This window comes from Streptomyces rhizoryzae (assembly GCF_023155275.1).
Taxonomy (GTDB): Bacteria; Actinomycetota; Actinomycetes; order Streptomycetales; family Streptomycetaceae; genus Streptomyces; species Streptomyces rhizoryzae.
Genome location: NZ_JALMUV010000024.1, coordinates 57451 through 112748 on the forward strand (window position 1 = coordinate 57451; position 55298 = coordinate 112748).

A 55298-nucleotide genomic window follows, 5' to 3' on the forward strand; every position below is an offset into this window, starting at 1 on the left:
GCTGAGCACCGGGCAGGTCGTCGGCCGCGCCACCAGCGACCTCCAGCTCATCCAGAGCCTGCTCTTCATGCTCCCGATGATGATCGGGAACGTCCTGCTCTTCGCCGTCTCGCTGGCCGTGATGGCGTTCCTCTCCCCGCTGCTGACGGTCGTCGCGCTGGCCGTCGCCCCGGCGCTGTGGTACATCGCCCGGCGCAGCCGCACCCGCCTCTTCCCCGCCACCTGGTACGCCCAGCAGCAGGCCGCCGCGGTCGCCTCCGTGGTGGACGGCGCGGTCTCCGGCGTCCGGGTCGTCAAGGGCTTCGGGCAGGAGGAGCAGGAGACCGGCAAGCTCCGGGCGGCCGGGCGCAGGCTGTTCGCCGCCCGGCTCCGCACCGTCCGCCTCAACGCCCGCTACACCCCCGCCCTCCAGGCCGTCCCGGCGCTCGGCCAGGTGGCGATGCTGGCGCTCGGCGGCTGGCTGGCCACCCGGGGGCACATCACCCTGGGCACCTTCGTCGCCTTCTCCACGTACCTCGCGCAGCTGGTCGGCCCGGTGCGGATGCTGGCGATGTTCCTCACCGTCGCCCAGCAGGCGCGGGCCGGCGTGGAGCGGGTCTACGAGCTGATCGACACCGAGCCGACCATAGCGGAGCACCCGGACGCCCGGGAGCTGCCCGCCGACGCCCCCGCCACCGTCGTCTTCGACCGGGTGACGTTCGGCTACGGGGCACACCACGCACCGGGGGCCGGCGGTGACGGCGGCGGGGACGGCGAGGCTGCCGCCCGCCGCCCCCTGCGGCCCGTCCTGGAGGACTTCTCGCTGCGGATCGAGGCCGGTGAGACGGTCGCCGTCATCGGGGCCTCCGGCAGCGGCAAGTCCACCGTCTCGCTGCTGCTGCCCCGCTTCTACGACGCCACCGCCGGCCGCGTCCTGGTCGGCGGCCACGACGTCCGCGAGCTGACCCTGCCGTCGCTGCGCGCCGCCATCGGCCTGGTCCCCGAGAGCAGCTTCCTGTTCTCCGACTCGATACGCGACAACATCGCCTACGGCCACCCCGAGGCCACCGACGCGCAGATCCGGGCCGCGGCCCGCGCCGCCCGCGCCGACGGCTTCATCGCCGAGCTGCCCCAGGGCTACGACACCAAGGTCGGCGAGCAGGGCCTGACCCTCTCCGGCGGCCAGCGGCAGCGGATAGCGCTGGCCCGCGCCATCCTCACCGACCCGCGCCTGCTGGTCCTGGACGACGCCACCTCCGCCGTCGACGCCCGGGTCGAGCACGAGATCCACGAGGCGCTGCGCGGGGTGATGGCCGGCCGCACGACGCTGCTGATCGCCCACCGCGCCTCCACCCTGGCGCTCGCCGACCGGGTCGCGGTGCTGGACGGCGGCAGGCTCGCCGACCTCGGCACGCAGGAGGAGCTGGCCGAGCGCTGTCCGCTCTACCGCCGGCTGCTGACCGACCCCGAGGAGCTGGGCGGCGTCCCGCACGACCCGGCCGGCGCCGCCGCCGACGCGTACGGCGGTGCGTACGCGGCGTCCGGCACGGCCGGGCTGCTCGCACCGTCCGCGGACGGCGACGGCGACGGTGGCGGCGGCCGCTCGCGGCCGGACGGACCCCGCCGCCCCGCCGCGCTGGTCGACGCCGCCCCCGACGGATCCGCCGACGCCGAGCAGGCCGCCGCGCGCCGGGCCGCCACCGGCGGCATCACCCCCGAGCTGTGGGTGCGCCGCGAGGAGGAGGCCGAGGCGGGCGCAGCGGGCCCCGCCCCGCGCACCGCGGGCGCCACCGGACCCGGCCTCGCCGCCGCCCTGGCCGGCGCCCCGGGCAGTCCCGAACTCCTCGCCCGGGTCGCCGCGCTGCCCCCGGCCGCCGACACCCCGGACGTCGACGAGGCCGCCGCCGTCCGCCCGGAGTCCTCCTTCGGCCTGCGCCGGCTGCTGCACGGCTTCGGCGGCCCGCTGGCCGTCGCCCTCCTGCTGGTCGCGGTGGACGCGCTGGCCTCCCTGCTGGTGCCGGTCCTCATCCGGCAGGGCATCGACGACGGCGTCCGGCGCGGCGTCCTGGCCGGCGTCTGGACCGCCGCCGCGCTGGCCCTGGCCGTGGTGCTGGTCCAGTGGGCCGCCCAGATCGGCGGCAACCGCCTGACCGGCCGCACCGGCGAGCGGGTCCTGTACTCCCTCCGCCTGAAGATCTTCGCCCAGCTCCAGCGCCTCGGCCTGGACTACTACGAGCGCGAACTGACCGGCCGGATCATGACCCGGATGACCACCGATGTTGATGCTTTGTCGACATTCCTCCAGACCGGGCTGGTCACCGCCGTGGTCTCGGTCCTCACCTTCTGCGGCATCCTGGTCGCGCTGCTCGCCCTCGACGTCCAGCTCGCCCTGGTCGTCTTCGCCACCCTGCCCCCGCTGGCGCTGGCCACCTACGTCTTCCGCAAGCGCAGCGTCCGGGCCTACGAACTCGCCCGCGAGCGGATCTCCACCGTCAACGGCGACCTCCAGGAGAGCGTCGCCGGTCTGCGGATCGTCCAGGCGTTCCGCCGCGAGGGCCACGGGGCCGAGCGGTACGCCGCGCACAGCGACGCCTACCGCCGGGCCCGGGTGCGCGGCCAGTTCCTGATATCCGTGTACTTCCCGTTCGTCCAGCTGCTGTCGTCGGTGGCGTCCGCCCTGGTGCTGATCGTCGGCGCCGACCGGATCGGCGACCGCACCCTGACCGCCGGCGCCCTGGTCGCCTACCTCCTCTACATCGACCTCTTCTTCGCCCCCGTCCAGCAGCTCTCCCAGGTCTTCGACGGCTACCAGCAGGCATCGGTCTCGCTCGGCCGGATCCGCGAACTCCTCGCCCGGCCCACGACCACCCCGGCGCCCGCCGACCCCCGCCCGGTCCCCGCGCTGCGCGGCGAGATCACCTTCGAGGACGTCCACTTCCGCTACGGCGGGGACGGCGAGGCGGCCCTGGCCGGCATCGACCTGACCATCCCGGCCGGCCAGACCGTCGCCTTCGTCGGCGAGACCGGCGCCGGCAAGTCCACGCTGGTCAAGCTGGTCGCGCGGTTCTACGACCCGACGTCCGGCACGGTCCGGGCCGACGGCACCGACCTGCGCGCACTGGACCTGACCGGCTACCGCCGCCGGCTCGGCGTCGTCCCCCAGGAGTCCTACCTCTTCGCCGGCACGGTTCGGGACGCCATCGCCTACGGCCGCCCGGACGCCACCGACGCCGAGGTGGAGGCGGCCGCCCGGGCGGTCGGCGCGCACGACATGATCGCCACGCTGGAGGGCGGCTACCTCCACGAGGTCGCCGAGCGCGGCCGCAACCTCTCCGCCGGCCAGCGCCAGCTGCTGGCCCTGGCCCGCGCCGAACTCACCGACCCCGACGTGCTGCTGCTCGACGAGGCCACCGCCGCCCTGGACCTGGCCACCGAAGCGGTCGTCAACCACGCCACCGACCGCCTGGCCGGCCGCCGCACCACCCTGGTCGTCGCGCACCGCCTGACCACCGCCGCCCGCGCCGACCGGGTCGTGGTGCTCGACCACGGCCGGGTCGCCGAGGACGGCACGCACGCCGAACTCCTCGCCCGCGGCGGCCGCTACGCCGAGCTGTGGCGCACCTTCACCGGCGAGGAGGAGCCGCTGGCGGTCTGATCCGGCGGCGCGCGGCGGCGGACCGGCACCGCCGGCACCCCCCATGGGGGCTGGTGGCGCCCCCGCCGCCCGGATAGGTTCGGCCCGACCTTTGTCATCCCAAGGGGAGGGTGCATGCGCAAGGCCAGCAGATGGCTGCTGACGCTCGCCGTACTCATAGGTACGGCGGGCGTCGGCGCACCGGCAGGGGCGGCCACCGCCGCCGGCCGGGACAGCACGGACATCAAGGACCGGATCCTCGCGATCCCCGGTATGAGCCTGATCGAGGAGAAGCCGGTCGACGGGTACCGGTACTTCGTCCTCCAGTACACCCAGCCGGTCGACCACCGGCACCCGGAGAAGGGCACGTTCCAGCAGCGCCTGACGCTGCTGCACAAGTCGGTGGACCGCCCGACGGTCTTCTACACCTCCGGCTACAACGTCAGCACCACACCGTCCCGCAGCGAACCCACCAAGATCATCGACGGCAACCAGGTCTCCCTGGAGTACCGTTACTTCACCCCGTCCCGCCCGGTCCCCGCCGACTGGACCAAGCTGGACATCAAGCAGGCCGCCACCGACCAGCACCGCATCTTCCAGGCGCTGCACGCCCTCTACCCCAAGAACTGGATCGCCACCGGCGGCAGCAAGGGCGGGATGACGGCCACCTACTACCGCCGCTTCTTCCCGCAGGACATGAACGGGACCGTCGCCTACGTCGCGCCCGACAACACCGACCGCGACGACACCCGCCCCTACGACCGCTTCTTCGCCACCGTCGGCACCCCCGCCTGCCGCGACGCGGTCGGGAAGGTCGAGCGCGAGGCGCTGCTGCGCCGCGACGAGATGGTCAACCGCTACGAGAAGTGGGCCGGCGAGAACAAGCGCACCTTCCGCCTCACCGGCAGCGCCGACCGGGCCTACGAAGTCCTCGTCACGGACCTGGTGTTCGGCTTCTGGCAGTACCAGCCGGCCGAGACCGCGTGCGCCGAGGTGCCCGCGCCCACCGCCTCCACCGACACCCTGTGGACCTGGATCGACAAGGTCGGCGGCTTCGACTCCTACACCGACCAGGGCATGGAGAAGTACCAGCCGTACTACTACCAGGCCGGCACCCAGCTCGGTGAGCCGAAGTACCACTACCCCAACCTCCGCGGGCTGCTGCGCTACCCCGGCATCAACAACTCCCGCAGCTTCGTGCCCCGCGAGATCCCCATGCGCTTCGACCGGCGCGCCATGCCCGACGTGGACCGCTGGGTGCGCCACCACGCCACCCGCATGATGTTCGTCAACGGGCAGTTCGACCCGTGGAGCGCCAAGCACTTCGAACTGGGCCGCGGCGCCCGGGACTCGTACGTCTTCACCGTCGCCGGCGGCAACCACGGCGCCAACATCGCCAAGCTCAAGGACGCCGACCGCACCAAGGCCACCGCCGAACTGCTCAGCTGGGCCGGGCTCCCGGTGCCCGCCGACGGCCGGGCCGCCGCACCGGCACCGCACAGCAGCACCCTGGACCGGCCGGAGAGCCTCCGTTCGACGTCCCTGCGGCCGTAACCGCCCACCGGGTGCGCCCCGTTGACCCGCGGGGGCGCACCCGGCACGCCGCGGCCCGGTGTCAGTACCGCAGCCCGTGCCCGATCTGGAACAGCGCGGTGCCCGAGGAGTCCGCGCGCAGTATCGGCACCGGCAGCCGGCCCACCGGGTCGCGCCGCCCGGCGATCACCCGGGCCGCGGCCCGCAGCTCCACGTCCGTCCAGGAGTACGCCACAAGCGCCGCCTTCACCCCGTCCAGCAGGGCGATGTCGTACGGGTTGCGGACCGCCAGCTGCACCACCGGCTTCCCGGTCGCCAGCAGCTCCGCGACCAGCGCCCGCTGCGGTGAGGCGGCGGTCACGTCGTACGTCGCCACCACCGCCGCGTCCCGCTCGGCCAGCGCCGCCCGGGCCCGGGCGATCAGCTCCCGGGACGGTGCGGTCCCGGTGGACAGCGCGGTGGCGGCGAACCCCAGCCGGGTCAGCTCACGGGCCAGCACCCCGGTCGGCGGGCCGCCGGTGCCGGACGGCGCGGCCGGGTCCGCGCCCGCCACCAGCACCCGCCCGGTCCGCCGCCGGGACAGCGGCAGCAGCCCGCCGTCGTTGCGCAGCAGCGTGGTGGTGCGGTCCGCGATGCGGTCCGCGGCGGCGAGGTGGGCGCGCACCCCGACCACCCGGTCCACCTCCTGCCGCGAGGTGTACGGGTCGGCGAACAGCCCGCGGCGCTCCTTGAGCAGCAGGATCCGCAGCAGCTTGGCGTCGATGTCCCGCTCGTCCAGCTCGCCGTCCCGCAGCGCCCGGACCACGGCCGCGTGCGCGACCGCCAGGTCCGGCGGGTTCAGCAGCTGGTCCACCCCGGCCTTCAGTGCCAGCACCGGCACCCGGGCGTCCCCGTACTTCACCCGGACGCCCTGCATGCCCAGCGAATCGGTCACCACCACCCCGTCGTAGCCCAGCCGCCGCCGCAGGATGCCGGTGACGATCGGGTGCGAGAGGGTCGCCGGGTCGCCGCTGGGGTCCAGGGCCGGCACCACGATGTGCGCGGTCATCACCGAGTCGATCCCGGCCGCGACCGCCGCCGTGAAGGGCGGTGCGTCCAGCCGCTCCCACTCCTGCGCGGAGTGGTGGATGTACGGCAGCCCGACGTGGCTGTCGGTGTCGGTGTCGCCGTGCCCGGGGAAGTGCTTGGCGCAGGCCGCCACCCCGGCGCTCTGGTAGCCGTGCACCTGGGCGGCGACCAGCCGGGCCACCGCCTGCGGGTCGGCCCCGAAGGAGCGGACGCCGATGACCGGGTTGGCGGGGTTGACGTTCACGTCCGCGTCCGGTGCGTAGTCCTGGTGGACGCCCATCGCGCGCAGCTCCCGGCCGGCGATCCGGCCCGCGGTCCGGGCGTCCGGCGCCGACCCGGACGCACCGAGCGCCATCGCCCCGGGGAACAGCGTGGCCGGCGCCCCGATCCTGGCCACTGTCCCGTGTTCCTGGTCGGTGGAGATCAGCACCGGTACCGGGACGCGCAGCGCGGCGGCGGCCCGCTGGATGCCGTTGGACAGTGCGGCGATCTGGTGCGGGTCGCGGGTGTTGTGGGCCCAGCCGAAGTAGATGATGCCGCCGACGTGGTACCGGGCGATCAGCTCGGCGGCGTTGGCGACGCCGATCTCCTTGCGGTTGGCGTCGGCGTCGGCGGGGTCCGGGTCGGTGGCGGAGTGCCCGTACACCCGCATCACGAAGAGCTGCCCGGCCTTCTCCTCCGGCGTCATCCGGGCGATCAGCCGCCGCAGGTGGGCCACGGTGGCGCGGGACGGCGCGGGGACGGGAGCGGGGGAGGCGGGGGTGAGGGGGGCGGCGCCCGCGGTGCCGGTGCCCAGGGCGGCGGCCGCGGCCGCGGCGGCGGTGGTGGTCAGGACGGTACGTCTGGAGTGCATCTGCGCTCCTTCCGGGGGGCTTCCTCGAACATGTGAAGGAAACTTCCAAGGAGACGCCGATAGCCGGAAAACACCTGCCGGTCAACGACGGCGGACGGCGGCGCCGCCCAGCGATTGCGGGGCGGGCGGGGGTGTGGTGGGGGACGCGGCGGGGCGCCCCGGGCGGCGGCCGTCAGCCGCCCGCGGCCCGCCCGAGCAGCCGTTCCAGGTGGGCCCGGCCCGCCGCCAGCAGCCCCGGCAGCTCCGCGGCCCCGGGGTACCACCGCTTCTCGTACTCCCAGCACAGCCAGCCGCCGGCCGCCGGACCGAGCGCCGCCACCGCCGCCGGCAGCGGCAGCACCCCCGCCCCCAGGGGCAGCGGCGTCAGGTCCTGGGCCGACGCCACGTCCTTGACCTGTGCGTACCCCAGGTGGCCGGCCAGCGCGGCGCGGGTGGCGGCCGGGGTCTCACCGCCGAGCCAGGTGTGCAGCACGTCCCACAGCGCGCCCACCGCCGGGTGGTCCACGGCCGCCAGGATCCGGGCCGCGGCCGCACCGGTGCGGTGCGAGTCATGGGTCTCCAGCAGCACCCGTACCCCGCGCTCCGCCGCCCGCGGCGCCACCGCGGCCAGCCGCCGCACCGCGTCCGCACCGGCCCGCCCGGCCGGCCGCCCGCCGCCCCCGGGGAAGACCCGGACGAACGGAGCCCCGAGGTCGGCGGCCAGGTCCACCAGGCCGGCCAGCTCCCGGGCCAGCGCCGCCTCGGCCGCGGCCCCGGCGCACTCGGCGGCGACGCGTGCGTACCCGGCGACGGCCAGCACCGCGACCCCGGCGTCCGCGAACCGGTCGCGCACGGCGGCCCGCCGGTCCGGCCCCAGCCCCGGGTGCACCGGCTCCTCCGGGTGCGCGCGCAGCTCCACGCCCTGGTAGCCGCACCCCGCGGCCAGCCGGGCCACCGCGTCCACCGGCATCCCCGGCACCCCGAGCGTCGAGAACGCCAGCCGCACCCCCGCCGCACCGCCGCCACCCCTCGCGCCGTCCCCCACGTCACCCATCGCGCCTCCCGTGCGCCCTGCCGCCCTGCCGCCCGCACCGGCTGTCTTCCCCGGCCGGGCCGGCCGGACCCGTCCCGCACCCCGTCCCGCACCCGGCGCGGCACCCTGCGGCCCGAACAGCCGTGCCAGGGCGCCGTCTTGCCGGTGGCCCGGCCCGCGGGCTAGCGTCCCTGCACGCGACAGGGCGCTCACCCGCCACCTGCTCCCACCACCGCTACCCCCCACCCACCGGGAGGCCGGGCCGTGACCCGCAGGACCGTACGCATCGCCATGAACGGCGTGACCGGGCGCATGGGACACCGCCAGCACCTGGTCCGCTCCCTCCTCGCCCTGCGCGACCAGGGCGGGCTCCCCCTCGACGCGACCACGGTGCTGTGGCCGGAGCCGGTGCTCGTCGGCCGCTCCGCGCCCCGGGTGCGGGCGCTGGCCGAACGGCACGGCCTGAGCTGGAGCACCGACCTCGACACGGTCCTCGGCGACGACGGCGTCGAGGTCTACTTCGACGCGCAGATCACCGCGGCCCGCGAGGCGGCCGTGCGGCGCGCGATCGCCGCCGGCAAGCACGTCTACGTGGAGAAGCCCACCGCCACCACCCTCACCGGCGCGCTGGAACTCGCCCGCCTCGCCCAGGAGGCCGGCGTCCGGCACGGCGTCGTCCAGGACAAGCTCTTCCTCCCCGGTCTGCGCAAGCTCCGCCGCCTCCTGGACAGCGGCTTCTTCGGCCGGGTGCTGTCGGTGCGGGGCGAGTTCGGCTACTGGGTCTTCGAAGGGGACGTCCAGCCGGCCCAGCGGCCCTCCTGGAACTACCGCGCCGAGGACGGCGGCGGTATCGCCGCGGACATGTTCCCGCACTGGGAGTACGTCCTGCACGACCTGTTCGGGCCGGTCCGCGCCGTCCAGGCCCGGGTCGCCACCCACCTCCCGCGCCGCTGGGACGAGTCCGGCGCCCCCTACGCGGCGACCGCCGACGACGCCGCCTACGCGCTCTTCGAGCTCGACGGCGGTGTGCTCGCCCAGCTCAACTCCTCCTGGGCGGTGCGGGTGCACCGCGACGAGCTGCTGGAGTTCCAGGTGGACGGCACCGAGGGCTCCGCCGTCGCCGGGCTGCGCCGCTGCCGCGTCCAGCACCGCGCCACCACCCCCCGACCGGTCTGGAACCCCGACGTGCCGTCCGCCGAGCCGTTCCGCGACCAGTGGCAGGAGGTCCCCGACAACGGGGAGTTCGCCAACGCCTTCCAGGCCCAGTGGGAGCTGTTCCTGCGGCACGTGGTGACCGGCGCGCCCTGGGACCGCGACCTGTGGGCGGGCGCCCGCGGCGTGCAGCTCGCCGAACTGGGTCTGCGCTCCTCCGCCGAGGGCCGCCGGCTCGCCGTCCCGGAGCTGCCCCGGTGACCACCCCGCCGCCCCCCGGGGCACCGCCGCGCTCCCGTACGCTCCTGGCCGCCGCCCACGTGGTCGCCGACCCGCTGACCGGGACCACCCCGGACGGCCCGGCCGCCCTCGACTGGGACGCCACCCTCGCCTTCCGCCACCACCTGTGGGCGCACGGGCTGGGCGTCGCCGAGGCGATGGACACCGCGCAGCGCGGGATGGGCCTGGACTGGCCGGCCGCCGCGGAACTCATCCGCCGCACCGGCGCCGAGGCCCGGGCCACCGGCGGCCACCTGGTCTGCGGCGCCGGCACCGACCAGCTCCCGCCCGCCGCCGGCACCCTCGCCGACGTCCGCGCCGCCTACGAGGAGCAGCTCGCCGCCGTCGAGGAGGCGGGCGCCCAGCCGGTCCTGATGGCCTCCCGCCGGCTCGCCGCACTGGCCGCCGGCCCGGACGACTACCACGCCGTCTACGGCCCCCTGCTGCGCCAGTCCGCCCGCCCGGTGATCCTGCACTGGCTCGGCCCGGCCTTCGACCCGGCCCTGACCGGCTACTGGGGCAGCGACGACCCGGACACCGCCGCCGGCACCCTGCTGGACCTGATCGCCGACCACCCCGGCGCGGTGGACGGCGTCAAGGTCTCCCTGCTGGACGCCGCCCACGAGGTGCGGCTGCGCCGCCGCCTCCCGGCGGGCGTGCGCTGCTACACGGGCGACGACTTCCACTACCCCGGGCTGATCGCCGGGGACGCGCACGGCTTCAGCGACGCCCTGCTGGGCGTCCTCGACCCGCTGGCCCCGCTGGCCGCCGCGGCGCTGCGCCACCTGGACGCCGGCGACCCGGCCGGCTTCCGCGCCGTCCTGGACCCGACGGTGCCGCTGGCCCGCCACCTCTTCGAGGCGCCCACCCCGTACTACAAGACCGGTGTGGTGCTGCTCGCCTGGCTGGCCGGCCACCAGGCGCACTTCACCATGGTCGGCGGCCTGCACGCGGCCCGCTCCCTGCCCCACCTGCACCGCGCGTACCACCTCGCCGACGGCCTCGGCCTCTTCCCCGACCGGGAGCTGGCCGCCGCCCGGATGCGGGCCCTGCTGACCGTCCACGGCGCCGGGGAGCTGAGCCGCGGATGACCGGCGCACCCCCGCCCCCGGCCCGCCTGAGCCTCAATCAGGAGACCGTCCGCCAGTGGTCGCTGCCCGAGCTCGCGGCCGGCTGCGCCCGGGCGGGCGTGCGCGGCGTCGGCCTGTGGCGCGCGCCGGTGCGGGAGTACGGGGTGGCGGCCGCCGCCCGGCTCGTCCGGGACGCCGGGCTCACCGTCACCAGCCTGTGCCGCGGCGGGTTCTTCACCGCCGAGGACCGGGGGGAGCGCCGGGCGGCCCTGGCGGACAACCGGGCCGCCATCGAGGAGGCCGCGGCCCTGGGGACCGGCACCCTGGTCCTGGTCTCCGGCGGCCTGCCGCCCGGCAGCCGGGACCTGCCCGGCGCCCGCGAGCGGGTCGCCGACGCGCTCGCCGCACTCGCCCCGTACGCCGCCGCGCACGGCGTCCGGCTGGCCCTGGAACCGCTCCACCCGATGTACGCCGCCGACCGGTGCGTGGTCTCCACCCTCGGCCAGGCCCTGGACCTGGCCGAGCGCTTCCCCGCCGACCGGGTGGGCGTGGTGGTCGACACCTACCACCTGTGGTGGGACGACACCCTGGACCGCCAACTGGCCCGCGCCGGCGCCCGGATCGTGCTGGTCCAGCTCGCCGACTGGGTCACGCCGCTGCCCGAGGGCGTCCTGCTGGGCCGCGGGCAGCTGGGAGACGGGTCGGTGGACCTGCGCGGCCTGTGCGCCCGCGCCGGTGCGGCCGGCTACCGCGGCCCCCTGGAGGTGGAGATCTTCAACCCCGCCCTGTGGTCCCGGGACGGCGCCGAGGTGCTGGCCGAGGTCGTCGCGCGCTTCACCGCCCACGTCGCCTGACCGGGCCCCGCCCCCGGCTCCCGCACCCGCTGTCACCCCCTGGCGGTACCGTCGGGGCATGGTCAACGCAGCCGTGGTGGAAGGGGTCCTGGAGCGGATCACGTACGCCAACGAGGAGACCGGCTACACCGTTGCGCGGGTGGACACCGGCCGCGGGTCCGGCGAGCTGCTCACCGTCGTCGGCGCGCTGCTGGGCGCCCAGCCGGGGGAGTCGCTCCGGCTGGAGGGCCGCTGGGGCTCCCACCCCCAGTACGGCAGGCAGTTCACGGTGGAGAATTACGTCACCGTCCTCCCGGCCACCGTCCAGGGCATCCGCCGCTATCTGGGCTCGGGGCTGATCAAGGGCATCGGACCCCGGATCGCCGACCGCATCACCGAGCACTTCGGCATCCGGACCCTCGACGTGATCGAGCAGGAGCCGGGCCGCCTGATCGAGGTGCCCGGCCTCGGCCCCAAGCGCACCCGGCTGATCGGCGCCGCTTGGGAGGAGCAGAAGGCCATCAAGGAGGTCATGGTCTTCCTCCAGGGCGTCGGCGTCTCCACCTCCCTCGCGGTCCGCATCTACAAGAAGTACGGCGACGCCGCCATCTCCGTGGTGCGCAACGAGCCCTACCGCCTGGCCGCCGACGTCTGGGGCATCGGCTTCCTGACCGCCGACCGGATCGCGCAGTCCGTCGGCATCCCGCACGACAGCCCCGAGCGGGTCAAGTCCGGCCTCCAGTACGCCCTGTCGCAGTCCGCCGACCAGGGCCACTGCTTCCTGCCCGAGGAGCAACTCATCGCCGACGCGGTGAAGTTGCTCCAGGTCGACACCGGCCTGGTCATCGACTGCCTGGCCGAACTCGCCGCGGACCCCGAGGGCGTGGTCCGCGAGAAGGTCCCCGGGGCGGAGGACGGTGCGCCGGTCACCGCGGTGTATCTCGTGCCGTTCCACCGCGCCGAGCGCTCCCTGGCCGGCCGGCTGACCGGCCTGCTGCGCGCCCCCGAGGACCGGATGCCCGCCTTCCAGGACGTGGACTGGGAGCGGGCGCTGGCCTGGCTGGCGCGGCGCACGGGCGCGCAGCTGGCGCCCGAGCAGCAGGCCGCGGTCCGGCTCGCGCTGTCCCGCAAGGTCGCCGTGCTCACCGGCGGCCCCGGCTGCGGCAAATCCTTCACGGTCCGCTCGGTGGTCGAGCTGGCCCGCGCCAAAGGGGCCACGGTGGTGCTGGCCGCGCCCACGGGCCGGGCGGCCAAGCGGCTGGCGGAGCTGACGGGCGCGGACGCCTCCACCGTCCACCGCCTGCTGGAGCTCAAGCCCGGCGGGGACGCCGCCTACGACGCGGACCGCCCGCTGGACGCCGATCTGGTCGTCGTGGACGAGGCGTCCATGCTCGATCTGCTGCTGGCGAACAAGCTCGTCAAGGCGGTCCCGCCGGGCGCCCACCTGCTGCTGGTCGGCGATGTGGACCAGCTGCCGTCGGTGGGCGCCGGCGAGGTGCTGCGCGATCTGCTGGCCGAGCCGGGGCCGGTGCCGGCGGTCCGGCTGACGCGCATCTTCCGCCAGGCCCAGCAGTCCGGCGTGGTCACCAACGCACACCGCATCAACTCCGGCGTCCCCCCGCTGACCAGCGGACTCGCGGATTTCTTCCTGTTTCCCGAGGAGGACGCGGAGGAGGCCGCCCGGCTCACGGTCGATGTGGTGGCGCGCCGCATCCCCGCGAAGTTCGGCCTGGACCCGCGCCGGGACGTGCAGGTCCTCACCCCGATGCACCGCGGCCCGGCCGGGGCCGGCGCGCTCAACGGCCTGCTCCAGCAGGCGGTGACCCCGGCCCGCCCCGACCTCCCCGAGCGCCGCTTCGGCGGCCGGGTCTTCCGCGTCGGCGACAAGGTCACCCAGATCCGGAACAACTACGACAAGGGTCGCAACGGCGTCTTCAACGGCACGGTGGGAGTGGTCACCGCCCTCGACCCCGTCGAGCAGCGCCTGACGGTCCGCACCGACGAGGACGAGGAGGTGCCCTACGACTTCGGCGAACTGGATGAACTGGCCCACGCCTACGCGGTGACGATCCACCGCTCCCAGGGGAGCGAGTACCCGGCCGTGGTGATTCCGGTCACCACCAGCGCCTGGATGATGCTCCAGCGCAATCTGCTCTATACCGCTGTGACCCGGGCGAAACGGCTGGTGGTGCTGGTCGGCTCCCGCCGGGCCCTCGGCCAGGCCGTCCGCACGGTTTCCGCCGGTCGGAGGCATACCGCGCTGGACCACCGACTCGCCGGAGCGATCTGAGGCCGCCCCCTTTTCCCATCGGGGCGAACGGGGGCAGGATGGACAGCATCGCGGCACTGAGTGCCGCGATGAGGCCCTATGGCCGACCCCGAGTGCACATCCAAGGTCCAAATGGGGGAAGGTATAGGCAGTCAGGGCACCTCGAAGAAGAGGCACAACGTCGGTGAGGGATGACGTGAGCGACAACTCTGTAGTACTGCGTTACGGGGACGGCGAATACAGCTACCCGATCGTCGACAGCTCGGTCGGCGACAAGGGCTTCGACATCTCGAAGCTGCGCGCCCAGACCGGTCTGGTGACCCTGGATTCCGGTTACGGCAACACCGCGGCGTACAAGTCCGCGATCACCTACCTCGACGGTGAAAAGGGCATCCTGCGGTACCGCGGCTACCCGATCGAGCAGCTCGCCGAGCGCAGCACGTTCGTGGAGACCGCGTACCTCCTCATCCACGGCGAGCTGCCCACCGTCGACGAGCTGGCGAACTTCAAGCAGGACATCACGTACCACACCCTGCTGCACGAGGACGTCAAGCGCTTCTACGACGGCTTCCCGCGGGACGCCCACCCGATGGCCATGCTGTCCTCCGTGGTCAGCGCGCTGTCGACGTTCTACCAGGACAGCCACAACCCGTTCGACGAGCGGCAGCGGCACCTGTCGACGATCCGCCTGCTGGCCAAGCTCCCGACCATCGCGGCCTACGCCTACAAGAAGTCGGTCGGCCACCCGGTCGTCTACCCCAGCAACGAGCTCGGCTATGTCGAGAACTTCCTGCGGATGACCTTCTCGGTCCCGGCCGCCGAGTACGAGCTGGACCCGGTCGTGGTCAGCGCCCTGGACAAGCTGCTGATCCTGCACGCGGACCACGAGCAGAACTGCTCGACGTCCACGGTGCGCCTGGTCGGCTCCTCGCAGGCGAACCTCTTCGCCTCGATCTCGGCGGGCATCAACGCCCTCTGGGGCCCCCTGCACGGCGGCGCCAACCAGTCGGTGCTGGAGATGCTGGAGGGCATCCGGGACGCCGGCGGCGACGTCGACACCTTCATCCGCAAGGTGAAGAACAAGGAAGACGGCGTGAAGCTGATGGGCTTCGGGCACCGCGTCTACAAGAACTTCGACCCCCGGGCGAAGATCATCAAGGCGGCGGCGCACGACGTCCTCTCGGCGCTGGGCAAGGAGGACGAGCTCCTCGACATCGCCCTGAAGCTGGAGGAGCACGCGCTGGCCGACGACTACTTCGTCGAGCGCAAGCTCTACCCGAACGTCGACTTCTACACCGGCCTGATCTACCGCGCGATGGGCTTCCCGACCGAGATGTTCACCGTGCTCTTCGCGCTCGGCCGGCTGCCCGGCTGGATCGCCCAGTGGCACGAGATGATCACCGAGCCCGGTTCCCGCATCGGCCGCCCGCGCCAGGTCTACACCGGCGTCGTCGAGCGCGACTTCGTGCCCGTCCAGGAGCGCTGAGCCCCGCCGCCGCGCGGCGGCCGGACCGAGCCCCGCTGCCGCGCACCGGTGATCGATAATCGCGTAAACCGCCCCCGCTTCCGCCCGCGCGGCCGCGGCGGGCGGAAAACGAAAGCGCCCCGCCTCCGGATCCCCCCACGGGTCCAGAGTGCGGGGCGCTTCCCATGTCCCGGTGCGGATTCCCCCCACGGGATCCGTCCGGGCGTTCCGGGTTGCACCGCGCTCTGCCGGGACGCGCACATTCGGGAGGGCCGCTCAAAGCTCCCCGGGCGCGTCGCCCCGGCCAACGCGGAGCCGGGCGCGGTCCCCCAAGACCGGCACGGCTTTCGCAGTGCAAGCCCCGCCGGGGTGCCTGCACTGCCCGGTTAGACTCCCGACCCCCCTCGATGGTTACGTTGCGATGAGTGTGATCTGGGTCTCATGCCATATAGGGGCGAATCTGGTCAAGGGCTTCCATTTGGAGATCGGCGCCTTGAGGTATGGGTGTTGTGTCAGTTGTAAGGGCCGTGTGAAATTTTGCGGGCGCACCCCGAGGTGACGACCGTTCGCCGTTGATCGTCCCGGTCTGCGGCGATTGCCTCCGGTGTCCGGCCGTCCGGCCGATTCTCCCGATACGCGCGAGGCGCAGGGCGTCCCGCCGGAGCGGGTGCGTCCTGCGCCTCGTCGGGGAGCGCGGGGTGTGGCGGGGCTCAGACCTGGCCCGTGAGCTCGTAGCCCGCCTCGTCGACCGCCGCGCGCACCGCGGCCTCGTCCAGCGGCGCCTCGGAGACGACCGTCACCAGGCCGGTCGCCGCGACCGCCTGCACCGAGCTGACCCCGGCCAGCTCGCCGATCTCGGACGACACCGCGCCCTCGCAGTGCCCACAGGTCATCCCGGTGACCTTGTAGACGGTGGTCACCGCGCCGTCCTGGACGGCGGTGGAGCCGCCGGAGTGGCAGGAGCCCTCGGGGGTGCAGCAGGAGCTGTTCTCAGCCATGGATCTCTCCTCGTGGTGCCGTGTGTGCCGACATGTGCCGGTACGGGCCGATGCGGCCGCTGTGCCCAGTGTGCTGCCCGTGGGGCGGGTGGGGGTGCGGTGGCGGCCGGTGTCGCCCTTCCAGCTGCCGTCACTGTATACCCCCAGGGGGTATGAAGCCAAGCGGCGTGGTCCGCCTCGCACGCGTTGCCGCCCGCCGCGCCGCGCGGGAGTCTGGGGGTACGGGCTCGGGGCGCGGATCCGAGGAGGCGGCCGGGATGGACGTACCCGCCCTCTGCGGACTGCTGGCGGCCACCACGCTGCCGCCGCTGGTGCCCAACTCCGCGCTGCTGGCCGCCGCCGGCGCGCTGGCCTCGCAGGGCCGCGCGGCGCTCCCCGTGGTCCTGGTGACGGTCGCCGGCAGCGCCCTGCTGGGGGACGTCCTGATGTACCTCGCCGCACGGCGCTTCGGCGGCCCGGTGCGCGCCTGGATGCTGCGCCGCCCGCGCCGCCGCGCCCTCCTCGTCCGGACCTCCGCGCGGATCCGCCGGCACGGCCTGCCGTTCGTGGCCGCCGTGCGCTTCCTGCCCAGCGGCCGGATCGCCGGAGCCCTGGCCTCCGGATTCCTGCGCTACCCGCTCCGCAAGTACGCCCTCGGTGCCGCGCTCGCCGAGTCCCTGTGGGCGGGCTACTCGGTCGGCCTCGGCTACCTCGGCAGCGCCGCCGCCGGCAATCCCCTGTGGGCCGCGGCCATCGGCCTCGGCGTCTCCGTCCTCGTCGCCGCCACCGGCCTCGCCGTCCAGCGGGCCGCCCGCCGCCGCGCCCCGCGCGCCCGCGCCGCCGGGCGGCCGCCGTCGGCCGCCGCGACGGTGACTGTCAGTGGCCGCCCGTACCGTTGAGGTCATGGCGGAAGAGACGGAACGGACAGCGCGGGCCGGCCCGGCGCGGGTGCGGATCGCGCCGTGGACGGCGGCCGGACTCCCCCTGCTGCGGCAGGCCAACACCCCCGCGATGACGCGGTATCTCGGCGGCCCCGAGACCGAGGAGCAGCTCGTCCGCAGACACCGCAGGTACCTCGCGGTCGAGGGACCGGGCCGGATGTACCGCATCCTGCTCCTGCCGGGGCGGGAGGCGGTGGGCACGGCCGGGTTCTGGGCCGCGGAGTGGGGCGGGGAGGCCGTCTACGAGGCGGGCTGGAGCGTGCTGTCCGCCTTCCAGGGCCGGGGCATCGCGGTCGCCGCGGTCCGCCAGGTCCTCGCCGCGGCCGCCGCCGAGGGCCTCCGCAGTACCGTCCACGCCTACCCTTCGGTGGCCAACGCGGCGTCCAACGCGGTCTGCCGCCGGGCCGGTTTCCGCCTCGCGGGGGAGTGCGAGGTCGCCTACCCGCCGGGGCACCCGCTGCGGGCCAACGACTGGTACATACCCCTCCGGGAGACGGAGACGGGGGCGGACACCCACTAGGAAGCGGCCGGAGGGAGGGGCGTGCCGGTGGCGGTCCCGGGCGGCCCCGGCGTGCCGCGGGCCGGGTCCGTGCCGGTCGGGTCGGTGCCGAGTGGGGCGGAGCGGACGTCGTCGAGGGATACCGGCAGGCCGGTGCGCCGGGAGCGGTCGCACGCCTCCGCGACGTAGAGCGCCTCCAGCGCCTCGGCCGGGGTGCAGGGGCTCGGCGCCCGGCCGGCGGCCACCGCGACGAAGGCCGTCAGCTCGGCCACGTACGCGTCGTGGAAGCGCTCCATGAACGTCGCGTACGGCGCGGCCCGGCGCCAGGACAGCGCCGGTTCGGCGGACGGCAGCGGGGCCCGGTCGTCCAGCCCGACGAAGCGGGCGCCCGCGGAGCCGCAGACCTCCAGCCGCACGTCGTGGCCCGCGCCGTTGTAGCGGGTCGCGGTGACGGTGGCCAGCGTGTCGTCGTCGAAGCGCAGCAGCGCGGCGCCGGTGTCGACGTCGTCGGCCTCGGCGAAGAAGGCCGCGCCGCGCTGGGTGCCCTGGGCGTAGACCGAGACCACCTCGTGGCCGGTCAGCCAGCGCATGATGTCGAAGTCGTGGATGCCGCAGTCCCGGAACAGCCCGCCGGAGGTCGGGATGAAGTCCGCGGGCGGCGGCGCCTGGTCGCCGGTGCAGGCGCGCAGGGTGTGCAGCCGGCCCAGCTCGCCGGCGCGCAGCGCCGCGCGGGCGGCCCGGTACCCGGCGTCGAACCGCCGCTGGAAGCCGATCTGCACGGGCACGGTGCCGGCCTCGGCCCGCGCCACGACGGCGCGCGTGCCCGGCACGTCCGGCGCCACCGGCTTCTCGCAGAACACCGGGACCCGGGCGTCCAGTGCCTGGTGGATCAGGGCGGCGTGCGCGCTGGTCGCGGCGGTGATCACCACCGCGTCGACCCCTTGCGCGTACAGCTCCCCGATGCTGTCCGCGGCCCGTACGCCCAGCGTGCCGGCGAGCGCGGCGGCCCGCGCCGGGTCCGCGTCCGCGACGACCAGGCCGGTGACGCCGGGGACGCCGAGCAGGGTCGCGGCGTGGAACGCGCCGATGCGCCCCGTTCCGATGAGGCCGATCTTCATGGGCTGGCTTCCCTTCGGGAGAGGCGGGGACGGGCGGGGGACCGCGGGCGGGCGCCGCCCACGGGGGCAGGGCGCCGCGGGCCGCTATTGGAACGGTCCAACGTCCCGTCCCGGCACCTTGCAGGTCCGTATGTCAGGATGTCAACCCTTGTGGCGGGTCAGCGAGTTCGGCGTCGGGACGCGGCGGACCGATGGCTGGGCCCGCGCGTTGACGCCGGTCCGGCGCGATGGGAGGATCGGCGCCCATGGAACGGTCCAATGCGTCCCCCGGCGCGCCGGAGCCGACTGCCGGGCAGGGGTCCGGGGCGGCGCGGCCGCCGACGATCCGGGCCGTCGCCGCGCGGGCGGGCGTCTCCAAATCGCTGGTCTCCCTCGTCCTCCAGGGCTCGCCGCGGGTCAGCGACGCCAAGCGGCAGGCCGTCCGGGAGGCCATCGACGCGCTGGGCTACCGGCCCAACGCCGCCGCCCGCAGCCTGGTCGCCCGGCGCACCCACACCGTCGGGGTGCTGGTGAACGACCTGCGCAACCCCTGGTTCACCGACGTCCTCGACGGTCTGAACTCCGTGCTGCACGGGCACGGCCTGCGGATGCTGATGGCCGACGGCCGGCTGGACCGGCGCACCGGCCAGGAGTTCGCCCGCACCTTCCAGGAGTTGCGGGTGGACGGCCTGGTGGTCGCCGGCACGCTCCCGGACACCGCGGGGCTCGCCGAGGCCGCCGCGCGGCTGCCGACCGTCATCGCCGGCGACCACGGGCCGCACCTGCCCCGGGTGGACATCGTCGCCAACGACGACGAGCGCGGCGCCCGCCTCGCCACCGAGCACCTCCTCGGTCTCGGCCACCGCCGGATCGCCCATGTCGCGGGCCGGGGCCCGGTCGGTGAGCTGCGCCGGCGCGGTTTCGAGGCGGCGATGCGGGCCCACGGGGCGGACGCCGCGGTGGAGCAGGGCGACGGCACGGAGGAGGGCGGCTACCGCGCCGCCGTGCGGCTGCTCGGCCCGGCCCGCGGCGCCGGCCGGCCGACCGCCGTCCTGGCCTTCAACGACCTGTCCGGCATCGGGGTGCTGTCCGCCGCCGGGGAACTGGGCCTCCGCGTGCCCGGCGGCCTCTCGCTCGTCGGCTACGACAACACCTACCTCGCCCGGATCCGCCACCTCTGGCTGGACTCGGTCGACAACGCCGGCCACGAGGTGGGCCGCCTGGCCGCCCGCTGCCTGCTGGACCGGATGGCGCACCCGGAGGCCCCGGCCGTCCGCCGGCTCGTCGCGCCGGAGCTGGCGGTCCGCGGCTCATCCGCCCCGCCCGGCGGCGGAAGCCGGAGCGGGCCCGGCGCCGCGTAGCCGGGGGCGGCCCCCGGGCCACCGGGCCCCGGCCCCGCAGGCCCGGTACGCGAGCCGGTCGTAGGGCATCGACGTGCCGCCGCCCGGCGGGGCGGCGGCGTACCTCCGCAACGGGGCGGCGGGCACCTGGAGTTCGTGGGCCTGGCGGACCAGGGCCCGGTCGGCGGGGGAGACCTCGTCCGGGCCGGTGGCCGTCCGCACCGGCACCGGGCGCGCCGCTGCCGCCGGTGCGACCGCCAGGCCGGCCGGCGGGCGGGCGGCGCGCGCACCGCGTGACGTCGTGCCCGGCCCGGGCGGCGAGGGCGGCCGGGTGGCCGCCGATCGCACGGGCCGGCCGGGGAAGGGCCAGGGGCCGTTCACTGCCGGCCGCGGTGGCCCGGGCGGCGCGCCACCCAGGCTCTGACGGTGTCGGCGTACCAGTACGGTTTGCCGGCCTCCACGAGATCCGGTTCGGGCAGCAGGCCGTGCTTGCGGTACGAGCGCACGGTGTCCGGCTGCACCTGGATGTGGGCCGCGATTTCCTTGTACGACCAGAGCCTACGGTCGGTCATCTCTGCGCACCTCCTTGGCGCCGCGCGCAGGCGTTGCCCGGCCGGTTCGGCAGGGCTGCGCACGGCGGCGGGATCACTCAGCCTGTGCCTGGGGAACGACGGTGCGTGACCGTGGGCCAGGGCCTGTTGAGAGGCTGTGACGGAAGATCCGCGTGATGGTGACAGCCGTGACGGAGGACGGACGGCTGTGACGCGGACGGGACGGACAGGCGGACGGGACGGACGGGACGGACCGGACGCGGCACCTCACGGCGGTGCGGTGGGCGGCGGCCCCGGCCGCGGAACCGTCGCCGCACCGCCGCGGGGCGCCGCGGCTGACGTGCGCTCAGGAGTACAGGGCCCGCCAGGTCTTCGTGTCGACCGTGCCGGTGGGCCTCAGGCGGTGCCGGGTCTGGAAGGCCGCGACGGCGGCCCGGGTCCGGTCGCCGAAGTGGCCGGTGACGTCCTTCCAGGCGAGGCGGCGGTGGTTGGCGAGCAGGCACTGCACCTGCTTGACGCGGTCGCCGCGCTGGCCGGGGGCGGTCGGCGCGGTGCCGCGGTAGTAGGCGCAGGCGGCGAGGACGGCGGGCCGGGCGGGCGCGGCGGGCGCGGCCGGGCCGGTGAGCAGCCCGGCGGCCAGCAGCCCCGCGGCGGCGGTGCGGAGGCCGGTCCGCCGGACCGCCGGGGCGGTGCCCTCCGGCCCGGGCCGGCCCGCGGACTCCCTGGTGGCGCACGTCTCGTGCGGTGCGTTGGTGTTCACGGTGTCCATGGCTTCCCCGGGCGGGGCGCGTCGGCGGTGGGCGCACCCCTTTGCACGAGGGGTCCGCGGGCGGTCGCGGGGGTGGCGGAGGAGGGCCGGGGCTATCGGGCGGACGGTCCGGGGGCCGCGGCGCGCCGCTCGGCGCCGTCCGCCCCGTGCTCCTCGGCCTCGTCGTCCGGGCCGCCCCCGCCGGCGGCCCGGCGCAGCTCCTGCTCCAGGTCCTCCAGGGCCAGGCCCTTCGTCTCCGGTGCGTACCGGTGGCAGAAGAGCAGGGAGAGCACGCACATCGCGGCGAAGAGCCAGCACGTGCGGCCGGGGCCGGCGGCGTCGAGCAGCACCGGGAAGGCCAGGGCGACACCGAAGTTGACCAGCCACATCACGAACACCGCGGCGCCCATGGCCAGTCCGCGGACCTTCAGCGGGAACATCTCGGCGAGCAGCAGCCACACCCCGGTGTTGAGGGTCGCCTGCATGAAGCCCATGTAGAGCACCATCAGGGCGAGGACCGGGTAGCTCAGGCCGGCGGTGTGCGGCAGGTGGAAGGCCGCGCCCAGCAGCCCCAGGGAGACCGCCATGCCGGTGAGCCCCCACAGGAGCATCGGGCGCCGGCCCACCCGGTCGATCAGCGCCATCCCGACCGCGGTGGCGAGGACCGAGACCGCGCCGATGGCGAGGGTGGCGGTGATCGCGGCGCTGGTGCCCAGACCGGTGGCCGCCAGGATCCTGGGGGCGAAGTAGACGACCGCGTTGACCCCGGTGATCTGCTGGACGACCGCCAGCCCGATGCCCACCAGCAGCAGCCGCCGCACCCAGGGGCGCCGCAGTTCCTGCCGGGCGCCGCGCCGGGCGTCGGTCTCCAGGGTGCGGGCGCGGGCGATCCGGGACAGCTCGCCGGGCACGTCGGCGGCCGGCAGGGTGCGGCGCAGCACCGCGGCGGCCTCGTCCGGCCGGTCCCGGCCGAGGTACCAGCGGGGCGTGTCCGGCAGGAAGAGGACGCCGAGGAGCAGCGCCACGGCGGGCAGGGCGGCCAGCCCCAGCATCCAGCGCCAGGCCGCCCAGTGGGCCAGTACGGCGTTGACGAGGTACGCCAGCAGCTGGCCGCTGACGATCATCAGGGAGTTGAACGAGACCAGCCGGCCGCGCAGGTGGGCCGGTGCGATCTCGGAGAGGTAGAGCGGGGTGATCACCGAGGCGCTGCCCACGGCGAGGCCGAGGACGCAGCGCGCGGCGGCCATGAACGGCACGGTCGGCGCCAGCGCGACCGCCACCGCGCCGCCGGTGAACACCGCGCCCGCCCACAGCAGCGCGGTGCGCCGCCCCAGCGCGTCCGCCATCCGGCCGCCGGCCAGCGAGCCGAACGCGGCGCCGATCAGCAGCGCGCTGGTGACGACGCCCTCGCCGAGCGCGCCGAGGCCGAAGTGCCGAGCCATGAACGGCAGGGCGCCGGAGACCACCCCGGTGTCGTAGCCGAACAGGGCGCCGCCGAGCGCGGCGATCGCGGCGATGGCGACGACGAAGCGGCGGGCGCCGCCGGTGGCGGCGGCGGGCGGGGCGGGGGCGGTGGTCAGGCCGCCGGGGGCGGCGGTGGGCGGCCCGTTCACCGATACAGCTCCGGGCGCTCGACCAGTTCGACCGCGACCCGTTCCCCGGTGGCCTGGGCCCGCACCCCGGCCTCGCACACCGCGGCCGCCGCGTAGCCGTCCCAGCAGCTGGGGCCCTCGACCTCGCCGCGCCGGGTGGCGTCCACCCAGCGCTGCACCTGCCGGTCGTAGGCGTCCGCGAAGCGCTCCACGAAGCCGGGCGGGATGGTGCCGCCCCAGTGGCCGGCGGTGTTGGTGAAGACCCCGTGGTCGTCGCCGATCCGGGCGGTCCCGTGCTCGCAGACCGCCTCGCAGCTGACCTGGTAGCCGAAACCGCAGTTGACGAAGAGTTCGGTGTCCACGACCCGGCCGCCGGCCGTCTCGAAGAGGATCAGCTGCGGGTCGCTCAGCCCCTCGGGGGCGTTGCCGGTGGGCGCCGGGCGCAGCACCCGGACGGCGGTGATCTCCTCGTCCAGCAGCCAGCGGGTCACGTCGATCTCGTGCACCGCCGAGTCGTTGATCATCATGGCGTCGGTGAAGCCGGGCGGGGTGTCGGCGTTGCGGTGCTTGTGGTGCAGCATCAGCGGGCGGCCGTACGCGCCGTCGTCCAGCAGGGACTTCAGGGTGCGGTAGCCGGCGTCGTAGCGGCGCATGAAGCCCACCTGGACGCGCCGGTGGCCCAGCTCCTGCTCGGCCGCCAGGACCCGCAGCGCGGCGGCGGCGTCCGGGGTCAGCGGCTTCTCGCACAGCACCGGCAGGTCGCGGGCGAACGCCGCCAGCAGCGCCGCCTCGTGGGCCGGGCCCGGGGAGGCGATCAGCACGGCGTCCACCGCCGGGTCGTCCATGGCGGCGGCCGGGTCGGTGTACGCGGTGGCGCCGTCGATGCCGGCGGCGAGCCGGGCGGCCCGTCCGGCGTCGAGGTCGGCCACCGCCGCCACCCTGGCCCCGCTGATCACGCGGTCCAGGCGCCGTACGTGGTCGGCCCCCATCCGCCCGGTGCCGATGACCGCCACGCCCAGCGTCCCGCGCACACCCGTCGCGCCCGTCTCGCCCATGCCGTCCCTCTCGCCCTTCTGCCGTACGGTGTCCGTCCCGTTGGGCGCGCCGGTGCGCGCCGCGAGCCGCCTCATGCCCCGCAGGACCGCAGGAAGCGGCGGGTGCGCCGGGCGATCGGCAGCGGCCGGTCGGGCGGGCAGGGGTACATGTCCTGCTCCACGATGGCGAAGAGGTCGGTGCCCAGCTCCTGGGCGGCCTCCAGGACGGGCGGCAGGGCCGGGACGCCCAGCGGCGGTTCGCACATCACGCCCTGCCGGACGGCCGGGCCGAACGCGGTGCCCCGGGCGATCACGTCGCGCAGCACGTCCGGGTCCACCTGCTTGAGGTGGAGGTAGCCGATCCGCTCGCCGTAGGTGCGGATCAGCTTGACGCTGTCGCCGCCGCAGTAGGCGTAGTGGCCGGTGTCCAGGCAGAGGTTGACCAGGTCGGAGTCGGTGACGTGGAGGAAGCGCTCGACGTGCTCCTCGGTGTCGAGGTGGGTGTCGGCGTGCGGGTGGACGGCGATGGCCAGGCCGAACTCGTCGCGGACCCGCTTGCCCAGCCGCTCCATCCCGGTGGTCAGGTGCTTCCACTGCTCGACGGTCAGCTCGGGCGGTTCGAGGAGTTCGGCGGTCTTGTCGTCCCGCCAGAAGGACGGGATGACGACGAGGTGCGAGGCGTCCATCGCCCGGGCGAGGGTGGCGACTTCGGTGACGTGGGCCCAGGTCCGGTCCCAGACGGCCGGGCCGTGGTGCAGCGAGGTGAAGACGGTGCCGGCCGAGACGGCGAGGCCGCGCCGGGCGGTCTCCTCGCGCAGCACGGCGGGGTCGGTGGGCAGGTAGCCGTGCGGGCCGAGTTCGATCCACGCGTAGCCGGCCTCGGCGACCTCGTCCAGGAAGCGCCGCCAGGGGACCTGCTGGGCGTCGTCGGGGAACCACACGCCCCAGGAGTCGGGGGCGGACCCGATGCGGAGGCGGTCCAGGACGGGCGAGGCGGCAGGGGGTGCGGACATGCTGCGGCTCTCCTCTCGCCGGTCGGCGGTGACCGGGAGGCGCTGGGTGGGTTGTGGGGCACAGCCTCGCTGCCGCCCTGGGGAGTGTCAAGACTTCGTCCTGACATAAGGACTTAAGGACGTGAGGGGTGTTCAGCTCTTGTTTGACGTCATAATGTAAGGACAAAACATTGACATGGTTCGCGGCGGGGCGTTAGACCTGTGCCTGAGCGGGAGCCGGCCGGAGCGCCGGCTCCGACCGACCGCCGCGCCGGCCCGGAAGGGGCGTCTATGACCGAGCCGTACGACCTGATCACCATGGGCCGCATCGGGGTGGACCTCTACCCCTTGCAGACCGGCGTGCCGCTCGCCGAGGTGGAGACGTTCGGGAAGTTCCTCGGCGGGTCCGCCACCAACGTGGCGGTGGCCGCGGCCCGGTTGGGGCGCCGCACCGCCGTCATCAGCCGGACCGGACGGGACCCGTTCGGGGACTACGTCCACCGGGCGCTGCGCGGCTTCGGGGTGGACGACCGCTGGGTGACCCCGGTGCCGGACCTGCCGACCCCGGTGACGTTCTGCGAGATCTTCCCGCCGGACGACTTCCCGCTCTACTTCTACCGCCGTCCCAAGGCCCCCGACCTGGTCATCCACCCCGGGGAACTGGACCTGGCGGCGATCCGCGCGGCCCGGATCTTCTGGGTCACCGGCACCGGGCTGAGCGAGGAGCCCAGCCGCGGCGCCACACTGGCCGCGCTGGAGGCCCGCGCCCGCCGGGGCACCACCGTCTTCGACCTGGACTGGCGGCCGATGTTCTGGGGCGGCCGGGGCGGCGCCTCCGGGGACGGCGGGGCCACCGGCGCCGCCGCGCGGGCCGCCGCCCGCCCGTACTACGAGGCCGCGCTGGCGCACGCGACGGTCGCGGTCGGCAACGTCGACGAGGCCGAGGTCGCCACCGGCCACCGGGACCCGATGTCCTGCGCCCTGGCGCTGCTCGACCGGGGCGTGGAACTGGCCGTCGTCAAACAGGGCCCGAAGGGGGTGCTCGCCGTCCACCGGGACGGGCGCACCGCCGAGGTCCCGCCCACCCCCGTCCAGGTCGTCAACGGCCTCGGCGCCGGGGACGCGTTCGGCGGCGCGCTGTGCCACGGACTGCTGGCCGGCTGGGAGCTGGAGCCGGCGATGCGGTACGCCAACGCCGCCGGCGCCATCGTCGCCTCCCGGCTGGCGTGCTCGTCCGCCATGCCGGCGGCCGAGGAGGTCGAGGAGTTCCTGGCGGGGCGCTGAGGTCCCGCCCCGCCCCGGCTCCCGCCCCGCCCACCCCCCCTGTCGAAGAAGGTGAGTTGCGTGTTGTCCCCTCCCCGGATCAGTGACCTCCCGGCGCTGCGGGCCCGGCACCCCGAAGCCGTCGCGGAGGCCGCCGCGCGCCGCGCCCGGCGCCCGCTGCTGGGCGACCGCGGCCGGCTGATGATCATCGCCGCCGACCACCCGGCCCGGGGCGCGCTCGCCGTCGGTGACCGCCACCTGGCCATGGCCAACCGCCTGGACCTGCTCGAACGGCTGGTCCTGGCGCTGTCCCGGCCCGGCGTCGACGGGGTGCTGGCCACCGCCGACATCCTGGAGGACCTGCTGCTGCTCGGCGCCCTGGAGGGCAAGGTGGTGATGGGTTCGATGAACCGCGGCGGCATCGCGGGCGCCTCCTTCGAGCTGGACGACCGGTTCACCGGCCACCGCCCGCAGGACCTGGCCCGGCTCCGCTTCGACGCCGGCAAGCTCCTGCTGCGCATCGACTACGAGGACGCCGGGTCGCTGACCACCCTGGAGGCCGCCGCGCGGACCGTCGACGCGATGGCCGAGCGCCGCCTCCCCACCTTCATCGAGCCGTTCCTGTCCCGGCGGACCGGCGGTGTGGTCCGCAACGACCTCAGCCCCGAGGCCGTCACCCGCTCCGTCGCCATCGCCTCCGGCCTCGGCGGCACCTCCGCCTACACCTGGCTGAAGCTGCCGGTCACCGACGACCCCGACGCGATGGCCCGGGTCTGTGAGACCTCCACCCTGCCCACCGTGCTGCTCGGCGGGGACGCCGGCGGCACGGTCCGGGAGCAGGAGGCGGTCTACGGGAAGTGGCGCGCGGCGCTCCGGCTGCCGGCCGTCCACGGCCTGGTCGCCGGCCGGTCGCTGCTCTACCCGGCGGACGGCGACGTGGCCGCCGCCGTCGACACCGCCGTCGGACTGCTCCGGTGAGCGGCCCGCGTCCGGTGGCGGACCTCACTGTCAGTGGCGAGGAGGAGACTTGCCGTCATGAACGCTGAGTGGGTACAGACCGAAGCCGCGCCGGGCGGGACGGGCGGCTGCCACCTCCCGGCCGGGGCCGCCGCCCGCGGCCCGTACGCCCTCGACATCGCGCCCGAGCGGGCCGGGTGGGGGTACTCCTCGCTCCGGGTGCTCGACCTCGCGCCCGGGGCGGACCACACCTTCGCCACCGGCGGCAGCGAGTGGATCGTGCTGCCGCTCGCGGGCGGCTGCACGGTCCGCGCCGAGCCGGACGGACCCGGCACCGGGGGCGCCGCGGTCTTCGAACTGGCCGGGCGGGAGAGCGTGTTCAGCGGCGTGACGGACTTCGCGTACGTGCCGCGGGACGCCCGGGTGCGGATCGCGAGCCCGGACGGCGGGCGGTTCGCGCTGGCCGGGGCGCGCTGCGCGCGGCGGCTGCCGGCCCGCTACGGCCCCGCCTCCTCGGTGCCCGTGGAGCTGCGCGGGGCGGGCAGCTGCTCACGGCAGGTCAACAACTTCGCCGCGGCCGGGGTGTTCGCCTGCGACCGGCTGATCGCCGTGGAGGTGCTCACCCCCGGCGGCAACTGGTCGTCGTACCCGCCGCACAAGCACGACGAGTGCCGCCCCGGCGAGGAGTCCGAGCTGGAGGAGATCTACTACTACGAGATCGCCGCCGCCCACGGCACGCCGGGGCTGGGCTACCAGCGGGTGACCCCCTCCGGCCGCGGGCGCGGCACGGACGTCCTCGCCGAGGTCCGCACGGGGGACGCGGTGCTGATCCCGGACGGCTGGCACGGCCCGTCGATCGCCGCCCCCGGGCACGCCCTGTACTACCTCAACGTCATGGCCGGGCCGGGCGAGACGCGCGAGTGGCTGATCTGCGACCACCCCGACCACGGCTGGATCCGCGCCACCTGGCCCCGGCAGCCGGTCGACCCCCGGCTCCCCTTCTACGACGCACCGGCAGGAGACCCGCGATGACCGCCCCGACCCCCGCCCCGCGCACCGGGGCCGCCGCCGGCACCCGCCGGCTGACCGTCGCCCAGGCCCTGGTGGAGTTCCTCGCCCGCCAGTACACCGAGCGGGACGGCCGCCGGCACCGGCTGATCACCGCCTGCTGGGGCATCTTCGGCCACGGCAACGTCGCCGGGATCGGGCAGGCGCTGCTGGAGTCCGGCGCCGCGGCGCCCCCCGGCGAAGCCGGCGGCCCGCCGCGGCTCCCCTTCCTCCAGGGGCGCAGCGAACAGGCCATGGTGCACGCCGCGGTGGGCTACGCCCGCCAGTGCGACCGGCTCTCCGCCCAGGCGGTGACGACCTCCATCGGGCCCGGCGCCACCAACCTCGTCACCGGCGCCGCGCTCGCCACCGTCAACCGCCTCCCGGTGCTGCTGCTGCCCGGTGACGTGTTCGCCACCCGGCGCGCCGACCCGGTCCTCCAGCAGCTCGAATCGGTCTCCGCGGGCGATGTGTCGGTCAACGACGCGCTCCGCCCGGTCTCCCGCTACTTCGACCGGATCACCCGCCCCGAGGCGCTGATCCCGGCCGCCCTCCAGGCGATGCGGGTGCTGGCCGACCCCGCCGAGACCGGCGCGGTCACCCTGGCCCTCCCGCAGGACGTGCAGGCCGAGGCGTACGACTGGCCGGCGGAGTTCTTCACCGACCGGGTGTGGCGGGTGCCCCGGCCCGCCCCCGACCCGGACGCCCTGGCCGAGGCCGCCCGCGCCGTCCGAGCGGCCCGCCGGCCGCTGGTCATCGCCGGCGGCGGGGTGCACCACAGCGCGGCCGAGGAGGCGCTGCGGGCGTTCGCCGAGGCCACCGGCATCCCGGTCGCCGCCACCCAGGCGGGCAAGGGCGCGCTGCGCCACGACCACCCGGCGGACGTCGGCGGCATCGGCCACACCGGCACCGCCACCGCCGACGGCCTGGCCCGGCGGGCCGACCTCGTGCTGGGCGTCGGCACCCGCTACACCGACTTCACCACCGCCTCCGCCACCCTCTTCGCCGAGCCCGCGGTCCGCTTCGTCAACCTCAACATCACCTCCTTCGACTCCCACAAGCTCGGCGCCCTCCCCCTGGTCGCCGACGCCCGCGCCGGACTGGACGCGCTGCGCGAGGCGCTCGCCGGCCACCGCGCCGACCCCGCCTACGCCGCCGAGTACGCCGCCGCCAAGGCCGACTGGGAGCGCCGGGTGGACGCCGCCTACGCCGCCCCGGACCCGTCCGCCCGGCCCACCCAGACCCAGCTCCTGGGCGCCCTGGACGCGGTCGTCGACGAGACCGACATCGTGCTCAACGCCGCCGGCTCCCTCCCCGGCGATCTGCACAAACTCTGGCGCGCCCGGTCCCGCCGGCAGTACCACCTCGAATACGGCTACTCCTGCATGGGCTACGAGATCCCGGCCGCGATCGGGGTGAAGATGGCCGCCCCCGACCGGCCGGTGTGGGCGCTCGTCGGCGACGGTACATACCTGATGAACCCCACCGAAATCGTCACCGCCGTCCAGGAAGGCATCGCCTTCACCCTCGTCCTCGTCCAGAACCACGGCTACGCGTCCATCGGCGGCCTGTCCCGGGCGACCGGCGGCGAGCGGTTCGGCACCGACTACCGCTTCCGCGCCGCGGACGGCACGTACACCGGCCCGCCGCTGCCCGTGGACCTCGCCGCGAACGCCGCGTCCCTGGGCATGCGGGTGCTGCGGGCCGGGACCGTCGCCGAGCTGCGCACCGCCCTCGCCGAGGCCCGTGGCGCAAAAACACCCACATGTGTCTATGTGGAGACCGCAACGGCTGACACTGTGCCGGGCGCGCCGCCCGCCCAGAGCTGGTGGGATGTACCCGTTGCCGAGACCGCGACGCGTCCGGCGGCCCTCGCCGCGCGCACGGCGTACGACGAGCAGGCCGCCGCCCGCCGCCGCCACCTCTGACATCCGCTCTGCTGCACCGTACGAAAGGCCCCCTCGCATGAAGACCATCAACCACTGGATCGGCGGGAAGCCCGTCGAGGGCGTCTCCGGCAACTTCGGGCCGGTCTACAACCCGGCCACCGGCGCCCAGGAGAAGCAGGTCGCCTTCGCCTCGGCCGAGGAGGTGGCCGCCGCGGTCCGCACCGCCAAGGAGGCGTACCGCTCCTGGGGCACCAGCTCGCTGGCCACCCGCACCGCGATCCTCTTCAAGTACCGCGCGCTGGTGGACGAGCACCGCGAGGAACTGGCCCGGCTGATCACCGCCGAGCACGGCAAGGTGCACTCCGACGCGCTCGGCGAGGTCGCCCGCGGCCTGGAGATCGTCGAGCTGGCCTGCGGCATCCCGGAGAAGCTCAAGGGCGAGCTGTCCACCCAGGTCTCCACGCGGGTGGACGTGGCGTCGATCCGCCAGTCGCTGGGCGTGGTCGCCGGCATCACGCCGTTCAACTTCCCGGCGATGGTGCCGATGTGGATGTTCCCGATCGCCGTCGCCTGCGGCAACACCTTCGTCCTCAAGCCGAGCGAGAAGGTCCCCAGCGCCGCGTACAAGCTCGCCGAGCTGGCCGCCGAGGCGGGCCTGCCCGACGGCGTGCTGAACGTCGTCAACGGCGACAAGGTGGCCGTCGACGCCCTGCTGGCCCACCCGGACGTGGCCGCCGTCTCCTTCGTCGGCTCCACCCCGATCGCCAAGTACATCCACACCACCGGCACCGCCAACGGCAAGCGCGTCCAGGCGCTGGGCGGCGCCAAGAACCACATGCTGGTCCTCCCCGACGCCGACCTCGACCTGGCCGCCGACTCCGCGATCAACGCCGCGTACGGCTCGGCCGGCGAGCGCTGCATGGCGATCTCCGTGGTCGTCGCGGTCGGCGAGACCGCCGACCCGCTGATCGGCAAGATCAAGGAGCGCGCCGACAAGCTGCGGATCGGCCCCGGCGACGACCCGGCCTCCGAGATGGGCCCGCTGATCACCAAAGCCCACCGCGACAAGGTCGCCTCGTACGTCACCGGTGCCGCCGCCCAGGGCGCCGACGTCGTCATCGACGGCACCGGCTACACCGTCGAGGGCCACGAGGACGGCCACTGGATCGGCGTCTCGCTGCTCGACAACGTCACGCCCGAGATGGACGCCTACCGCGACGAGATCTTCGGCCCGGTGCTCTCGGTCGTCCGCGTCGAGACCTACGAGCAGGCCATCGAGCTGATGAACTCCTCGCCGTGGGGCAACGGCACCGCGATCTTCACCCGGGACGGCGGCGCCGCCCGCCGCTTCCAGCTGGAGGTCGAGGCCGGCATGGTCGGCGTCAACGTCCCGATCCCGGTCCCGGTGGGCTACCACTCCTTCGGCGGCTGGAAGGACTCGCTCTTCGGCGACCACCACATCTACGGCAACGACGGCGTGCACTTCTACACCCGCGGCAAGGTCGTCACCACCCGCTGGCCCGACCCCGCCGACGGCGGCATCAACCTCGGCTTCCCGCGCAACCACTGACGGTTGCCCGGGCCCCCGGCCGACGGCGCGCCCCCCTCACGGGTGCCGCCGTCGCGGTCCTCCCCACCGGCCCCGGCCGGCGGGGAGGACCGCGCCCTCCCGGGGGCGGACCCCGCCGGACCGCGTTGCTACGGTGCTGCTCGCGCGGCGGACGCAATCCGCCGCGGCACCGACACGACGGGGGCTGACATGACACAAGGCATGGCGCTGGCAAAGGGCGCGCGGATCACCGGCGGGGTCCTCAGCCTGCTGTTCTTCCTGTGGACGGCGTACTGGCTCGCGGTGGACCTCGGCGCGTTCGGCGTCGCCGGGCTCTGGGACACCTGGACCGGCACCCGCCCGCCGGGCACCAACGAGGTCACCAACCCTGTCCAGTTGGGCTTCTGCCTGCTCCAGCTCACCGCCGCCGGCGCGGCGTTCGCGGGCCGCCGCTCGGCCGGCGGCCTGCTGGCCGTCGCCACCACCGCCACCTTCGCCACCGCCGCGCAGGCCCTGGTCAGCGTCGGCAGCCACACCGGCGACGACCGCTGGTTCCGCAACGCCGAGACCGGCACCGCCACCTTCGACGGGGTGTTCCTCAGCAGCCTGGCGCTGTTCCTGCTGACCCTGGTCGCCGCGGTGGTGCTGCTCGCCGGGATGCGCTCCTGGCCGCGCCGCACGCCCAGCACCCCGCCCGCCCGGCCCACCGGGCCCGCCGGGGCGATCGGTGGCCTGGTGCTCGGCGCGATGGCGCTGGGCTACGCGATCTGGCAGATCTACATGCTGGTGCAGGGCGGCGGCTCGGCCGTGCCGATGCTCTACCTCGGCAAGGGCGCGCTGTCCACGCTGCTGTCGCTGTCCACCGGCTGGTACGCGGTGGTCTTCCTGCTGCTGACCGCGATCGCCGGCCTGAACTCCCTGCTCCGCGGCAGCGCGGCCCGCGGCCTGTCCTTCGGCCTGGCGCTCGCCCTGCTGCCGAACGCCGTGCTGTCGCTCATCGGCCTCCTGTCCACCGGCTCCCTCTTCCGGCTGGGCGACGTGCTGCCGGGCGCGGTCCTCATCAGCCACAGCCAGCTGCTCCTGGACCTGCTCGGCTCGGCGGCGCTGTGCGCGCTGATGGCCCGCGGCGAACCGTTCGCACCGGCCTGGTACCCGCCGTCCCCGGCCGCCGCGTTCGCCGCCCCCGCCTACGTACCGGGCCCGGTGGCCGCACCGCCGGCCGGCTGGCAGCCGCCCGGCCCGCCGCCCGGCCCGCAGCCCGGGCCCCCGGCCGGCGCCCCGCCGTACCCGCCCGCCAACCCCCAGCCGCCGTACGGCGGTTACGGCCCGCCGCAGTACTGACCCCGGCGCTTCCGCCGCCGGTAGGCGGCCGTACCGCCGGTGCGGTACGGCGCCGGGCCGGGCTACTGCGCCCGGAGGGCGGCGGTCTCCGCCCGGGGGACGGGGCCCCGCGCCCGGACCGGTCCCTAGGATTCAGCCATGGATCTCCGACTGCGCGGGCGCCGGCTCGCCGCCGCCGCGGGTGCGCTGGCCCTCCTCATAGGGGGCGGCACGTGGGCGGCCGCCGCCTCGAACGCGCCGCCCGCGGTGCACCGCGAGGACCGCGTCCTGACGATGCCCGAGCGGCCCGGCGCCGCCGGGACGGTGCGGATCGACACCTCGTTCTTCACCGCCGGCCCCGCCACCGGGCGGCGGCCCGCGGTCCTGCTCGGCCACGGCTTCGGCGGCAGCAAGGCCGATGTCCGCGGCGAGGCCGAGCAACTGGCCCGCAGCGGCTACGCGGTGCTGACCTGGTCGGCGCGCGGCTTCGGCAGGTCCACCGGCCGGATCGGGCTGAACGACCCCGACGGCGAGGTCGCCGACGTCAGCCGGCTGATCGACTGGCTCGCCCGGCGCCCCGAGGTCCGGCTCGACAAGCCCGGCGACCCGCGGGTGGGCGTCGCCGGCGCCTCGTACGGCGGCGCGATCGCGCTGCTGGCCGCCGGCCACGACCCGCGGGTGGACGCCATCGCCCCGCAGATCACCTACTGGAACCTCGCCGACGCGCTGTTCCCGCACGGGGTGTTCAAGAAGCTGTGGGCCGGCATCTTCTTCACCACCGGCTCCGCCGGTTCGGCCACCGGCCCCCTGGGCGCCGACGCCGCCGCGCCCGCCGGCGGCACCGCCCCGTCCGGCGCCGGCGGCTGCGGCCGGTTCGAGCCCGCGCTGTGCGCCATGTACGAACGGGTCGCGGTCAGCGGGACGCCGGACGCCGCGGCCCGCCGGCTGCTGGAGGCCCGCAGCCCCTCCGCCGTCGCCGACCGCATCAAGGTCCCGGCCCTGATCACCCAGGGCCAGACCGACTCGCTCTTCCCGCTCGGCCAGGCCGACGCGATGGCGGCGGCGCTGCGCCGCAACGGCGCGCCGGTCGCCGTCGACTGGATCGCCGGCGGCCACGACGGCGGCGACCGGGAGACCGCCCGGACCACCGCCCGCACCACCGCGTGGTTCGACCGCTACCTCAAGGGCGACCGGCAGGCCGCGACCGGGCCCGCGTTCCGGATCAGCCGCACCGGCGGCGTGGACTCCACCGACGGCACCGTGCGGCTGCGCGGCGCCGGCGCCGACCGCTACCCGGGCCTGGACCACGACCCCCGCCGGATCCCGCTGGCCGGCCGGGAGCAGCGCTTCGCCAACCCCGCCGGCGCCGCCCCGCCCGCCGTCTCCGCGGTCCCCGGCGCGGGCGCGCTCGGCAGCCTCTCCGCGCTCGGCGCCGGCGGCCTCTCGCTGGACTTCCCCGGCCAGTACGCGCACTTCGACTCGGCGCCGCTGCGCGCCCCCGTCCACCTCACCGGCAGCCCCACCGCCACCGTGCGGATCGGTGCGACCTCCGCGGACGCGGTGTTCTTCGCCAAGCTCTACGACGTCGCCCCCGACGGCCGCCGGCAGACCCTGCCCTCCCAGCTGGTCACCCCGTACCGGATCGAGGGGGCCCGGGACGGCCGCACCGTGCGGCTGCAACTCCCGGCCGTGGACCACGAGTTCGCGGCCGGCCACCGGCTGCGGCTGGTGCTGTCTGCCACCGACCTCGGCTACGCCACGCCGGTGCGGCCCGCCACCTACACCGTCTCCCTGGCCGGCGCGGACCTCGCCGTGCCCACCGCGCCGGAGGTGCGCGCCGCCCAGGCGCCGCTGCCCGCGTGGACCTGGGCGCTGCCCGCGGGCGCCGCGGCGGCCGCCGCGCTGCTGCTGCTCACCGCCCGCCGCCGCACCGCCGCCCCCGCCCCCGACCCGGCCCTGGCCGACGTCCCGCTGGAGATCACCGGTCTGACCAAGCGGTACGCGAAGGCCACCGACCGGTACGCGGTACGGGACCTGTCCTTCCGCGTCGAACGCGGGCAGGTGCTCGGCCTGCTCGGCCCGAACGGCGCCGGCAAGACCACCACCCTGCGGATGCTGATGGGCCTGATCCGCCCGGACGGCGGCGAGATCCGGGTCTTCGGCCAGGCGATCCGGCCGGGCGCGCCGGTGCTGTCCCGGGTCGGCGCGTTCGTGGAGGGCGCCGGTTTCCTGCCGCACCTCTCCGGCCGCGCCAACCTCGACCTGTACTGGCAGGCGACCGGCCGCCCGGCCGCCGACGCACACACCGCGCAGGCCCTGGAGATCGCCGGCCTGGGCGACGCCCTGGACCGCGCGGTGCGCACCTACTCGCAGGGCATGCGGCAGCGCCTGGCCCTGGCCCAGGCCATGCTCGGCCTGCCCGACCTGCTGATCCTGGACGAACCCACCAACGGCCTGGACCCGCCGCAGATCCGCGCGATGCGCGAGGTGATGATCCGCTACGCCGCCGGCGGCCGCACCGTCATCGTCTCCAGCCACCTGTTGTCCGAGGTGGAGCAGAGCTGCACCCACCTGGTCGTGATGGACCGCGGCCGGCTGGTCCAGGCCGGCCCGGTGGAGGCGGTGGTGGGCTCGGGCGACACCGTGCTGATCGGCGTGCCCGAGGGCACCGCGCTGCCGGACGCGCTGCTGGAGAAGATCGGCGCGCTGGCCGGGGTGGACTTTGCGCGCCGCGCCGACGGCGGGGTGCTGGTCCGGCTCACCGACCCGGACGGCACGCCGCGGCTGCTGGCCGACCTGGTGCGGCTGGACGTCCCGGTGCTCCGCGTCGGCCCGCACCGCCGCCTGGAGGACGCCTTCCTCACCCTGATCGGAGACGACGGACGATGACCGCGACCACCCCGGCGGCGGCGCCCGGCTACCGCGCCCGCCGCACCCTGCCGCTGCGCGTCGAGGCCCGCCGCCAGCTGCGCCGCCGCCGCACCCTGGTGATCGCCGCGGTGCTGGTGCTGCTGCCGTTCGTACTGGTCACCGCGTTCGCCATCGGCGGCGACCCGGGCACCCGGAACCCCGGCCGGGTCAACCTCATGGCCACCGCCACCGCGTCCGGAGCCAACTTCGCGGCCACCGCGCTGTTCGTCTCGGCCGGCTTCCTGCTGGTGGTGCCGGTCGCGCTGTTCTGCGGCGACACCGTGGCCTCGGAGGCGAGCTGGGCGTCGCTGCGCTACCTGCTGGCCGCGCCGGTCCCGCGGGCCCGGCTGCTGCTGAGCAAGCTGACCGTGGCGCTGGTGTTCAGCGCCGCCGCGATCGTGCTGCTGCCGCTGGTCGCGCTGGCCGTGGGCACCGCCGCGTACGGCTGGGGACCGCTCCAGCTGCCCACCGGGGGCGCGCTCGCCCCGGGCGACGCGGTGCTGCGGCTGGCGGTGGTGACCGGCTACGTCTTCGTCAGCCAGCTGGTCACCGCGGCGCTGGCGTTCTGGCTGTCGACGGTCACCGACGCCCCGCTGGGCGCGGTCGGCGGTGCGGTCGGCCTGACCATCGTCGGCAACGTCCTGGACCAGGTCACCGCGCTCGGCGGCCTGCGGGCCGTGCTGCCCGCCCACTGGCAGTACTCCTGGGCGGACGCCCTCCAGCCCCGGATGGAGTGGGCCGGCATGATCCAGGGCTCCTCGGTCTCGGTGTCCTACGCGCTGGTGCTCACCGCCCTGGCCTTCCGCGGCTTCGCCCGCAAGGACGTGGTGTCGTAACCCCGGCGCGCGCCGCCCGGCCCGGGGACGGAACCGGACACCCGTCCACCGGCCGGGCGGGCGGCGGCCCGCAACGGCAGGGCAACGGCCCGCAACGGCCCGCAACGACAAGGGCGGCCGCCGCGGAGCAGGATCCGCGGCGGCCGCCCGGGGCCGGTTCCGGTCAGCCGGTCGGGCCCTGCATGTGGGCGCTGACCCACTGCATGGTGCCCATGCCCAGGCCCTGGACGTAGGTGGCGCCGCTGTGCGTGCCGTTCGGCACGATCTGGAGCCGCGTCCTCACCGGCCCGCGGCCGTACTGCGCGATGAACTTCCGCACCTTCGGCAGCACGGTGTTCTCCTTGGAGCCGTCCTGGAAGGCCAGGTAGACGTCGGGGCCGCCGCGGGCGATCAGCCGGTGCGCCAGCACCTCGGGGTTGTTCGCCCGCATCGCCGACAGGTGGCCGCGCCACAGCGGGGAGTCCGGCACGATGTCCGGGCCGTTGGGGATCGCGACCTTGAAGTCCTTGGGGTTCTGCAACACGTTCTTCAGCGCCGAGAAGCCGCCGGACGAGGAGCCCATGATGCACCAGGCGTCCCGGGTCTTCAGGGTGCGGAAGTTCTCCCGCACCAGGTCGGGCACGTCCTTCGCCAGCCAGGTGCCGATCTTCGGCTGGCCGGGGATGTCGCTGCCGTCGTAGTACTGCTTGTCGTTGGGGTTGAGCACCGGCATGACCACGATGAAGGGGAGGCTCTTGCCGGCCTTCGACCAGGCCGCGAGGGACTCCTCCAGCTTGAGGTCGGACCCTATCCAGTAGTTGACCGGGTAGCCGTAGGCGCCGGGCAGCGCCTCCATGACCGGGAAGCCCTTGTTCGCGTTCTTCTTCTCGTAGTACTCCGGCGGGGCCCACACCCAGACCTTGCCGGTGAAGCCGGACTTCTTCCCGTGGTAGGTGGTCACCGCTATCGGGGTGTTGCCGCCGGCTCCGCCGACCCGGCTGGTCTCCTGGAAGCTGATCGGGTGGGTGGGCATCTGCACCAGCGAGTTCCGGCCGGCCGGCGCGGTCTGCATCGCGGCACCCGTCCGCGGACCGCTGAACCGTACGGGGGTGCCCTGGTCGTCGCTCGTGCCACAGCCTGCCGCCGCGCCCATGACGGTCAGGGCGAGCAACGCGATCAGCGGTTTGACGAGGGATTTGCGCACGGGACCTTCTCCTTGGCGGACAGGCCGGGAGTTCTCCCGACCGGCCAGCAAGAGGGGACGGGGCGGGGACAGGTTTCCCCCACCGGGTGTCTGCTTCCTCGCACCGGCCGCGCCCGGAAGCCCCCACCCGCCTCTGACCTGTGGTGTTTACGGTCACCGGAGATCCGTTTTACCGTGATTTTCCCGGTGCGGGCGCGCCGGCCGACGCCAGATGGCGCCCCGCGCGCCCCCTGCCGGCCCCCTGGCCACCCGGATGCGCCCCCGCCCGCCCGGGTACGCCCGCGGCCCCCGCCGCGCCCCGCCCGCCGGCCGCGGAACGCCGCCCCCGGCACCCCGTCCCGCCGGCGCCCGGCCCGTATCCTCTCGCTATGAGCTGGTCGCGTGCGCTGAAGGAAGCCGCCCGCTCCGGGCTGACCGTCGAGCGCGCGAAACTCACGCCGCTGGTCGCCATCCGCGGCACCGCCGGCGTCGCCCTCGTCATCGGCCTGTGCCTGTGGCGCGGCAGCCCGGCCCTGGCGGTCTCCTCGGCCTTCGGCGCGTTCGCCTCCGGCATCGTCACCTTCCAGCGCAGTATGCGGCCCCGCCCGGTCCTGGCCCTGGCCGTCGCCGGCGCGCTGGCGGTCTCCACCTTCCTGGGCTACCTCGCCGCCGCGCACGTCCTGGCCTTCGTGCTGCTGCTCACCGGCTGGACGTTCCTGGCCGGCCTGGCCTGGGCGATCGGGCCGGTGTCCGGGCTCGCCGGCACCCAGACCGTGGCGATCATGCTGGTCACCGTCACCCTCCCGACGTCCGTCCCCGGCGCCCTGGAGCACGCCGCGCTGATCGCGTTCGGCGGCCTGGTCCAGGCGACCCTGATCGTGCTGTTCCCGGTGCGCCCCTGGGGGATCCAGCGGGACGCGCTCGCCGACGCGCTGGCCGCCGAGGCCGACTACGCCCGCCGGCTGCGGCACGACCCGGTCGCCCCCTTCGACCCCGCACCGCTGATGCACGCCCGGGCCGCCTCCACCGTGACGCGCCGCCAGGCCCGCCGCCGCCCCGCCCAGCTGCACGGCCCCCGCGGCCTGGCCGAGCGGGTCCGCCCGGTCCTCGCCTCCCTGGCCGATCCGGTCGTCGGCGCCCCGCTGGAGGGACCCGAACGGGACCGGGTCCGGGAACTCCTCGGCGCCGCCGCCACCGTCCTGGACGCCGTCGCGCACGCCGTCCGGCACGCCCGCCCGGTCCGGCTGCCCCCGGAGGCGATGGCCGTCCTGGAGGTCCCGGCCACCGGCCCGATGCTCAGCGGCCCCGCCCGCCGCACGGCCTACCGCCTGATCTCGCTGCTCGCCGACGCCGTCGAGCTGACCGACGAGCCCGTCGAGGCCACCCGCCCCACCACCGAGGCCGAACGGGGCCACCTGCTGCGCCCCAGCGTCCCCCGGCTGGTCCCGGTCGCGCTGCGCGCGCTGCACCGCGAGGCCCGCTGGTCCTCGCACATCTTCCGGCACGCCCTGCGGGTCGCCGCGGTCGCCGCCGCCGGCTACCTCCTGGGCACCGCGCTGCCCTTCGGCCACGGCTACTGGGCGCCGCTCGCCGCCGTGATGGTGATGCGCCCCGACTTCGCGCAGACCTACTCCCGCGGCGTGGCCCGCTTCGCCGGGACGCTGGTCGGCGTCGCGGTGGCCGGTGTCCTGATGGCGCTGGCCCACCCGGCCCCGCACGTCAGCGCCGCCCTCGCGGTGGTCTGCGTCTTCCTGATGTACCTGCTGATGCGCACCGGAGTCTCCGTCACCTCGGCCTGCGTCGCCGCGTACGTCGTCTTCCTGCTGGGCATCGCCGGCGCGGGCTGGGAGCAGACCGTCGAGGAGCGGGTGGTGCTCACCCTCCTCGGCGGCGCCCTGGCGATGCTCTCCTACGCGCTGTTCCCGGCCTGGGAGACGCCCCGGCTGCGCGACCGCCTCGCCGACTGGCTCACCGCCAACGGCCGTTACGCCCTCGCGGTCTGCGACGGCTACGCCCGGCCCGCCGCCCGCCGCCCCCGGCAGGTCCGCGAGGCGCTGCTCGACGCCCGCGCGGCCCGCGCCGCCTGGGAGACCAGCGAGGCCCGCGCCGAGAAGGAACCGGTCCGGGACCGCGGTCTGTCGCTGCGGGCCGCGCACGCCGCCGGCGGCGCGCTCGCCGCCATGGGCCGGGTCACCATGATCATGGAGGCGCACCTGCCGGAGAAGGACGCCGAACCCTCGCCCGGCGCCGCCGCGTTCGCCGAGGCGCTGCGCCCCGCCGTCGAGCACGCCGCCGGCGCGGTCCGCGCGGGCGGCCGGCCGGACTGGTCCGGGCCCCGCGCCGCCTGGGAGCGCTGGCACGCCGAGGACGACGACGGCGTCGCGGTCCGCGCCACCGGGCTGCTGCTGGACGCGCTGGACGACCTCACCGAGGCACTCCCCGCGAACTCCGGTCCCGATCCCTGACCCCCGGGCGCCGCGAGCGCTCGCGCCCCTCCGCACCACCGCAGGAACCATTCACCACCCGCAGTAGTCTAGATAATTGCCCGCAAACGCCGTCATGGTGGGTCAATGGCGGCCTCTGCGGCGCACTGTCCTCCCGAGAGAGAGCAAACGAACTCCCCATGGCGTCCAGCACTTCGTCCGGTACGTACGACATAGGCATCGACCTCGGCACCGCCAACACCCTCGTCTACGCCCGCGGCAAAGGCGTGGTGCTGAACGAGCCGTCCGTGGTCGCGGTGAACGCCGCCGGCGAGGTCGTCGCCGTCGGCTCGGAGGCCAAGCGCACCATCGGCCGCACCCCCTCCGGCATCACCGCGATGCGGCCGCTGCGGGAGGGCGTCATCGCCGACTTCGACGCGGCCGAGCAGATGCTGCGCGCCCTGATGAAGAAGGCGCTGCCCAGCCGCCGCTTCTCCCGCCCCCGGGTCGTCATCTGCGTCCCCTCCGGCATCACCGGTGTCGAGCGGCGCGCGGTCATCGACTCCGCGCGCGGCGCCGGGGCCCGCGAGGTGCACCTCATCGAGGAGCCGATGGCGGCCGCGATCGGCGCCGGGCTCCCGGTGGACGAACCGGTCGGCTGCATGGTCGTCGACATCGGCGGCGGCACCACCGAGGTCGCGGTGGTCTCCATGGGCGGCCTGGTCACCGCCCAGTCCGTCCGGGTCGCCGGCGACGCGATGGACGCCGCCATCTCCGCGTACATCAAGAAGGAGCACGGCCTGGCGATCGGCGAGCGCACCGCCGAGGACATCAAGATCGCCATCGGCTCGGCGGCCTGGGCCACCGACGGCCCCCTCACCGAGCTGTTCACCGAAGCCTTCCCCGACGCGGACGACGACCCGGACGGGGACGCCGCCGCGGCCCCCCACTCCTACACCGTCCGCGGCCGCGACCACCTCAGCGGCCTGCCCCGCCTCCAGGAGATCACCGCCGAGGAGGTCCGCGGCGCCCTGGCCGAACCGGTCGAGGCCATCGTCCGCGCCGTCCACCGCACCCTGGACGAGTGCCCGCCGGAGCTCTCCGGCGACATCATCGAGCGCGGTATCGCCCTGACCGGCGGCGGCGCCCTCCTGCGCGGTCTGGACCGCCGCCTGCGCCAGGAGATGGGCGTCCCGGTCGTGGTCGCCGACGCCCCCCTGGACTGCGTGGTCAACGGCACCGCCAAGTGCGTGGACGAGTTCGCCACCCTGCACGGCCTGCTCACCGGCGCCAAGGACCGGCCCCGCAAGGCGGTCCGGCTCTAGGCCCCGGCCGCCCGCCCCCGGCGCCCGTCCGGGGCCCGGTGGCTCGTCCCGAGCGGCCGGTCCGCGGGACCGGGTTAGTGTGCGCGCGTGAGTCTTTACGTCGTCATCGGATACGGGCCCGCCGGGGCGGCCACCGCCCGGCTGCTGGCCGGGCAGGGGCACACGGTACGGGTCGTCACCAGGTCCGGGCGGAGCCCCGAACCGGGCATCGAGCACCTCGCCCTGGACGCCGCGGACAGCGAGCGGCTGACCGCGGCCGCCCGCGGCGCGGACGCGCTCTTCAGCTGCGGCGCGCCGCCCTACCCGCGCTGGGCGGCCGAGTGGCCGGCGCTGGCCGCGTCCGCCTGCCGGGCGGCCGAGGCCACCGGCGCCGTCCTGGTCATGCTGGGCAACCTCTACGGCTACGGCCCGGTGGACGGCCCGTTGACCGAGGACCTGCCGCCGGCCGCGACGGGCCCCAAGGGCCGGGTGCGCGCCGCCGCCTGGGAGCAGGCGCGGGAGCTGCACGAGCAGGGGCGCCTCAGGGCGGTCGAGGTGCGGGCCTCGGACTTCTTCGGGCCCGGGGTGACCGACGGCGGGCACCTGGCCGCCCGGGTCATGCCCCGGCTGCTGCGCGGCAAGCCGGTCTCCGCGCTCGGCGACCCCCGCGCGCCGCACAGCTGGACCTACCTCCCCGACGTGGCCAGGGCGCTGGCCGAGGTCGCGGGCCAGGAGCGGGCCTGGGGACGGGCCTGGCACGTGCCGACCGCGCCGCCGCTGTCCACCCAGGAGATGGTGGACCGGCTGGCCGCCGAGGCGGGTACCGGCCCGGTCGCGGTGCGCGGGCTGCCGCCGGCCGTGCTCGGCCTCGCCGGCCTCTTCTCGCCGCTGCTCCGCGAACTGAAGGAGATCCGGTACCAGTTCGCGCGGCCGTTCGTCGTGGACGCCGGCGCGTACGAGGCCGCGTTCACGGTGCGGGCCACGCCCGTCGAGGAGCAGATCGCGGCGACGGTGGAGTGGTGGCGGACGCGGCAGGCCGCCGCCGGGTGATGCCGTCGGGCCGGTAACTCCCGTACGCTGCACGGGAGTTCGGGGCGCACGGGGGTAGTGGCGCAGTCGGCGGTGCAGCGGGCGGTGCAGCGGGTGCAGGGGTTTTCGGGGGAGCCGGGGGACCGGGGGAACTGGGGGGAACTGGGGGTTCATCACAGGGCAGAGGTCAGGGAAGCAGTGGGTTCGATGGGTGCTGCGGGCGCGGAGCGTTCGGCACGTGCGGAGCAGTCGGGACGGTCGGAGCGGCCGGAGCGGCCGGAGCGGCCGGAGCGGCCGGAGTGGTCGGGGCGGGCGCCGGGGGCCGGCGCGGCGCGGCGGGACGACATCGCGGTCGTCGGCATGGCCTGCCGCTTCCCCGGGGCGCGGAACGTCAACCAGTACTGGCGGCTGCTCACCGCCCCCGAGCCGCAGTTCGCCGCCGTCCCGGACACCCGGTGGCGCCGCGCCGCGTTCCTCACCGACAGCTTCCGCGACACCTCCGCGGCCTACACGGACACCATGGCCCTGCTGCCGGACGTGGACCGCTTCGACGCGGCGCACTACGGCATCCCGCCGCGCCGGGCCCGGTCGATGGACCCGCAGGCCCGGCTGCTGGTGGACCTGGCCCGCGAGGCGATCCAGGACGCCGGGTGGGAGGCCGGCGGCTTCGACCGCGAGGAGACCTCGGTGATCACCGCCCTCACCGAGAGCGGCTACCGCGACCTGAGCACCCTGCGGATCCGGATGCGGCAGCTGGCCGGCGGCGAGTTCGGGGCCCGGGCGGCCGACGCCCGCTGGCCGGAGATGGTCCGCGGCGTCGACGGGCTGCACGGCACGTCGGTGGCCGGCCTGCTGCTCAACATGGGCCCCAACACCATCAGTTCGGTCTTCGACCTGCACGGCGAGAGCTACGCCCTGGACTCGGCCTGCTCCGGCGGGCTGATGGCGGTGGCCAACGCCGTGCACGCCCTGCGCGCCGGCCGCTGCCGGATCGCGCTGGCCGGCGGCGCCCAGCTGATGCTCACCCCCGATCTGCTGGTGGGGCTGTGCCGGATCGGCGCGGTCTCGCGCAGCGGCCGCTGCCTGCCGTTCGGCGCGGCCGCCGACGGCTTCGTCCTGGGGGAGGGCGCCGGGGTGCTGGCGCTGCGGCCGCTGTCCGACGCGCTGGCGGCCGGCGACCGGGTCTACGCGGTGATCCGCGGCGTGGGCACGGCCAACGACGGGACGGTGCAGGGCGGTCTGCACCCCCAGGAGGCCGGCCAGCTGCGGGCGCTGCGCCGCGCCTACCGCGACGCCGCGCTGCCCCCGGACGCGGTGGACTACCTGGAGGCGCACGGCACCGGCACCGCCGTCGGCGACCCGGTCGAACTCGCCGCGCTGCGCGCCCTGCGCGGGGAGCGGGGCGCCCCGGCCTACCTCGGCGCGGTGAAGGCGGTGGTCGGGCACGCCCTCAACGCCGCGGGGATCGCCGGCCTGATCAAGACCGTGCTGGCCGTGCACCGCGGGGTGATACCGCCGCAGCCGGCGTACGCCCCGGCCGACCGCGGTGCCCTCGACGCCGCCCGGCTGACCGTCCCGGCCGCCCCGGTCCCCTGGCCCGGGGCCGGGCGGCCGCGCCGGGCCGGGGTGAGCGCCTTCGGCTTCGGCGGCACCGGGGTCCACCTGGTCCTGGAGGAGTGCGCGCCCGCCCCGGCCGCCCGCCCGGAGACCGGGACCGGGCCGTACCGCCTGGTGCTCAGCGCCCGCGACCGGGCCGGACTGGCCCGTTACGCCCGGGAGGTGGCGGACACCCTGGCCGCCGACCGGCCGCCGCTGGCCGCGGTCGCCGCCACCCTGGCCGGCCGCGCTCCCCTGGCGGAGCGGCTGTCCGTACCGGCCCGGGACCTCGCGGAGGCGGTCGCCGGGCTGACCGCGGCGGCGGCGGAGCTGGCGGCGGGCCGCGGCGCGCCCGGAGAGGCCCCCGCCACGGAACCCGTAGCGGAACCCGCCGCGGCCGCCGGCCCGGACGCCCGCCCGCCCGGGGAGGCGATACGTTCCGGCAGCGCGCGCATACCCCCGTGCACCCTCCCGCCCAGCCCGCTCGCCCCGCGCCGCCACTGGGCGGTGGACGCCTCGGCCCGTGAGGCCGGGGACCCGCCGCCCCCGGCCGCGGTACCGGAGGAGGGTCCCGTGGCGGCCCGCCCCGCCGCGGCCGGCGCCGCCGGCCTGGTCCGCGAGGAGGTGGCCCGGACCGGGGTCTTCCCGCTCGCCGACGTCGGGGACCGGATGACGCTGGTGGCCGACCTCGGCTTCGACTCCCTGATGCTCCAGGAACTGGAGGTCGGCATCGGCCGGCGGGCGCCCGGCTTCCGCACCGACGAGATGTTCGCCCCCGGCCTGACCGTCGCCCGGCTGACCGACCTGGTCGCGGCCCACCTCACCGCGCCGCCCGCCCCCGGCGCCCCGCTGCCCGCCCCCGGCGCCGCGGCGGACCCGCCCGCCGGTGCCGCCCGCCCCGGCGACCCGTACGCCGGGACCGCCCGGATCGAGGACTTCCCCGAGGTCCGGGACGTCGAGGAGCGGCTGCGGACGGTCGCCCGCAGCGGCGCGGACTTCCCCTACTTCCGGGTCCACCAGGGCACCGCGCGCGACACCACGCGGATCGGCGGCCGCGCGTACCTGTCCTTCGGCAGCTACAACTACCTGGGCCTGTCCGGCCATCCGGCGGTCAACGAGGCCGTCCACCGGGCGGTGGAGCGGTACGGGTCCTCGGTCTCCGCGAGCCGGGTGCTCTCCGGCGAACGCGACCTGACGGTACGGCTGGAGCGGGCGCTGGCCGGTTTCCTCGGCGTCGAGGACTGCCTGGCGCTGGTGAGCGGCCACGCCACCAACGTCACCGCGATCGGGCACCTGGTCGGCGCCGGGGACCTGGTGCTGCACGACGCCCTGGCGCACGACAGCATCCTCCAGGGCTGCGCGCTGTCCGGTGCGGCCCGGCGCCCGTTCGCCCACAACGACACCGCGCAGCTGGAGCACCTGCTGCGCCGCAACCGGTCGCGCTTCCGGCGGGTGCTGATCGCCGTCGAGGGCGCCTACAGCATGGACGGCGACCTGATCGACCTGCCCGCCGTGGTCGCGCTGAAGCAGCGCTACGGCGCGCTGCTGATGGTCGACGAGGCGCACAGCATCGGCACCGTGGGCGAACACGGCCGCGGCGTCGGTGAGTTCTTCGGCACCGACCGGTCCGCCGTGGACGTGTGGATGGGCACCCTGTCCAAGTCCTTCGCCAGCTGCGGCGGTTACCTCGGCGGCTCGGCCCGGACGGTGCGCTGGCTGCGCCACACCCTGCCCGGTTTCGTCTACAGCGTCGGCCTGTCCCCGGCCAACGCGGCCGCGGCGCTGGCCGCCACCGAGCTGATCACCGCCGAACCGGACCGGGTCCGCGCGCTGCGGCGGAACGCCGCCCTCTTCCTCCGGCTGGCCTCGGACGCCGGTCTGGCGACCGGAGCCAGCGCCCACACGCCGATCGTGCCGTGCCTGCTCGGCGACTCGGCGCGGACCCTGCGCGTGGCGGACCGGCTGTTCCGGCGGGGCGTCGTGGCCGACCCGATCTTCCACCCGGCGGTCGCGGAGGGCCTGGCCAGACTGCGGTTCTTCATCACCAGCGAGCACCGCGAGGAGGACATCCGCACGGCGGTGGCGATCCTGGCGGAGGAGGTGGCGGCCGTCGGACGGTGAGCCCGCCCGCCCGGCCGCCGGGCGGTGCGTGCCCGCGCGCCCGGCCGGCTCTCAGATCAGGGTGCGTTCGATCCGGCTGAGCAGGGCGTCCGTGCCGCCGCCCGCGGTCCCCGCGCCGTCGCGGCCGGCCGCGCCGTCCGGTTCCGTGGCGCCGGTGCCCCCGTCCCCGGCCGGGGCGGGCCGCTCGGCGGTGCCGCCCACCCGCTGGGAGAGCAGGTAGGCGATGATCTCGGCCTCCTGCTCCTGGACGTCGTCGTAGGTGGCGCGCAGCAGCATGTCCCGGACGAGGTCGGGGTCGAGGTTGGGGAAGAGCATGCGGGCGCTCGCCTCGTCCAGCCAGCCGGCTCCGCGGTGGCAGCAGATGATGTGGCCCAGCTCGTGCAAGATGATGTGCTCCTGGTGGGCGCCGGTGGTGTTGGCGTCGTAGAAGATGAGGTCCTCGTCGCGGGCGGCGACCCACATCCCGCACGGGTGCGAGGCCGGCATCTCCATCGGGACCAGCGTGATCGGGCGGCCGCGCACCTCGCCGAGGTGGCGGCACAGCTCGGCCACGTCGGCCACCTCGGGCAGGTCGAGCGCGGCGATCCGCCGGGCACCGGCCTTGCGGAGCTGCTTCAGGCGGCTGCGGCGGTCCTGGTCGGCCGACCGCCCCTTGCGGAGCCTCACTCCGCGTCCGCGGCGTCGGTGACCGGCGGCAGCCCCTGCATCTGGCGGTACTGGTCCATGATGGCGGTGATGGCCTGGAGGTTCTCCTTCTTCATCCCGGCCGCGCGCATCGCCACCGCGCGGACGCCGGACTGCCGCAGCGCCTCCAGCGCCGCGACCTCGCCGAGCACCGACTCGGCGACCTTGTCGTCGAAGAAGTAGGCGACCGAGACGCCGAAGAAGCGGGCCAGCGCGGCCAGCAGATCGGGGGAGGGGTTGGAGCGCTTGCCGGTCCGCAGCTGGGAGAGGTAGACGCCGCCGACGCGGAGCTCGGGATTGGTCTGCTTCAGCTCCTCCGCCACCTCCGCGTTGGTCCAGTGGCGGCCCTTGGGGCGGACCGTTTTGAAGAGGTTGTCCAGACGCACTGCCAGCACGGGCCGGTCATCGGTCTCCGACATGGTGAATCTCCTCCCGTCACCTCCTCGGAATAGCCCTCGGCTAATTCCCAGTTTCGCAGATTAGCTGTCAGTTGACAATCGGCCCGGACTCCGCCAACGTTGACCCCAGCCGATAGCTGGTGGCTAACTTTGCTCACGGGGGTAGCCGAGTTGGCTGCCGGCCCACCGGTCCGGCCCGGCCTTCGGGGGAACGGCCGGGGCGGACCGGCCGGGCGGGCCACCACCCGCCCGGTACGGCACGAAGGGGGACCCACGGGGGACCTGGGGACCCCACGGGGGGAGAACGGGGGAACGGGGGAGGATCCCGCCCGGACTGACGGGGGCAGACCGGGCGGGACCACCGCCGCACCGCGCCGCGGCGGGCCTCAGCGCGGGTCGCCGAGCCGCCGGTACGCGGCCGCGACCTTGGTGAGCCAGGCGACCTCCGCCGGGAAGTGGTCGGTGTCCCGGTCGTCGAAACCGCCCGCGTCCTTGCTGTCGGCGGGCCGGGTGCCGGTGCGTTTGGCGTGCAGCGCCTGCCGGATCTGCGCCGCCTCGGTGAACGCCTGCCGGGCCTCCTCACCGCCCCCGGCCGCCGCGCCGCCGGCGTCGCCGCCTGCCGTCCGGTCGATGTACGGCCGCAGGTCCCGCCAGCCGTCCCGGATCTCCACCACCCGGCGGTGCAGCCGGTAGTCGAGGTCGGAGACCGCGGCCCCCGGGGGCTCCAGCACGATGTCCGGCGAGGACTCGTACAGGTCCCGCCAGAGCGGGTAGAGCACCCGGTAGGACCGGTAGTTGCGCGCCCAGTTCGCCAGCCGGGTGACCGAGGCTCCCCAGGAGGAGATGGTCAGGCTGAGCGAGAGCACCAGGATGCCCGCCGCGCTGAAGACGTTGGACGCCAGCTGCCAGGGGCCGATGTCGATCCCGCACGCGGCGGTGAGGATGTTGACCGTCCTGGCCAGGCAGTAGAGGAAGAGCACCACCGCGGCCACCGACAGCAGCCGCAGGGCCTGCCGCAGCGAGGTCTTCCCGGCCATCCGGGCGTAGGGCCCGCACTGCCGGAAGATGGTCACGCACGGCGCCGCCTGGGAGGCGATGAAGACCAGGAGGTAGCCGAGGACCAGTGGTTGCCCGGTCCCGGTGTTGAAGTCCGTCGCCGGCCGCCCGGGGCCGTCCGCGACGAAGAAGAGCGCCACCAGCAGTGCGGTCAGCGCACCGCCGGTCAGCAGCCAGAAGCGGGTCTTGCGCGCCGCATCCTCGGCGGCGGTCGCCCAGTGCAGCAGGATGATCTGCGCGCTGACGCAGAACGCGACCGCCGAGACGTGCATCACGAGGATGGCGAGATTGCCGACGCCCAGGAAGCGGTCGCTCCCCATGGCGACGGCACCCATGGTGAAGGTGAGGCACTGGAGCACCAGGGTGATCACCAGGGTGCGGTAGGCGCTGTCCCCCCGGCTGCGCCGGAACTGGCTCAGCCGGTAGAGGAGCGCGGCGTACGACGAGAGCGCCGCGATGACGAAGCAGAGGGTTCTGAGGGTGTTCACGGTGTGATTCCCCGCCGGTGCCGGGCACCGGCGGTCGGTCTAGTCGGAGCCGCCGGCCGCGGGGACCGCGAGGCCGATGCCCTCGGCCGCCACGGCGATGGCGTAGTCGAAGAACGCGGACTCGTCCCGGACGCTGTCGTGGGTGCGGCTGAAGACCTGGAACACCAGCAGCCCGATCAGGTTGCTCCACAGCACGATGCCGCGCTCGATGAGGTCCGCGAACGGCGCCTCGGGCAGCCCGCCGAAGAGCTCCACCGCCTCCGGCAGCAGCAGCGGCGGACCGGGCACCGGCCGCCGGGGCGGGGTCAGTTCGCCGGCCTCCAGCGCCGCGCGCACGATGCCGGCCAGCACGCCGGGCGTGCGGGAGGCGGGCGGCACGGTCTCCGGCGGGGCGTGGTAACCGGGCACCGGCGAGCCGTAGATCAGCGTGAACTCGCCGGGGTGCGCGAAGGACCAGGCCCGCAGCGCGCGGGTGACCGCGAGCAGCCGCGCCCCGGCCGTCGCCCCTGCCTCCCGGGCGTCCCGGTCGGCCTCCTCCATGGCGGCGCCGGAGGCGTTGTAGGCGTCGATGACCAGCGCGGTCAGCAGCGCGTCCCGGTCCGGGAAGACGGCCTCGGCCTCGGGCACGGTCAGCCCGGCGGCCCCGGCCACGGTCTCCGGGGTCAGCCCGGCGGCGCCCAGCGGCTCCAGCAGCCGGCGCGCGGCGGCCTTGAGGTCGGCCGACGGCCCGGTGTGCTCCTCGGCGGCGTGTGCGTCCGTAACATCCATGGCCAAACCGTACCTGTCGGTTACCGGCCGGCCGGCCGCCGCCGCCCCGCCCCCGCGGCCGGGCACCACGATCCGGCCACCCGCCGCCCGGCCCGCCCGCCGCCCAACCCCGGCCCCCCGCCGGCCCGTTACGCCTCCCGGGCCGCCGAGGTGAGCGACATGTCCGCGTAGCGCTCGCCCGCCACCCGGCCGGCCAGCGGCTCCAGCAGCGCCAGCTCCCCGGCGGTCAGCTCGATCCGGGTGGCCGCGGCGTTCTCCAGCAGCCGGGCGCGCCTGCGGGTGCCCGGGATCGGCACCACCGCCAGGCCGTGCACCCGGGCCCGCTGCTGCACCCAGGCCAGCGCGATCTGCGCGGTGGTGGCGCCGCGTTCGGCCGCGATCCGGTGCAGCGGCGCGAGGAGGGCCGCGTTGGCCTTGGCGTTCTCCCCGGTGAAGCGCGGCAGCAGCCGGCGGAAGTCGCCGCCGGACAGGTCGGTGCCCGCACCGGTGAACGTCCCCGTCAGCAGGCCCCGGCCCAGCGGCGCGTACGACACGAACGCCACCCCCAGCTCGGCCGCCGCGCCCACCGCGCTGCGTTCGACGTCCCGGCTGAAGAGCGCCACTCCGTCTGGAGGGCGGCGATCGGGTGCACGGCGTGCACCTCCTCGGAAACCACACCTGGCAGCAAAAAAGACCCTCCCGAAGGAGGGTCTTGCGTGGAGCGCCCCCGGCAGGACTCGAACCTGCGGCCAAGTGCTTAGAAGGCACCTGCTCTATCCACTGAGCTACGGGGGCCGGTGGTGGGCGTGGATCACGGACCGCGGACCAGGATAGAGGTCCGGGTGCCTCGTCCCGGTTGCTTCACCTCCGTGGCACGTTGTGGAGGTTCGGTGAAGCGATCCCGATAATCGCAGGCAGGTACGAATCCTGCACGGCTTTTGACGCCTCGCGCGGCGGGTGTTGTGCACTCGTTATGCCTGTGCCTTGATTATCCCGAAAATCCCATTTGCTACCTATCTCGTTCTGTCGTGATCTCGCGCCGTACACAAGGGGCTATACGCTTCAAAAACCTAACGAAATTGGGCATTCTGCACATGTGGTGACCTTGGACGTAGGACCCCGGCTGATCGACGCACTGTCCGTTCTGCGCGACCGTGTCGACGCCGCACGTTTCCCCCTGCCGCTCCGGGGCGCCGCCCGGGCCCGGCGCAACCGGGCCGAGCTGCTCGCCCAGTTGGACGACTATGTGCTGCCCCGCCTGCGCGCGCCCAGGGCCCCGCTGCTCGCGGTCGTCGGCGGCTCCACCGGGGCGGGCAAGTCCACCCTGGTCAACTCACTCGTCGGGCGGCGCGTCTCGGAGGCCGGGGTGCTCCGGCCGACGACGCGGACGCCGGTGCTGGTCTGCCATCCCGACGACCACCGCTGGTTCGCCGGCCGCCGGGTGCTGCCCGGCCTGACCCGCGTCTGGGTACCGGAACAGGACGGCGGGGAGGGGGATGAACGGGGCGGCGACGGGGCGGGCGGCCCCGGGGAGGGCCGCGGCCCCGTAGCGGGCGAGCCGGGCCTGCCGACGGTACGGATCGAGACGGACACCGCGCTGCCCAGCGGGCTGGCGCTGCTGGACGCCCCGGACATCGACTCCCTGGTCGCCGGCAACCGCGAACTGGCCGCCGAGCTGATCTGCGCCGCCGACGTGTGGGTGCTGGTCACCACCGCCGCCCGCTACGCCGACGCGGTGCCCTGGCACCTGCTGCGTACGGCGAAGGAGTACGACGTCACGCTGGTCACCGTGCTGGACCGGGTGCCGCACCAGATCGCCGGCGAGATCTCCGCCCGGTACGCCGAACTCCTCCACCGCGCCGGGCTCGGCCACGTCCCCCGGTTCACCATCCCCGAGCTGCCGGAATCCGCCGGCGGAGGCCGCGGGCTGCTGCCCGCCACGGCGGTCGCCGGACTGCGCGAGTGGCTGGAACGGCACGCCGAGGACCCGGCCGCCCGCGCGGCCGCCGCCGACCGGACCGCGTCCGGCGCCCTGGCCTCGCTGCGCAGCCGGCTCCCCGCGCTGGCCGGGGCCGCCGCCGCGCAGCACGCCGCGGCCCTGCGGCTGGCCGGCCGGGTCGAGGAGGCGTACGAGGCGGCCGCCGAGCGGGTGCGGCGCGAGGTCGCGGCCGGCGAGGTGCTGTCCGGTGACGCCCGCGCCCACTGGTACGCGCAGGCGCTCGGCGGGCGGGCCGGCGACCTGCTGGACGCGCTGACCCAGGGGCTCACCGCCCTGCTGGTCTGCGCCGTCGAGGAGGCCGACGAGCGGGCCGCGAACGCCTGGCGGCGCGACGCCGCGGCGGCCGAGGTGGCGCTGACCGCGGCTGCCGGGGCGGCGGGCGCCGCCGACCGGATCGGCATGCTCGTCCGGCGCTGGCGGCGCTGCCTGGAGGAACTCGCCGAGGAGGAGGCCCGGGAGGCGCGCGGCGGCCAGGCCGGTGAACGGGCCGAGCCGGCCGACGCGGAGGAACCGGCCGCCCTGCTGGCCGCCTCCCTGCTCGGCGGGCGCCGCGCCCGTACGGCCGGGGAGAACCTCGCCGACCTGCTGGGGGCGCAGAGCGCGCTGCGCCTGGGTGACCAGGGTGCCCGGCTGCTGGCCCGTTACCTGGCGGACGTGCTCGACGGTGAACGGGAGCGCCGGCTGGCCCCGTTGGACCGCCTGACCGTACCGCCGGAGCAGCAGGCCGCACTGATCGCCGCGCTCTCGGTCGTCCAACGGGAACAGCGCCGGAAGCGCCCTCCGGACGAACGGCAGCCGGAGCGGCGGACGGGGCGCGAACCGGACCGGGAGCCGGACCGAGGGGAGACGGGCCGGGAGACGGCCCTGGAGACGGAGAGCGGGCGTCGGGCGGCGGACCGCTGCGAGCGGGAAGAGGCGGTGACCGGGTGACGACGACCGGGGAATGGGCGCGACCGGCGGAGAGCGGGGCAGGGGAGCCCGGAGAGGGCGGAGAGCCTGGTGTGGTCGGAGAGCCTGGTGTGGTCGGAGAGGTGGCTTTGGGTGGGTGTGCGGGAGGGTTTGCGGAGGCGGACTTGGACGGGGGCACGCGTACGGGTGCGCGGGGGGCGGGGGCGCGGTATGCCGGTGCGTGGGACGACGGGGTGATCGCGCGGCGGGTGCGGCAGCCGGGGGCGGGGGTGGCCGGTCCGGTGGGTGGGGCGGCACCCGGGGTGGGTGGGGTGGTGCCTCAGGGGCGGGAAGCGGTGCTTCCAGGTGAGGGGGAGGGGGGCGCGGGGGCTCCCACGGGTGGGGCAGGCGGGGCCGAGGTCCAAGCTCCCGCCCATGTCTCCGCCCCCGCCCACGTTCCCGCCCCCGCCCAGGTCTCCGCTTCCCCTCTGGCCGCCGCCTCCGGAACGATCGGCAGCGGGGACGAGGAGGAAGTCGGCGGCCCCGGCTACAAGTGGGTGCCCGGAGGGACCAGGAGGGCCGCCGAGGAGGGGCTGCGGCCCCGGTTGGAGGCGCTGCGGGAGCTGATCGCGCTGTCCCGCAGCCGGCTGGAGGGGCCGGTGCTGGACGAGGCGGGCCGCGTCCTGGAGGCGGCCGACGAGCGGTACCGGCTGTCCGGTGAGCACACCGTCGTCGCCCTCGCGGGGGCGACCGGCAGCGGCAAGTCGTCGCTGTTCAACGCGTTGGCGGGGGCGGTCAGGTCGGAAGTGGGGGCGCGGCGGCCGACGACCGCCGAGCCGGTGGCCTGCGTCTGGTCCGGTGGCCGGCCGGGGGCCGAGGGGCTGCTGCGGCGGCTCGGGGTGCCGGTCCACCGCCGCCACACCGCGCAGAGCGGCCCCGAACTCTCCGGGCTCGTCCTGCTGGACCTCCCCGACCACGACTCCTCCGCCACCGTCCACCGGGAACAGGTCGACCGGCTGCTGAAGTTGGTGGACGCGGTGATCTGGGTGGTGGACCCCGAGAAGTACGCCGACGCGGTGCTGCACGAGCGCTATCTGCGGCCGCTGGCGGGCTACGCCGAGGTCACCTTCGTCGTGCTCAACCAGGTGGACCGGCTGCCCGGTGACGCGGCCGACCAGGTCGTGGACGACCTGCGGCGCCTGCTGGACGAGGACGGGCTGGCGCTGGGTGAGCACGGCGAACCGGGCGCCACCGTGCTGGCGCTCTCCGCCGCGACCGGCGAGGGGGTGGCGGAACTGCGGGAGGCGCTGGCCCACTTCGTGGCGGAGCGCGGGGCGGCCGACCGCCGGCTGGCGGCCGACGTGGACGCCGCGGCGGAGCGGCTGCGGCCGGTGTACGTGGCGGAGAGCCGGGTGGGGCTGACCGGGCGGGCCCGGGAGGAGTTCGAGGACCGGCTCGCCGAGGCGGTGGGGGCGGTGGCCACCGGGCGGACGGCGGAACGGGACTGGCTCCGGCACGCCGAGCGGGCGTGCGGTTCGCCGTGGTCGCAGCTGCGCTCCGGGCGCAAGGGGCGCGGGGCGCGCCGGACGGCGGTGGCCACGGCGGCCGGGGAGCCCGTCGCCACGGACCGCGCACGGATCGCACCCCCGCGTACGGGCGCCGGGCGCGGGGGAGCGGGGCATACCGGGGCGGGGGACGGTGGGGCGGGGCACGGCGGGATGGACGCCCGTGGAGCGGGAGCCGTCCGTACCGGTGGCGGTGAGGGGGACGCGGGTGGCGCTTCCGTCCCAGCACCCGGGCATGGCTCCGGCTCCGGCCCCCGTACCGGCCCCGGCTCCGGCCCCGGTACCAGTGCCGGTACCGACGGCGGTACGAGGGCGGACGCCACGACCGGTGCCGGTAACGGCAGCAGGACCGGCGCGAGGGCCGGCACCGGTAGCGGTCCCGTTGGTGGGCAGGCGGCCCGCCCGATGGTGGAGCAGGCCGTCCGGGCCGTGGCGGCGGAGGCCGCGCGCGGGTTGCCGGTGCCGTGGGCGCAGGCGGTGCGCGAGGCGGCGGTCCGGGGCGCCGACGGGTTGCCGGAGGCGCTGGACGCGGTGGCCGCCGAGGCCGAGGAGGCGCTCCGGCGGGGGCCGGAGGCCAGGCCGCGCTGGTGGACGGTGGCGGCCGCCCTGCAAGGGCTGCTGTTCGTCTTCCAGGTGGTCGGCGTGCTGTGGCTGGTGGGGGCCGTAACGGGTGTGACGCCCGCGGCGGAATGGCCGGCCGGGCTGCTGCCCGCGGTCGTGGGGTCGGTGGGCGGACCGGCGCTGACCTGGTTGTGCGGGGCGCTGGCACGCGGCCCGGCCCGGCGGTACGGCCAGGACGCCGAACGCCGGCTGCGGGAAGCGGCGGCGGGCCGCGGACGGGCGCGGGTGCTGGAGCCGGTGGCCGCGGAACTGCTGCGGTACCGCGAGGTGCGCGAGCGGTACGCGGTCGCGTCGGGTGCGTGAGGCGGACAGGCGGGCGCGGCGGACGAGGCGGACGAGGCGGTGACGGGCGGCGGGCCGGGTGGCCCGCCGCCGCTCTGCCGAGGCCCCGCTGACGTGCGCCGTGCGCCGACAGCCGTGCGTCGTTCGGCCGTGGGGCTCCGGCTCCGGCGTCCGGCCTCCGGCGTCCTGCCTCCTGCCTCCTGCCTCCTGCCTCCTGCCTCCTGCCTCCTGCCTCCTGCCTCCTGC

General features: G+C 75.6%; 38 protein-coding genes, 1 tRNA gene and 1 pseudogene (1 of these 40 running past the window's edge). 24 read left to right on the forward strand and 16 right to left on the reverse strand.

The genetic code is table 11. The annotated features are described in order from the left end of the window. Both MUU72_RS19960 and MUU72_RS19965 read left to right on the forward strand, forming a co-directional pair. Positions 1-3634: the 3' portion of an ABC transporter ATP-binding protein gene (locus MUU72_RS19960; protein ID WP_248014686.1), read on the forward strand. It extends 359 nt beyond the left edge of the window; the window shows 3634 of its 3993 coding nt (coding positions 360-3993); the start codon falls outside the window, past its left edge; it ends in the stop codon at positions 3632-3634. Positions 3635-3748: 114 nt separating this feature from the next. Further along, on the forward strand, positions 3749-5167 hold the full coding sequence (locus MUU72_RS19965; protein ID WP_248014687.1) for a S28 family serine protease: 1419 nt from the start codon (positions 3749-3751) through the stop codon (positions 5165-5167). Positions 5168-5228: 61 nt separating this feature from the next. Here the strand turns inward: MUU72_RS19965 and MUU72_RS19970 are convergent, their stop codons facing one another. Continuing rightward, complete coding sequence (locus tag MUU72_RS19970) at positions 5229-7067, reverse strand: glycoside hydrolase family 3 protein (protein ID WP_248014688.1); 1839 nt, start codon at positions 7065-7067, stop codon at positions 5229-5231. 172 nt (positions 7068-7239) lie between these two features. Then, positions 7240-8052 carry a sugar phosphate isomerase/epimerase family protein gene (locus MUU72_RS19975; protein WP_248014725.1) on the reverse strand — a complete coding sequence of 271 codons (813 nt, stop codon included), beginning with the start codon at positions 8050-8052 and terminating at the stop codon, positions 7240-7242. A 291-nt stretch (positions 8053-8343) separates the two neighbouring features. Here MUU72_RS19975 and MUU72_RS19980 point away from each other — a divergent pair, with 291 nt between their 5' ends. The 5 genes from MUU72_RS19980 to MUU72_RS20000 all read left to right on the forward strand — a co-directional run bounded on the left by MUU72_RS19980 (position 8344) and on the right by MUU72_RS20000 (position 15168). Continuing rightward, on the forward strand, positions 8344-9492 hold the full coding sequence (locus tag MUU72_RS19980) for a Gfo/Idh/MocA family protein (RefSeq protein WP_248014689.1): 1149 nt from the start codon (positions 8344-8346) through the stop codon (positions 9490-9492). Continuing rightward, positions 9489-10601, forward strand: coding sequence for a dihydrodipicolinate synthase family protein (locus MUU72_RS19985; protein WP_248014690.1), 1113 nt, complete (start codon positions 9489-9491; stop codon positions 10599-10601). Before MUU72_RS19980 ends, MUU72_RS19985 begins: the two co-directional genes overlap by 4 nt. Then, positions 10598-11434 (forward strand): sugar phosphate isomerase/epimerase family protein, encoded by an 837-nt coding sequence (locus tag MUU72_RS19990; RefSeq protein ID WP_248014691.1) that lies wholly within the window; start codon positions 10598-10600, stop codon positions 11432-11434. Before MUU72_RS19985 ends, MUU72_RS19990 begins: the two co-directional genes overlap by 4 nt. Before the next feature lie 58 nt (positions 11435-11492). Then, positions 11493-13703: an SF1B family DNA helicase RecD2 gene (recD2, locus tag MUU72_RS19995; protein ID WP_248014692.1), complete on the forward strand. Its 2211-nt coding sequence runs from the start codon at positions 11493-11495 to the stop codon at positions 13701-13703. Between the two features lie 175 nt (positions 13704-13878). Continuing rightward, on the forward strand, positions 13879-15168 hold the full coding sequence (locus tag MUU72_RS20000; protein ID WP_248014693.1) for a citrate synthase: 1290 nt from the start codon (positions 13879-13881) through the stop codon (positions 15166-15168). Between the two features lie 689 nt (positions 15169-15857). On the opposite strand, the gene MUU72_RS20005 is transcribed toward MUU72_RS20000, so the two are convergent. After that, positions 15858-16145 carry a heavy-metal-associated domain-containing protein gene (locus MUU72_RS20005; protein WP_248014694.1) on the reverse strand — a complete coding sequence of 96 codons (288 nt, stop codon included), beginning with the start codon at positions 16143-16145 and terminating at the stop codon, positions 15858-15860. A 257-nt stretch (positions 16146-16402) separates the two neighbouring features. Here MUU72_RS20005 and MUU72_RS20010 point away from each other — a divergent pair, with 257 nt between their 5' ends. Then, positions 16403-17023, forward strand: coding sequence for a DedA family protein (locus tag MUU72_RS20010; RefSeq protein WP_248014695.1), 621 nt, complete (start codon positions 16403-16405; stop codon positions 17021-17023). A gap of 4 nt (positions 17024-17027) precedes the next feature. Next, positions 17028-17585, forward strand: coding sequence for a GNAT family N-acetyltransferase (locus tag MUU72_RS20015; RefSeq protein ID WP_248014696.1), 558 nt, complete (start codon positions 17028-17030; stop codon positions 17583-17585). On the opposite strand, the gene MUU72_RS20020 is transcribed toward MUU72_RS20015, so the two are convergent. Continuing rightward, positions 17582-18682 (reverse strand): Gfo/Idh/MocA family protein, encoded by a 1101-nt coding sequence (locus MUU72_RS20020; RefSeq protein ID WP_248014697.1) that lies wholly within the window; start codon positions 18680-18682, stop codon positions 17582-17584. The genes MUU72_RS20015 and MUU72_RS20020 overlap by 4 nt on opposite strands. Before the next feature lie 245 nt (positions 18683-18927). Between MUU72_RS20020 and MUU72_RS20025 the strand changes: the two genes are divergently transcribed. Further along, positions 18928-20022 (forward strand): LacI family DNA-binding transcriptional regulator, encoded by a 1095-nt coding sequence (locus MUU72_RS20025; protein ID WP_248014698.1) that lies wholly within the window; start codon positions 18928-18930, stop codon positions 20020-20022. A gap of 356 nt (positions 20023-20378) precedes the next feature. Here MUU72_RS20025 and MUU72_RS20030 read toward each other — a convergent pair whose 3' ends face one another. The 5 genes from MUU72_RS20030 to MUU72_RS20050 form a co-directional block, all read right to left on the reverse strand. Continuing rightward, complete coding sequence (locus MUU72_RS20030) at positions 20379-20573, reverse strand: helix-turn-helix transcriptional regulator (RefSeq protein WP_248014699.1); 195 nt, start codon at positions 20571-20573, stop codon at positions 20379-20381. A gap of 325 nt (positions 20574-20898) precedes the next feature. Further along, positions 20899-21321, reverse strand: coding sequence for a peptidoglycan-binding domain-containing protein (locus MUU72_RS20035; RefSeq protein WP_248014700.1), 423 nt, complete (start codon positions 21319-21321; stop codon positions 20899-20901). Between the two features lie 92 nt (positions 21322-21413). Then, entirely contained in the window at positions 21414-22880 is a 1467-nt protein-coding gene (locus MUU72_RS20040) for a sugar porter family MFS transporter (protein ID WP_248014726.1), read from the reverse strand. A gap of 29 nt (positions 22881-22909) precedes the next feature. Next, entirely contained in the window at positions 22910-23947 is a 1038-nt protein-coding gene (locus MUU72_RS20045; RefSeq protein ID WP_248014727.1) for a Gfo/Idh/MocA family protein, read from the reverse strand. Positions 23948-24018: 71 nt separating this feature from the next. After that, positions 24019-24939, reverse strand: a complete 921-nt coding sequence (locus MUU72_RS20050) for a sugar phosphate isomerase/epimerase family protein (protein WP_248014701.1) — start codon at positions 24937-24939, stop codon at positions 24019-24021. Between the two features lie 270 nt (positions 24940-25209). On the opposite strand from MUU72_RS20050, the gene iolC reads away from it, so the two are divergent. The 8 genes from iolC (at position 25210) to MUU72_RS20090 (ending at position 36689) form a co-directional block, all read left to right on the forward strand. Then, complete coding sequence (iolC, locus tag MUU72_RS20055; protein ID WP_248014702.1) at positions 25210-26202, forward strand: 5-dehydro-2-deoxygluconokinase; 993 nt, start codon at positions 25210-25212, stop codon at positions 26200-26202. 63 nt (positions 26203-26265) lie between these two features. After that, positions 26266-27159 carry a Cgl0159 family (beta/alpha)8-fold protein gene (locus MUU72_RS20060; protein WP_282504340.1) on the forward strand — a complete coding sequence of 298 codons (894 nt, stop codon included), beginning with the start codon at positions 26266-26268 and terminating at the stop codon, positions 27157-27159. Positions 27160-27216: 57 nt separating this feature from the next. After that, positions 27217-28170: a 5-deoxy-glucuronate isomerase gene (gene iolB, locus MUU72_RS20065; RefSeq protein ID WP_248014704.1), complete on the forward strand. Its 954-nt coding sequence runs from the start codon at positions 27217-27219 to the stop codon at positions 28168-28170. Beyond that, positions 28167-30113 (forward strand): 3D-(3,5/4)-trihydroxycyclohexane-1,2-dione acylhydrolase (decyclizing), encoded by a 1947-nt coding sequence (iolD, locus tag MUU72_RS20070; protein WP_248014705.1) that lies wholly within the window; start codon positions 28167-28169, stop codon positions 30111-30113. Before iolB ends, iolD begins: the two co-directional genes overlap by 4 nt. A gap of 37 nt (positions 30114-30150) precedes the next feature. After that, entirely contained in the window at positions 30151-31644 is a 1494-nt protein-coding gene (locus MUU72_RS20075) for a CoA-acylating methylmalonate-semialdehyde dehydrogenase (RefSeq protein ID WP_248014706.1), read from the forward strand. A gap of 189 nt (positions 31645-31833) precedes the next feature. After that, positions 31834-32964 (forward strand): hypothetical protein, encoded by a 1131-nt coding sequence (locus tag MUU72_RS20080; RefSeq protein ID WP_248014707.1) that lies wholly within the window; start codon positions 31834-31836, stop codon positions 32962-32964. 138 nt (positions 32965-33102) lie between these two features. Beyond that, entirely contained in the window at positions 33103-35832 is a 2730-nt protein-coding gene (locus MUU72_RS20085; RefSeq protein WP_248014708.1) for an alpha/beta fold hydrolase, read from the forward strand. Further along, positions 35829-36689, forward strand: coding sequence for an ABC transporter permease (locus MUU72_RS20090; RefSeq protein ID WP_248014709.1), 861 nt, complete (start codon positions 35829-35831; stop codon positions 36687-36689). The genes MUU72_RS20085 and MUU72_RS20090 overlap by 4 nt, the downstream gene beginning before the upstream one ends. A gap of 163 nt (positions 36690-36852) precedes the next feature. Here MUU72_RS20090 and MUU72_RS20095 read toward each other — a convergent pair whose 3' ends face one another. Next, on the reverse strand, positions 36853-37872 hold the full coding sequence (locus tag MUU72_RS20095) for an alpha/beta hydrolase (RefSeq protein WP_248014710.1): 1020 nt from the start codon (positions 37870-37872) through the stop codon (positions 36853-36855). Between the two features lie 368 nt (positions 37873-38240). Between MUU72_RS20095 and MUU72_RS20100 the strand changes: the two genes are divergently transcribed. The 4 genes from MUU72_RS20100 to MUU72_RS20115 all read left to right on the forward strand — a co-directional run bounded on the left by MUU72_RS20100 (position 38241) and on the right by MUU72_RS20115 (position 46324). Beyond that, positions 38241-40316 carry an FUSC family protein gene (locus MUU72_RS20100; RefSeq protein WP_248014711.1) on the forward strand — a complete coding sequence of 692 codons (2076 nt, stop codon included), beginning with the start codon at positions 38241-38243 and terminating at the stop codon, positions 40314-40316. Between the two features lie 158 nt (positions 40317-40474). Beyond that, positions 40475-41599 (forward strand): rod shape-determining protein, encoded by a 1125-nt coding sequence (locus MUU72_RS20105; protein ID WP_248014712.1) that lies wholly within the window; start codon positions 40475-40477, stop codon positions 41597-41599. A gap of 87 nt (positions 41600-41686) precedes the next feature. After that, positions 41687-42628, forward strand: coding sequence for an NAD-dependent epimerase/dehydratase family protein (locus tag MUU72_RS20110; protein ID WP_248014713.1), 942 nt, complete (start codon positions 41687-41689; stop codon positions 42626-42628). Between the two features lie 339 nt (positions 42629-42967). Next, on the forward strand, positions 42968-46324 hold the full coding sequence (locus MUU72_RS20115) for an aminotransferase class I/II-fold pyridoxal phosphate-dependent enzyme (protein WP_248014728.1): 3357 nt from the start codon (positions 42968-42970) through the stop codon (positions 46322-46324). 51 nt (positions 46325-46375) lie between these two features. Here MUU72_RS20115 and MUU72_RS20120 read toward each other — a convergent pair whose 3' ends face one another. The 6 genes and pseudogenes from MUU72_RS20120 to MUU72_RS20145 all read right to left on the reverse strand — a co-directional run bounded on the left by MUU72_RS20120 (position 46376) and on the right by MUU72_RS20145 (position 50492). After that, positions 46376-46990, reverse strand: a complete 615-nt coding sequence (locus MUU72_RS20120; protein ID WP_248014714.1) for a toxin — start codon at positions 46988-46990, stop codon at positions 46376-46378. Beyond that, positions 46987-47427: a helix-turn-helix domain-containing protein gene (locus MUU72_RS20125; RefSeq protein WP_248014715.1), complete on the reverse strand. Its 441-nt coding sequence runs from the start codon at positions 47425-47427 to the stop codon at positions 46987-46989. Before MUU72_RS20125 ends, MUU72_RS20120 begins: the two co-directional genes overlap by 4 nt. A gap of 365 nt (positions 47428-47792) precedes the next feature. After that, a complete protein-coding gene (locus MUU72_RS20130; protein WP_248014716.1) occupies positions 47793-48950 on the reverse strand; it encodes an MAB_1171c family putative transporter in 1158 nt (385 codons plus the stop codon). Positions 48951-48989: 39 nt separating this feature from the next. Next, a complete protein-coding gene (locus MUU72_RS20135) occupies positions 48990-49718 on the reverse strand; it encodes a TetR/AcrR family transcriptional regulator (RefSeq protein ID WP_248014717.1) in 729 nt (242 codons plus the stop codon). Positions 49719-49846: 128 nt separating this feature from the next. Continuing rightward, positions 49847-50361: pseudogene (locus MUU72_RS20140) on the reverse strand (aldo/keto reductase); the annotation flags it as partial. 58 nt (positions 50362-50419) lie between these two features. Beyond that, positions 50420-50492 (reverse strand) — tRNA-Arg (locus tag MUU72_RS20145). 310 nt (positions 50493-50802) lie between these two features. Between MUU72_RS20145 and MUU72_RS20150 the strand changes: the two genes are divergently transcribed. Both MUU72_RS20150 and MUU72_RS20155 read left to right on the forward strand, forming a co-directional pair. Continuing rightward, entirely contained in the window at positions 50803-52626 is a 1824-nt protein-coding gene (locus MUU72_RS20150; RefSeq protein ID WP_248014718.1) for a dynamin family protein, read from the forward strand. Between the two features lie 515 nt (positions 52627-53141). Then, positions 53142-55073, forward strand: coding sequence for a YfjP family GTPase (locus MUU72_RS20155; protein WP_248014719.1), 1932 nt, complete (start codon positions 53142-53144; stop codon positions 55071-55073). Positions 55074-55298: the final 225 nt, after the last annotated feature.

What these genes read in the sequence shown, in the direction of transcription:
- iolB (WP_248014704.1), top strand. Translation starts at nt 27,217, where the DNA reads ATGAACGCTGAGTGGGTACAGACCGAAGCCGCGCCGGGCGGGACGGGC.
- MUU72_RS20005 (WP_248014694.1), bottom strand. Translation starts at nt 16,145, where the DNA reads ATGGCTGAGAACAGCTCCTGCTGCACCCCCGAGGGCTCCTGCCACTCC.
- MUU72_RS20015 (WP_248014696.1), top strand. Translation starts at nt 17,028, where the DNA reads ATGGCGGAAGAGACGGAACGGACAGCGCGGGCCGGCCCGGCGCGGGTG.
- iolC (WP_248014702.1), top strand. Translation starts at nt 25,210, where the DNA reads ATGACCGAGCCGTACGACCTGATCACCATGGGCCGCATCGGGGTGGAC.
- MUU72_RS20020 (WP_248014697.1), bottom strand. Translation starts at nt 18,682, where the DNA reads ATGAAGATCGGCCTCATCGGAACGGGGCGCATCGGCGCGTTCCACGCC.
- MUU72_RS20125 (WP_248014715.1), bottom strand. Translation starts at nt 47,427, where the DNA reads ATGTCGGAGACCGATGACCGGCCCGTGCTGGCAGTGCGTCTGGACAAC.
- MUU72_RS20085 (WP_248014708.1), top strand. Translation starts at nt 33,103, where the DNA reads ATGGATCTCCGACTGCGCGGGCGCCGGCTCGCCGCCGCCGCGGGTGCG.
- MUU72_RS20115 (WP_248014728.1), top strand. Translation starts at nt 42,968, where the DNA reads ATGGCCTGCCGCTTCCCCGGGGCGCGGAACGTCAACCAGTACTGGCGG.
- MUU72_RS20090 (WP_248014709.1), top strand. Translation starts at nt 35,829, where the DNA reads ATGACCGCGACCACCCCGGCGGCGGCGCCCGGCTACCGCGCCCGCCGC.
- MUU72_RS20075 (WP_248014706.1), top strand. Translation starts at nt 30,151, where the DNA reads ATGAAGACCATCAACCACTGGATCGGCGGGAAGCCCGTCGAGGGCGTC.
- MUU72_RS20010 (WP_248014695.1), top strand. Translation starts at nt 16,403, where the DNA reads ATGGACGTACCCGCCCTCTGCGGACTGCTGGCGGCCACCACGCTGCCG.
- MUU72_RS20080 (WP_248014707.1), top strand. Translation starts at nt 31,834, where the DNA reads ATGACACAAGGCATGGCGCTGGCAAAGGGCGCGCGGATCACCGGCGGG.
- MUU72_RS19965 (WP_248014687.1), top strand. Translation starts at nt 3,749, where the DNA reads ATGCGCAAGGCCAGCAGATGGCTGCTGACGCTCGCCGTACTCATAGGT.
- MUU72_RS20030 (WP_248014699.1), bottom strand. Translation starts at nt 20,573, where the DNA reads ATGACCGACCGTAGGCTCTGGTCGTACAAGGAAATCGCGGCCCACATC.
- MUU72_RS20035 (WP_248014700.1), bottom strand. Translation starts at nt 21,321, where the DNA reads ATGGACACCGTGAACACCAACGCACCGCACGAGACGTGCGCCACCAGG.
- MUU72_RS20025 (WP_248014698.1), top strand. Translation starts at nt 18,928, where the DNA reads ATGGAACGGTCCAATGCGTCCCCCGGCGCGCCGGAGCCGACTGCCGGG.
- recD2 (WP_248014692.1), top strand. Translation starts at nt 11,493, where the DNA reads ATGGTCAACGCAGCCGTGGTGGAAGGGGTCCTGGAGCGGATCACGTAC.
- iolD (WP_248014705.1), top strand. Translation starts at nt 28,167, where the DNA reads ATGACCGCCCCGACCCCCGCCCCGCGCACCGGGGCCGCCGCCGGCACC.
- MUU72_RS20105 (WP_248014712.1), top strand. Translation starts at nt 40,475, where the DNA reads ATGGCGTCCAGCACTTCGTCCGGTACGTACGACATAGGCATCGACCTC.
- MUU72_RS20050 (WP_248014701.1), bottom strand. Translation starts at nt 24,939, where the DNA reads ATGTCCGCACCCCCTGCCGCCTCGCCCGTCCTGGACCGCCTCCGCATC.
- MUU72_RS19970 (WP_248014688.1), bottom strand. Translation starts at nt 7,067, where the DNA reads ATGCACTCCAGACGTACCGTCCTGACCACCACCGCCGCCGCGGCCGCG.
- MUU72_RS20135 (WP_248014717.1), bottom strand. Translation starts at nt 49,718, where the DNA reads ATGGATGTTACGGACGCACACGCCGCCGAGGAGCACACCGGGCCGTCG.
- MUU72_RS20045 (WP_248014727.1), bottom strand. Translation starts at nt 23,947, where the DNA reads ATGGGCGAGACGGGCGCGACGGGTGTGCGCGGGACGCTGGGCGTGGCG.
- MUU72_RS20100 (WP_248014711.1), top strand. Translation starts at nt 38,241, where the DNA reads ATGAGCTGGTCGCGTGCGCTGAAGGAAGCCGCCCGCTCCGGGCTGACC.
- MUU72_RS19990 (WP_248014691.1), top strand. Translation starts at nt 10,598, where the DNA reads ATGACCGGCGCACCCCCGCCCCCGGCCCGCCTGAGCCTCAATCAGGAG.